Raw genomic sequence first — 57,516 nt, 5'->3', positions numbered from 1 at the left:
GGCGCCCTACAAGCGCCCGGCGCGCATCGTGTTCATGGACGCGCTGCCGGCCGCGCCGAGCGGCAAGATCCTCAAGAGCCGTTTGCCCTGACGCGGCATTGTCGCCACTGGCGCGATGGCCCAGGTTTTTTCACTTGCGCCGCTTCTTCCAGTCGTAACCGGGACCGGTGACGTCCACGCCGGGATGCCCGACCAGGTCGGGATGCTCGGAGCACATGGTAACGAAGCGCACGCCTTCGCCGGCGCGCTGGCGCGCGCGCAGCGCTTCCATGAACTGCATCGCCTGCACCATCTCGCTGGTATCGAACGGATGGCAATGCGGCCGCATCTGCTCCTCACCCAGCTCCTCGTCCACGACCGTCCAGTACACCATATACATGCGTCATCCCCTTCCATCTTGTCCTGGCGTGCATTGTCGCCCGAACCGCGGGCCGGCGGCGTACCGACGGGGCAGAAGCGGTTCAGGCAAGGCTTGATGGCAGTGCCCGGATGTCACAAGCCGCACGTAAATAGCTGTAAGTCTTTGAGTTATAAAGGGTAAATAAAGAAATGCTTACAGAAAGTAGGATTTGTCCGAAAAACCCGAATTGTGTTGGCTACCTCACATAGCCAGCTGCATCGGACCGTTAGGCTGGGATCTGTGTTCATCACGCAGGTACGGACTTCATGAATATTCAAACCGACTCTTCCACGCCGGACCTCGCCCTGTGGGGCGGTCTCGAATGCACGGTCAACCGCGTACGCGACAATTACTTCAGCCAGATGGACCGCAACGGCCACGCCGAGCGCCTGCAGGACATCGAGCGTTTCGCCTCCCTCGGCATCGGGGCGATCCGCTATCCGGTGCTGTGGGAGCGCACCGCGCCGGACGGCATCGACAAGGCTGACTGGTCCTGGCCGGACGAGCGCCTGCCGGCGCTGCGTGAACTGGGCGTCAATCCGATCGTGGGCCTGGTCCACCACGGCAGCGGCCCGCGCCACACCAGCCTGGTCGATCCCGCCTTCCCCGACCTGCTGGCCGCCTACGCCGGCGCGGTGGCGGCGCGCTACCCCTGGGTCGAGTACTACACGCCGGTCAACGAGATCTGCACCACGGCGCGCTTTTCGGGGCTGGCCGGGGTCTGGTATCCGCATGGCGGCGACGAAGCCACCTTCATCCGCGCCCTGCTGGTGCAGTGCCGCGCCACCGTGCTGTCGATGCGCGCGATCCGCGCCGTCAATCCGCACGCCAAACTGGTCCAGACCGACGACCTGTCGAAGACCTATGGCACCCCCGAGATGGAAGGAATCAGCGGCTTCTTCAACGAGCGCCGCTGGCTGGCCTGGGACCTGCTGTGCGGGATGATCGACGAGAATCACAAGCTGTGGCGTTACCTGCTCGACTCCGGCGCCGGCGAGGAAGAGCTGCGCTGGTTCCGCGACAACCCCTGCCCGCCGGACGTGATCGGCGTGAACTACTACATCACCAGCGAGCGCTGGCTCGACCACCGTCCCGAGCGCTATCCGGAAACCCATCGCCACGTGTTTCGCGGCGTGCCGCACGCCGACATCGAGGCGCCGCGCGCGCTGGCCACGCCGACCCCGGGCATCGCCCCGCTGCTGATGGAGACCTGGGAACGCTACGGCCTGCCGATCGCGGTCACCGAAGCCCACATCGACGCCAACCGCGAAGACCAGATGCGCTGGCTGCTCGAGATCTGGAACGCCGCGCACAAGGCGCGCCAGCAAGGCGCCGACGTGCGCGCGGTCACGGTGTGGGCCCTGCTCGGCTCCTTCGACTGGAACTGCCTGGTGACCGAATGCCACGGCTACTACGAGCCGGGCCCGTACGACGTGCGCGGCCCGGCGCCGCGGCCGACCGCGGTCGCCACCCTGATGCGCGAGCTGGCCAGCAAGCGGCCGCTGTCCAATCCGGTGCTTCAGGGCGAAGGCTGGTGGCGCCGGCCGGGCCGCTTCCTGTGCAAACCGGTCGCCACCCGCACCGCGGTGGCCGACATCGCCGTGCGCAGCCAGTTCAAGTCGAGCCTGGTGCAGCCGATCCTGATCTCGGGCGCCAGCGGCACGCTGGGGTCGAGCTTCAAGCGCATCTGCGAGAAACGCAACCTGGCCTGCCACGTGCTGACGCGCCAGGAGATGGACATCACCGACCCGGCCTCGGTGGAAGCGGCGATCGTGCGCTTCAAGCCATGGGCGATCGTCAACGCCGGCGGCTACGTGCGGGTCGACGACGCAGAAGCCGACTTTGACCGCTGCATGCGCGAGAACACGCTGGGCCCGACCGTGCTGGCGCTGGCCTGCATCCGCCACGCGCTGCGCTTCATGACCTTCTCGAGCGACCTGGTGTTCGACGGCGCCAGGGACCAGCCGTACGTGGAATCCGACGCCGCCAACCCGCTCGGCGTGTACGGCCGCAGCAAGCTTGAAGCCGAGCAGCGCGTGCTGGACGCCGACCCACAGGCGCTGGTGATCCGCACCAGTGCCTTCTTCGGCCCCTGGGACCAGCACAATTTCGTGACCCAGGCCCTGAACGCGCTCGACGTCGGCCTGCCGTTCCAGGCGGCGGGCGACGTGACGGTGTCGCCGACCTACGTGCCGGACCTGGTCAACGTGTCGCTCGACCTCTTGATCGACCGCGAGCGCGGGGTCTGGCACCTGACGAATGGCGAGCCGGTCAGCTGGTTCGAGCTGGCCCAGCGCGCCTGCGCGGCGGCCGGGGTCTCGAGCGACAAGCTCGTGGAAGTCCCGCTCGGGGAGTGCGGCTACGCCGCCCGCCGGCCGGGCTACAGCGCCCTGGGCAGCGAACGCGGCCTGCTGTTGCCGTCGCTGGACGATGCGCTCAAGCGGTATGTGGAAGCCGTGCAGCAACGCGCCAATGGCGTCAGCCTCGGGCACGAACAGGCGGGGGAGGCGGCGCATTACGCGCGCTGATGCCGCCTACTTGGGTTCCCGCCTGCGCGGGAACGACGTAGCCGGACTGCGGACCATTGGCTTATTTCACCTCGGCCGCCGTGAACTGCAGGTGATACAGATTGGCGTACATGCCCTTGTGCGCCAGCAGTTCGTCGTGCGTCCCCTGCTCCACGATGCGTCCGGCTTCCATCACCACGATGCGGTCGGCGCGTTCGATCGTCGACAGGCGGTGCGCGATCACGATCGTGGTGCGGCCGGCCATCAGGGTGTCGAGCGCCGCCTGCACCGCGCGTTCGCTCTCGTTGTCCAGCGCCGACGTGGCCTCGTCCAGGATCAGCAGCGGCGCGTCCTTGTAGATCGCGCGCGCGATCGCCACCCGCTGGCGCTGGCCGCCCGACAGGCGCGATCCGTTCTCGCCGATGCGGGTGTCGATGCCGTCCGGCAGGCGCGCCACCACGTCCGTCAGATGCGCGGCGCGCACCGCCGCCGCCAGGCGCTCGTAGTCGACCTGCTCGGCGCCATAGGCGATGTTCGCCGCCAGCGTATCGTCGAACAGCACCACGTTCTGGCTCACCATCGCCAGCTGGCTGCGCAGCGAGGCCAGCTTGATGTCGGTATACGGCACGCCGTCGAGCAGCAGGCGGCCCGCTTGCGGATCGTAGAAGCGCGTGACCAGGTTCACAAACGTCGACTTGCCGCCGCCCGAGACGCCCACCAGCGCCACCGTCTGCCCCGGCTTCACCTCGAGCGAGACGCCGTCCATGGCCGGGTTCAGCGCGTTCGGATAGCGAAACACCACGTTCTCGAGCACCAGGTGGCCTTTCGCGCGGCCCAGTTCGCGGCTGCCGGTGTCGACCTCGGGTTCCGAATCGATGATCCCGAACACCGTCTCGGCGGCCGCCATCCCGCGCTGCATCGGGCCGTTCACTTCGGCCAGCGATTTCAGGGGCGTGAGCAGCATCAGCATCATGGTCACGAACTGGGTGAATTCGCCGACCGTCATGTCGGCCTGGATCGCCAGCACGATGACCAGGGACAGCGCCAGCGAGGTCGCGATCTGGGTCACCGGGGTGGTGGCGGCGAAGGCCACCGTCATGCGTTGCGAGAAGCCGCGCAGGGCTTCGCTGCGCTGGTGGAAGCGCTGGCGCTCGTACTTCTCGCCCGAGAACACGCGGATCACCTGGTGGCCGCGCGCGGCTTCCTCGACCACGCCGGTCATTTCGGCGGTGACGCGCTGGCTCTCGCGGTTCAGGTTGCGCAGGCGCTTGGTGGTGGTGCGCACGATGACCGCGGTCAGCGGGATCACGATGATGGCGACCAGCGTCAGCTTCCAGTTCAGGTACAGCAGGGTGCCGAGCAGGCCGATCACCACCAGCACGTCGCGCACGCAGGCCACGAACACCGACTGGATCATGTCCACCACCTGGCGCACGTCGTTGACCACGGTGTTGATGATCTTGCCCGTCGATTCGTCCTGGTAGCGCGCCACCGGCAGGCGCAATACCTTTTCGAAGGCCATGGCGCGCAGGTCGTTAAGAACGCGGGACAGCACCCAGTTGTTGAAGTAGGCGGTGCCGAACGTGCCGATGCCGCGCAGGATGAAGATCGACACCAGCACCGTCGGGATCCACCACAGGCTGAAATCGACCTGCTCCTTGAAGCCGTCGTCGAGCAGGACCTTGAGCGCCTCACCCAGCAGCGGCTGGGTGGCGGCCGTGATGGCCATCGACAGCAGCGCCAACCAGGCGCGCGATTGATACGGTTTGACCAGCGCGAGCAGGCGCCGGACGATCACTTTAGTTTCCACGTTGTTCAACCTTTGCTTGCCTTGCCGGACGGGCGGCAAGGCAGAATCCCATGAGCAGGAACACCATCAGCGCATAGAACATGCTGCCCTTGAGGGACCAGAAAATGACTTCGGTCAGGCCGAAGCTGAAGTAGCACAGCACCACCAGCATGCCGGCCAGCGCCGGCGCGAATTGCGGCAGGCTGGCGCCCAGCGCGCGGTCCGCGTTGCCGCGGCCCAGCTGGCGCGCGAAGAAAATGAAAGGCGCCGCCAGGATGGCGATCCAGGCCGCCAGCCCGAACACGCCGCCGGTGGCGAGCGCCTGCAGGGCGTCGTTATGCAGGTGTTCGAGCGACAGGATCGCCGGATCGAGCGTGCCCTGCTCCACCAGGCGGCGGATCTCGGCGCGCACCGTGTTGCGGTCCAGGCCGAACAGCGGCCGCTCCTCGATCAGGATCGCCGCGCCCTTCCACAATTCAAGCCGGGTGCCGACGTTGGTGAAGACGTTGCCGCCGTCGACCCAGGTCTGGACGTCGTCCACGCCCTGCAGCGCGCGTTCCTGCATGCCGGTGGCCGGCACCAGGAAGGCGGCGCCGACCAGGGCGAAGCTGCCGGCCAGCAGCAGGCGCACCTTGCGGCTGCTCAGCAGCTGGGCGTAGCTCAGGAACAGCAGCGCGGCCAGCGCCAGCGCGACCCAGGCGCCGCGGGTGCCGGTCAGCATGCAGGCGCCCAGGCCGGCCAGCGCCCCGACCCCGGCCAGCAGCGCCTTGCGGGTATGCTGGCGATAATCGATCGCCGCCGTCAGCGCCACCAGGCCCAGCACCAGGGCCAGGTCGCCGAAGGTGATCGCGTTCAGGAAGCCGCCCGGGCGCTCGACCTGCAGCACCACGCGCTGCCAGGCGACGAAGGGCAGCGCGGCCACGCTGCCGGCCACCACGCCCCACCACAGGGTGGACGCGGACGGGCGCGCCAGCAGGACCAGGGCCGTGCAGCTCAGGGCGAGCAGCATGCGCGAGGGCTTGTCCAGGGTGTCGAGGCCGGCCTCGGGCCGGATCAGCACGGCCACGATGGTCAGCGCGAACTGGAAGCAGAAGGCCGCGACCACCCAGCGGATCTCTTTCCAGTGCGGCGTCAACGCGGCCCAGGCCTTGCGCGGCACGCACAGGGCCGACAGCAGGAACAGGAGGCTGGAAAATCCGATGCCGAAAGGCGTGGTCAGGCTAAGGAAGGGAAACAGGAACACCTGGAAACCGATCCAGACCTGCATCGGCGCCAGGGACATCAGCGGCTTATTGTTCATTCAGGTTCATGTGGGATATTCTTGCGGCCTAGGCCTAACATCGGACAGCAATGCAGCAAACACAGACAATTTCGGTCGTGATCACCACGTACAACCGGCCCGACGCCCTGGAGGCGGTGGTGGAAGCCTGTTTTTTACAGGACGACAAGAATTTCGAAATCATTATCGCCGATGATGGCTCGACTGCCAACACGCGGGACTGCATCGAGCGCCTGCGCGCCCGGGCGCCGGTGCCCTTGATCCATGTATGGCAGCCGGATGACGGCTTTCGCGCCGCCATGGCGCGCAACCGCGGCACGCTCGCGGCAACAGGCGACTATATCATCTTCCTGGACGGCGATTGCGTCCCGCAGCGTGACTTCATCCGCCGCCACCGGGCGCTGGCCCAGCCCGGTTTCCTGGTTTCCGGCAGCCGCATCCTCCTGAGCCAGCGGTTGACCGAGCGCGCGCTGCGCGAGCACGTCGACGTCGCCGGCCTGAGCGTGGGCGAACGCCTGCGTCATCGCCTCGCCGGCGACATGAACAAGGTGGTCCAGACGATGCTGCGCTGGCCCGACCTCGGCCGCGTGCGGCGCAAGTTCAGCTGGCGCCGCATCAAGAGCTGCAACCTGGCGGTATGGAAGTCGGATCTGGTGAAAGTGAACGGCTTCGACGAAAGCTTCACCGGCTGGGGCCACGAGGATTCGGACCTGGTGGTGCGCCTGTTCCACGCCGGCGTGCTGCGCAAGGACGGCGCGCTGGCCACCGAGGTGCTGCACCTGTGGCACCGCGAGGCGCAGCGCGACCAGGAATCGAGCAACCGAAAGGTGGTGCTGGCGCGGGCCGCGAACGGGACGACGCAGGCGCGCATCGGCTTGCGCGAGCACCAGTCGTGACTGCTGCCGACGAGGCGCCGGCAGCGTACCCGCACCGCGAAGCGGCGCGGGAATATCCCGAAGGATAGATCAGGAAAAGCTGATCAGACCATGCCGACAGGAAGTTCGGCCGTCGCCACGCCGACGATCTCGATCGCGACCGGCGGCTTGTAGACGTAAGGGATGAACTCCATGCCATCGGAGGTGCTGGCGAGCACCTGGGCCTTGTTTTCCACGCTGTCGCTAAATTCGAGCATGATCTGCTCGCGGCTCGAATCGTCGACACGGGTCAGCCAGTAGGCGTAGCCATCGGCGTCCGGCTTGCGGTTCAGGACGTTCTGGTACAGGCGATCCAGGAATATCTGATCGGTCGGATTTTCGCCGTACTTTTCCTTGAACTCCGGCGCCCAGGTGAATTCGTGGGCGATCTGCTGCAGCGAAGCGCCCTTGTCGACGCGGTCGATCCAGTAGCCCAGGCCGAATGGCTCGGCCTCGCGGCCAAGCGCGGCCTGGTACAGGCGGAACACCGAGGCTGCGCTTTCGTCGATCGCCACCCAGCCATCGCTGAACTGCAGGCGTTCGACGCTGTACAGGCCGTCCACGGCGCCGCTGCGGTCGGCCACCGCATGGCCCCAGCTCTGCTGGGCGATCATGTAGTCGGCGCGCGCGCCCTGGAACACGGCGATGTCGATGCCGGCGCCGCCGCTGATCGCGACATTGTCCGCAGTCATGGTGAAGGTGTCGGCACCGCTCGTGCCGACTTTGTTGAGGGGATTGTCCACCGTGAAGTCGAGGTTGCGCGCGGCGCTGGTGGCGTTGCCCGCCACGTCGACCGAGGCGCCGATCACCTTGTAGACGCCATTCGGCAGCGGCTTCGAGTTCAGTTGCCAGGTGCCGTCGGCGCGCACCTCGGCCTTGCCGATCGTGATGAAATCGCCGTCGCGGTACAACTCGATCGTGCTGCCGGCCTCGCCGGTGCCGGCGAAGATCGGCTGATTGCTGCCTGGATTGAGCCCCATGGTGACCGACGGCGCCACTGGCGGCGTGGCATCGATGTTGAAAGTCACCATGTCGCTGGCGGCGGACACGTTGCCGGCATCGTCGGTGGCCGTCGCGTAGGCGCGGTAGCCCAGGCCGTCCTTGAGCACGATGGACGACTTGGCGCCCCACAGGCCGTCGGCGCCCGCCTTGACGGTGGCGACCAGCTGGTTGTCGATGTACACGCGCACCGTCGAATTGGGTTCGGCGGCGCCGGTCATCGTCGGCATATTGCCGCGCGCGTAGTCCTTCGCGTTGAGCGTCAGGCTCAGCGCGGGCTTGCCGGGCGCCAGCAAATCGGCCAGGTTCGCGCGTTCGACGCTCATGTCCGCGAACTGCAGCACGTCGATATTGCGCAGGGTGGTGGTGCCTTCTGTTGCGTGCGCAACCGCCAGCGCGCCGTCGCCCAGATTGCTGAGCGAATAAGCGCTGCGAATTGCATTGAATACCGCTGTATCGCGGCCCGATCCTCCGTCGATCATGTCGTTTCCTCCATTGCCTTGTAAAGTATCGTTGAATGCGGTGCCCGTCAGGGTGTCGGCCCTGTCGGTGCCAGTGATGTAGCGTCCTCCGGTGGTGCTGTTGATGCCGAGCGCGCCGCGCAGGCCGTCGCCGCCATACAGCCAGTTCAGCGCCGCGATATCGTATGGGCTGTAGGTGCTGTGGGCGCGGCCGTCCGAGGTGTACGACATCAAGGTATTCCCGGTGTGGTCTTCATTCGGGTTCAGCACGATCTGCGCCGTGCCGTCTTCCTCGTGGAACGGGTGCTTCAAACCCAGCACGTGGCCAAGTTCGTGCAGCAGGGTTTCATAACCGTAGCCGCCGGGCGTCAGGTTCTGCGTCATGCTCCGGTACTCGGCGTTATCCAGGTACAGGTAGGCGTTGGCGCTATAGCTGACCAGGGTGCTCGAACCGCTATAACCCGCGCGCCAGCTGGCCAGGCCGGTGGTGTAGGCGCCCGCGATATCGAGATTGGCGAGATGGATCTGCCCCAGAATGCCATCGCCGGTTTCCTGGAACACGATCCCGGTCACCTGATGCAGGTAATCGAACGCGGTGCGCGTCGCCGCCTGCTGGGACACCGAGAACATCTCCTGACCGCTACGCCCGGCTTCGTTTCCCGACGCGATGGAAAAGGTGTAGTACAGCGTATTTCCGTACGGGTTGGGCGTCAGGAAGTTCCAATCCGGACCCTTGTCCAGGAGGGCGTCGATGTGGTTCAAGCCCGAAAGCGGTGTGACGGTGATGTCGGAAATACTGGCCATGACTAAGACGATCGTTTCTGTTTGGAAATTGATATGAAGAACTAGCTAACGATGGAGTATTTCCTGCTCAACAGTTCAAGTCAAATCCCATTTCAATCGTGCGCACCTCTTGCACATAGAGCAACGCTCGCACGCAACAGTTGCCGGCACGTGCTTTGCCCATCCGCAAGAAAAAAACGTGCCCAGGGACACTAATGACGTTAAGTTAAGGCTCAAGTCTTCTTGAGTTAGCGCAAAAACGTCGTCCCCACGAAGGTGGGGACCCAATCGTGCAAGCGTTTTCGACGACGTTTGCAAAACTTGGGTCCCCGCCTGCGCGGGGACGACGTATTTGACGGCTAGCTCAGCTTGCCTAACTTAACGGTATCAGTCCGAGGACACGCCTTTTAGTTCATGCACACGCCTGTCAATACTCGACCGCGACGTCCTTTGCCCCCAGGGTCAGCTCGAGCGCCAGCTTGAGTGTATCGGATGGCGCAACCCGCCAGTCGTCGCCCAGCTGCACGACGTAGGGAATCCCATTGGTCACCAGCCGCAGGCTGACCGGCATCCCGTCCTGCACCCGGTAGGGCTGCAGCACCTCGGCGATCTTCGCCGGATCGACCGTGGTAGCCAGGTCCATCTCCAGCTTGTGCCCGTACTGGATGCGCGAGGCCGCGATGTCGAACACCTTCTCGGCCGTGATGCGCAGGCCGCCGTTGAAGCGGTCTTCGGAGACCTTGCCGACCACCAGCAGGAACTCGTCTTCCTTGAGGGCGTGCTTGTTGGCCTCGGCCACCTCGCTGTAGACCGTCACCTCGTGTACCGCGGTCTTGTCGTCCAGCGCCACGATCAGGATCTTGCCGCGCTGGGTCATCTGGGTACGCACGCCGGTGATCACGCCGCACATCATGCGCGGGTCGCGCGACGGTTCCAGGTCCTTCAATTTGGTCTTGGCGAAGCGCCGCACCTCTTGCGCATACGAGTCGAACATGTGGCCGGACAGGTAGTAGCCGAGCGCGATCTTTTCTTCGGACAGCTTCTGGCGGTCGGTCCAGGGCGTGGCCTTGACGTACTCGGGCGGGGCGACGAGGTCGGAATCGTCGCCGCCGAACAGGCTCACCTGGTTGGCGGCCGCCGCCGCCTGGCCGGCCGCTTCCATCGCGAACGCGACCGAGGCCAGCAACACGGCGCGGTCGACGCCGAAGGCGTCCATCGCTCCGGCACGGATCAGGGATTCGATGGTGCGGCGGTTGATCTGCTTGCGGTCGACGCGCTTGCAGAAATCGAACAGGTCCTTGAACTTGCCCCCTTCGCTGCGCGCGGCGATGATGGCCTCGATCGCGCCCTGCCCCGCGCCCTTGACGCCGCCCAGGCCGTAGCGGATGTTGGTCACCTGCTTGCCGGTCTTCGACTTCGGCTCGCCTTCCGGCGTGAAGCGGAACTGCGATTCGTTGACGTCCGGCGGCAGGATCACGAGCTTGCAGACTTCTTTCGCATCCTCGACCAGGATCTTGATCTTCTCGGTGTCTTCCATCGCCAGCGACATGTTGGCTGCCATGAACGCGGCGGTATGGTGCACCTTCAGGTAGGCGGTGTGGTACGACAGCAGCGCATAGGCGGCCGCGTGCGACTTGTTGAAGCCGTAGCCCGCGAACTTTTCCATCAGGTCGAAGATCTCGTCGGCCTTCTCGGTCGACAGGCCGTCCTTGGCGGCGCCGGCGCGGAAGATCTCGCGGTGCTCGGCCATCTCCTCGGCCTTCTTCTTGCCCATCGCGCGGCGCAGCATGTCGGCGCCGCCCAGCGAATAGCCGCCCACGATCTGCGCCATCTGCATCACCTGCTCCTGGTAGACCATGATGCCGTAGGTCTCGGACAGGATCGACTCGGTGCGCGGATCGGGATAGTCGAATTTCTCGCCGTGCTTGCGCTTGCAGAAGTCGGGAATCAGGTCCATCGGGCCCGGACGGTACAAGGCGACGAGCGCGATGATGTCCTCGAAGCGGTCGGGACGCGCGTCCTTGAGCATGCCCTGCATGCCGCGCGATTCCAGCTGGAAGATCGCGACCGTCTTGGCGTCGCTCAGCAATTTGTACGACGCGCGGTCGTCCAGCGGCAGCCTGGCCAGGTCGAATTCGCTCTCCGCCGGGTCGAGATCCTTGATGTAGTTGACGGCGCGGTCGAGGATGGTCAGCGTGGTCAGGCCCAAAAAGTCGAACTTGACCAGGCCCACGGCCTCCACGTCGTCCTTGTCGTACTGCGACACCACGCCGGCGTCGCCGCCCTGGGTGTACAGCGGGCAGAAGTCGGTGAGTTTACCGGGCGCGATCAGCACGCCGCCGGCGTGCATGCCGATGCCGCGCGTGATGCCCTCGACCTGCTGCGCCAGGTCGAGCAGCTGCTTGACCTCTTCTTCGTTTTCGAGACGCTCCTTGAGCAGCGGTTCTTCTTCGATCGCCTCGGCGATCGAGACCGGCTTGCCCGGCTTGAACGGGATCAGCTTGGAGATGCCGTCGCAGAAGTTGTAGCCGAAGTCGAGCACGCGGCCGACGTCGCGGATCGCGCCCTTGGCCGCCATGGTGCCGAAGGTGGCGATCTGCGACACCGCGTCGCGGCCATACAGGTCCTTCACGTGCTGGATCACCAGTTCGCGCTTTTCCTGGCAAAAGTCGATGTCGAAGTCGGGCATCGAGACGCGCTCGGGGTTCAGGAAACGCTCGAACAGCAGGTTGTACTTGAGCGGATCGAGGTCGGTGATCTTCAGCGCGTAGGCGACCAGCGAGCCCGCGCCCGAGCCGCGGCCCGGGCCGATCGGCACGCCGTTGTTCTTGCCCCACTGGATGAACTCCGCCACGATCAGGAAGTAGCCCGGGAACTTCATGTTGATGATCGTCTTGTTCTCGAACTCCAGGCGCGCCTCGTAGCGCGGACGTTCCTGCTCGCGCTTGACGGGGTCGGGATACAGCTGGACCAGGCGCTCCTCGAGGCCTCGCTTCGTTTCCGCGATCAGGAATTCGTCGATCGTCATGCCCGGGGTCGGGAAGTTCGGCAACTGCGGCTTACCCAGCGTGAGCGTGACGTTGCAGCGCTTGGCGATCTCGACCGAGTTGGCCAGCGCGCCCGGCAAGTCCTTGAACAACTCGAGCATCTCGGCCTGCGACTTGAAGCACATGTTCTCGTTGAAGCGGCGCACGCGCTTGGCGTTGGCCAGCATCTCGCCTTCGGCGATACACACACGCGCTTCGTGGGCGATGAATTCGCTTTTCTCCAGGAACTGCACCGGGTGCGTCGCCACCACCGGCAGCCCCAGGCGGCCGGCCAGCGCCACCGAGTGGCGCACCTGCTGTTCCTGGTTGGGCTGGCCGGCGCGCTGGATCTCGATGTAGAAGTGACCCGGGAAGATCGCCGCCCAGCGCGCGGCATTGGCCTCGGCGCGCGCCAGGTCGCCGTTTTCGATCGCCTGGCCAATGTCGCCGAAGTGGGCGCCCGACAGCACGATCAGGGCGTTGGCCTGGGGCTCGTCGGGATGCAGGGTCGAGGTGGAGGTGGCCAGCGCCTCCAGCCACTCGGTGCGGATCTCGGCGCGGCCCTTGTGCTGGTTGGTGAGCCAGGCGCGCGCCAGCAGGTCGCACAGCTGCAGGTAGCCGGTATGGTTCTTGGCCAGGATCAGGAGGCGATGCGGCTTGTCGCGGTTGTCGTCGTTGGTGATCCAGGCGTCGACCCCGACGATCGGCTTGACGCCCTTGCCGCGCGCCGCCTTGTAGAAACGCACCAGGCAGAAGGTGTTGGCCAGGTCGGTCACGGCCAGCGCCGGCTGGTTGTCCTTGACGGCCGCCTTGACCAGGTCGTCGATGCGGACCAGGCCGTCGACGATGGAGTATTCGGAGTGGACGCGCAGGTGGGTGAAAGTCGGGGAAGTCATCCGGGTATTTTACCGCGCCATCGGCGGTGACGGCACCGCTGCGTTTCTGGCCAGCATGTCGACGTGGCGATTTTGCCAACGTTGCCGCGATGGTGAAAACTGTGGCGCAATCGCCTGCACCATGCAAGCGCCGATGCCTGCTGACTTATAATATCGCCCTACCTTTTCTACAGCCTTTGCAAGGCCTACGACCATGTCCTCCGAAACCCAGTACGTCAACATCGCCGCCTATAAATTCATCACGCTCGACAACCTGGAAGAATTGCGCCCGCAATACCAGGACCTGTGCAACGAGCTGGGCCTGAAGGGCACCGTACTGCTGACGCCGGAGGGCATCAATATGTTCCTGTCGGGCACCCGCGAACATATCGACCAGTACCTGGCCTGGGTCCGTAGCGATGCCCGCCTGAGCGACCTGCAATGCAAGGAAAGCCTGTCGCGCGAGCAGTCGCACAAGCGCATGCTGGTCAAGATCAAGAAGGAAATCATCACCATGCGCATGCCGCTGATCAAGCCAGAGCTGGGCCGGGCGCCGGTGGTGGATGCGCGTACGCTCAAGCGCTGGCTCGACCAGGGGCACGACGACGACGGCGTCGAAGTCGTGATGATGGAAACCCGCAACGCGTTCGAGGTCGACGTGGGCACCTTCAACAACACGCTGGACTACCGCATCGACAAGTTCACCGAATTCCCGGCCGTCGCGGCCGAGCACAAGGACGAGCTGGCCGGCAAGACCGTGGTCACCTTCTGCACCGGCGGCATCCGCTGCGAGAAGGCCGCGATCCACATGAAGGAAATCGGCTACGACCGCGTGTTCCAGCTCGAGGGCGGCATCCTGAAGTATTTCGAGGATGTCGGCGGCGACCATTACACCGGCGACTGCTTCGTGTTCGACTACCGCACCGCGCTCAATCCCAGGCTGGAGCCGACCGAGACCGTGCAGTGCTTCGCCTGCCGCGCCGTGGTGACGCCGCGCCAGCAGCTTGCGCCGGAGTATGTGGTGGGGGTGTCGTGTCCGCATTGCGCGGGCAACGAGGTGGGTTGCGACCAGGCCGCCGGCGCGCCAGCCTGACCAGCGTGTCATGAAAAACGCCCGGTCCGCATGACGCGGCCCGGGCGCTCATGGTTGCGCGGCGCAACGGCTCAACCGGTAATGCCCAGCCCTTTCAGCAAGTCCAGCCGCAGCTCGGCGAAATTGACCGCCTGCTTGCCCAGTTCTTCCAGCTGCTGCTCCAGCGATTCGACCGGCTTGCCTTCGATGAGGACGCGCTGGTTCTGCGCTTCCAGCAGATCGGCGGCGAACTTCGCCCATTCGCCCGGTTGCGCCAGTCCGGCATCCCGCGCCAGCATGAACAGCTGTTCCAGGCGCGTGACGAACACGCCGCCGCCGGTCACGGGCGAGGCCAGGTAGCTGATCTCGGTGGAGTACCGCGCCTGAGCGCACAGGCGGGCGTTCAGCGCGTCGGTTGCCGGGCGCGCCTGCTGGATTGCCGCGTCGTCCTGGGCCGGATACACGGTGCCATTGCCGGCCAGGATGACCAGCGCCTGCAGGATGTGGTTGAGCGTGACGCCGCTGCCCGCCACGGCTTGCTCGATGTCGCTGACATAGTGTGGCTGGTAATCGTTCAACGCGTTCAGGATCGGGCGGTAGATCTCTTCTTTCAGGTCCGCATTGATCAGCAACCCCTTGGCCTTCAACTCGACTTTCGCGAAGGGCATGCCCATCACGATCCGCTGGGCGCGGAACCGTTCGGCCTTCTCGAGCGGCGCCAGGCGGCGCGGACCGCGAATCCAGTAATCGCGCCGGAAACGCTGGTTCACCACGAAATCCTTGGCCGTTTCACGGAAGCGCCGGTCCGGGATCTCGTTGAGGAACGTCACCTGGTCGGCGGTCATGTTCAGCGCATCGACGTGATCGAGGTAGTGCGCGGAACCGGCGAAGCTGAGCTTTTGCGATTCCAGCCACTCGGCCATCCTGGAAAACGGCATCGGCATCCAGTCACGATTGAAGTATTCGTGGGCCAGGTAATTGCTGGGATGCTTGCTGAGCAGCTTCAGGTGCTCCGCCACCGACGGATTGGCGCGGCCATACATGGCGCCGGTGTCCAGCAGCCGGTTGGCGAAATCGAGCGCCGACTCGATGCGCTTGCTCGTCTCGGTGCCGGGCGCCGCCAGGGTGTCGCTATGGCCCGTCAACAAATCGCGCAAGGGCGCCATCGCGGCCCAGCCGGGCTGGGTGTTGTAGCTGATGTAAAGCACCCCGCCGACCTTGAGCTTGCGCCGGATGAAATCGGCAATGACGGCGCGGTTGCTGTCGGAAATCCAGCTCCAGATGCCATGCAGGCTGATGAAATCGAAGTCCGGCAAGTCGCTGCGGTTGCAGAACGCATCGAAGGCGTCATCGAAGATGCGGGCCGCCTTTGCCGGATCGCCGGCCAGGTCTTTCGCGAACGCGGCCTGGGTCGGATTGAAATCGGTGCCATACCACTCGGTCGACGACGCGGCGCCGTGGATATTGATGCTCAAACCCTGGCCAAAGCCGAGTTCACATGCCGTGCCGATCTCGGGATAAGCATAACCTGCGTTCAAAAGCGCAAGCCGGGTGCGTAGGGGATTCAACTCTGCGTAGTATCCGAATGTATATTCAACATCCGTCATGTAACCTTCAGACCAAGCTTGCATGGAAATTCCTGTACTGGTGAATAAGTCGATTCGTGGGGCGGATATGCTCAGCTGGAAACTTTAACATCGATTCACGGCGAATTTGCATCATCATCGCCCTGTCATCGCCCCTGAATGCACAAAGAAAACGGGCATATGCCATTGACATACGCCCGTCGATTTGTTGCGGTTCCCGTTCGAATCAGCGGAAGTAGGCGGCGACTTCGCGCACCGCGTCCGCATTGAGGGTGCCCGCGTCCGCACGCAGGCGCAGCAGGCCGAGCAGATAGCTGTATCGCGCCTGCGCCAGGTCGCGCTGGCTGGTGTACAGCTGCTGCTGGGCGTTCAGCAGGTCGAGGTTGATCCGCACGCCCCCCGCGACGCTTTTCTCGGTGGCGACCATCAGTTCCTTGCCCGAGGCGACCGCCCTTTCCAGCGCGCTGATCATCGCAACGCTGTTCTCCACCAGGTCGTAAGACCTGCGCAACTCGACCATGATCCGGTTGCTCTGCGTGTCGAGTTCGGCCCTGGAGCGCTCGAAATTGGCGGCAGCCTGGCGCGTGGTGGCGCTGATCGCGCCGCCCTGGTAGATCGGGATGTTCACCTGGACGCCGACGGTGCGGTTGATGGAATCCTGCCGGTAGTTCTGGAGCGAGGCCGCATCGTCGCGGCTGTAACCGGCGACCAGGTCGACCGTGGGGAAGTGTCCCGCCTTCTGGCGTTTGATTTCCAGGCGGGCATTTTCGACCGCCAGCCTGCCGGCGGCCAGCAGCGGATTGCGCTCCTCGGCCGTGCGGCGCCAGTCTTCGAACGATTTGAGCGGCAAGTCCTGGAACCGGAACTCCGCACCCAGCTTGTCGAGGGTGCCCGGGTCCATGCCGATGATGCCCGCGAGCGTGTTGCGCATGGCGATCGCATTGTTCCTGGCCTCGACCAGCTGCGCTTCGGCCAGGTCCAGCCGCGCCTGCGTCTCGAGCATGTCGGTCTTGGTGCCCTCGCCTTTTTCGAACAGGCGATCATTGACCTTCATCTGTTCCAGGTACATGTCGCGCTGCACCCGGGACAGCTCGACCTGGTCCTCGGCGAACAGCGCGTCCGCATAGGCCCCGACGACACGGATGATGACGTCATTGGTGTCGGATTCGAATTTTTTCGCGCCCTGGGCGGTCTGCACCTTCCCCTGGCGGTAGCGGAAGATCGAATCCAGGTTCAGGATCGGCTGCTGGAGGTTGATGGATGAGGAGCGGCTGATGTAGCGCGGATACTCGAGTATATTCCTTCCGGCCAAGGTTGAATACGTGTCGGTATCTGCGATATTTCGATTCGCCCTGTAGCTTGCCGACAGCCGCGGCAGCAGGTTCGACCGTCCAAGGTTCACGTTCTCCTTGGTCGCTTCGTTCTCGTAATAATTCATGCGATATTGCGGATCGTTCCTCAATGCCGCTTCATAGGCCTGCTGCAGGCTGACCGCGCCGGCATTGCCGGCGACGAAGGTCAGCAATGCGGCGATGGCAAGTCCACTGCGGCGCAGCGCGCCCGGCTTCCTGATCGCTTGCGCCATGATCAATCCTCGCTCATCGACGACCGGCTGCGGTCCATCAGCGGCTTGAGCAGGTAGCTCATCATCGTGCGTTCGCCGGTCTTGACGAACAGGTCCACCGGCATGCCGGGACGAATAGCCATATTGTGTTGCGCGATCATCTTTGCGCCTTCGGGCGACACTTTCACGCGCACGTGGTAATACGGCGCGCCGGTACGCTCTTCGACGCTGCGGTCGGCCGACACGGTTTCCACGATGCCCGGAATGTGCGGCGTACGGTTGGCGTTGAACGCCGAGAAGATCAGTTCGGTCTCCAGACCTTCGTACACCTTGTCGACCAGGTTGACCGGCAACTGCCCTTCGACGATCAGCAGGTCGTTGGTCGGCACGATATCCATCATCTTGAAGCCCGGCTGCACGACGCCGCCATTGGTGAACACGGCCAGGCCGACCACCGTGCCGTTGACCGGCGCCTTGACGTCGACGTTCGACAGCTCGAATTGCTGGGCGCTCATGCGCGCCGCCTGCGATTCCGATTCCTTCTGCGTCTCGGCCAGCGTGGTGCGCACTTCCTTCTGGTATTCCTGCATGCGCTGCGATTTGCGCAGCGTCAGTTCCATCACCTGGCGCTGGGCGCGGCCGATATTGCCGATGTCCTCGGAGATTTCACCCTGCAGCTGCGCGTAGGTGCGCTCCAGGTCCAGCAGGCGGTTGCGGGCGATATAGCCTTCCTTGGCCAGGTCGCGCATGCCGCCGAGCTGCTCCTTGAGGAAGCCGACCTGCTCCTTCTTGCTGTCGCGCGACTCCTGCAGGCCCTGGATCTGCATCTTGAGGCCGGCGATGTTCTCATCCACGCCGCCCAGTTCGTTCTGCAGCGACGCCTGGCGCGAAGCGAGCAACTGGTTTTGCAAGGCCATCATCTCGGCCACGCGCGCATTGTCGGCGTGTTTCGTCAGGTCTTCGGGGAAACGGATCGTTTTCTGCCCCGCCTGTTCCGCCAGCAGTCGCGCCTCGCTCGCGCGCGCGGCGAGAAATTGCGCTTCGGTAATGTCATAACCCGCCTTGGCAGTAATCGGGTTCATGCGCACCAGCACCTGGCCGGCCTTCACCACGTCGCCGTCCCTGACCAGGATTTCCTGGATGACGCCGCCCGTCGGGTGCTGCACGCTCTTGCGGTTGGTTTCCTTGGCCACCGTGCCCGTCATGGGAACGCCCTTGTCCAGCGGGGCGAAGGACGCCCACAGCAGGAAGCCGAGCACGCCGAACAGCACGATCAGCCAGCCGACGCGCGCGTAGGAACGCGCATCGGTATTCACGGTCAGCGGCGCGACGTCATGACTGACGACTTCGGCAGGCGCATCCTTCTGTTGAATCAGCTTCATTATTTGCTTCCTTGTTCAGTCGTTGCAGCGGCGGCGGCCTGGGCCTGCAGCTGCGCCTGGCGTGCCTGCGCCTGTGCCTGGGCTTGCGCCTGTGCCTGCGCTTGCGCCTTCTGGTTCGCATCCTGGACCGCGGCCAGCACCTGGTCGGTCGGGCCGAAGGCCTGGGCCGCGCCGTCGCGCAGCAGCAGCAGCTTGTTGGTGGCGCCGATGATGCTGGTGCGGTGCGTGACCAGCACGACCGTCTTGCCGCGGCGGCGCATGTCGAGCACGGCCTGGACCAGCGCCTGTTCGCCCACCTCGTCGAGGTTCGAATTCGGCTCGTCGAGCACGAGCAGGGCCGGGTCGCCATACATCGCGCGGGCCAGGCCCAGGCGCTGCTTCTGGCCGCCGGACAGGCCGGCGCCGCCGTCGCCCAGCGGCGTGTCGTAGCCCTTGGGCAGGTGCAGGATCATGTCGTGCACGCCGGCGCGCTTGGCCGCCTCGACGACTTTTTCGGCATCGACGTCGCCGAAGCGGGCGATGTTGTCGCTCACGGTGCCGCCGAACAGTTCGATGTCCTGCGGCAGGTACCCGATGTTCGGGCCGAGTTCGGCCTTGTTCCAGCTATAGATATCGGCGCCGTCCAGGCGCACCTTGCCGCCCGCGGCGGGCCACACGCCGACCAGCAGGCGCGCCAGGGTCGACTTGCCGGATCCCGAAGGACCGATCACGCCCAGGGCGTCGCCCGGTGCGATCGCGAACGACAGGCCGCGCAGGACGGCCTGGGTCGCGCCCGGCGGCGCCGCGGTCACGCCTTCGACGGTCACGGTGCCCTGCGGCTTCGGCAGTTCCATGCCTACGTTACGCTCCGGATTGTCATTCAGCATCTTGGAGAGACGGTCGAAGGCGCTGCGCGTGCTGCTCCACGTCTTCCAGACCGCGATCACCTGCTGCACCGGCGCCAGCGCGCGGCCGATCAGGATCGAGGCCGCAATCATCATGCCCGGGGTGATGTGGCCTTCGATCGCCAGCAGGGCGCCCAGGCCCAGCACCAGCGAGGTCAGCGACGTCTGGAAGAACTTGGTGATCGCGCCGATGACGCCGGCCTTCTGGCTCGCCTCGGCCTGCAGGTTCAGGAAGCGGCTGTGCAATTTGAACCAGCGGCGCATCAGGTTGGGCAGCATGCCCATCGATTCGATGACTTCGGCGTTGCGCAGGTTGTTGGTCGCCAGGTTGCCGGAAGCGATCGACATGGTGTTGGCTTCGCCGAGCGGCCCGCGCGTGATGCGCTCGTTGACGACGGCCAGCACCACCAGGATGATCGTGCCGCACAGGGCGAACAAGCCGAGCCAGACGTCGAAATAGAAGATCACGGCCAGGTAGATCGGGAACCACGGCGCGTCGAAGAACGCGAACACGGCGTTACCGGTCAGGAACTGGCGCAGGTTGGTCAGGTCGCCCAGGGCCTGCCCGGCGTTGCCGCCGGCCCGCTTGAGGTTCTGCTCGAACGCCGCGGTGTACACCCGCTTGTTGAGCAGCATGTCGAACTTGGCGCCCACGCGCACCAGCACGAAGCTGCGCATCATCTCGAGCGAGGACATCAGCACATAGGCGCCGAGCATCATCACCGTCAGCATGAGCAGGGTAAATTCGTTGCGGCTCGCCAGCACGCGGTCGTAGACCTGCAGCATGTACAGGGACGGCACCAGCGCCAGCAGGTTCGTGATGGCGCTGAAGACGCCGACGGTAATGAACGTGCTTTTGAAACCGCGCAGGGCGAGCCCGAGTTCGTTTTTCGATTCGAAGAATTTATTGAGCATTGTAGGCCGTCGTGAAAGTGTGCCTGATGACCGCAATAGAGCCAGCCACAGCCAGAGCGCACATTATCGCCTAAAAGCCCCGTGAAATGTGATGAGCATCACAATTTTGAAGAAGATTAGTTGCGCTGATGCATCAGATGTCGGTACAGCCCATGAAAAAGGCCATGCTCTTCAGCATGGCCTCTGGGATCGATGTCCGTCCCGGGAAAGGCGTCGCGTTATCCATTCGTGCCGAAACTCAGCAGAGCATGCTCCGCATTCGACGGCACTGCAGAAGTCGATCCTGCCTGTCCAGGCCGGTGATTGCTCACCCGGCGGGACGGAACCGCCTGTCTTGACTCATCGCGGTGTACGCGAAAAAACCCTGGCTCCAGGAGCCAGGGTTCGCGTTATCGCAACCCCTTGCCGAGGCAAGGGGCATTTCCGGTGAAGGAAATTAAGGGGCTGGAGCCGGGTTCAGAGCCAGAACCAGCATGTCCAGATCGATGGTGCCGGTCAGCTTGATGACGACGTCGTTGTTGGTCAGGCCATTGGCGCCCACATCCGAGTAGATGTAGGTGTCGCCACCGTACTGGAACACGACGTTGTCGGCAGCGGCTGCGCCCAGTTCGGTCAGTGCCAGGCCGAAGGTTGCAGCGGTCGAGGTTGCCTTGGCGAAGGTAGCGCCGCCAGCGACCGAGATGTCATCCGAAGCAGCCAGATCCAGCGCGCCAGCGGCGGTCTTGACCAGGGTCAGGCCGGTGATGGTGTCCATCTTGTCGTAGGTCGACGACGTGGCGCTGAAGCGCACGATGTCGTTGCCAGCACCCAGCTTGATGGTTTCAGCGACGTTGGCGCTGGTGGTGTAGTCCAGGCCACCGGTGACTGCAGGGCCGCCGAAGGCTGCCTTGCCGGTCATTGCGGTTGCGTCGACGTTAGCCAGCACGCCGGCCGCGCCGTTGACGATGACAGCCGAACCGTTGCCGGTCAGGTTCAGCGTGGTCAGGGCGCCCAGTTCGCTGAAAGCGTTGGTAGCGCCAACTTTAGCACCGCTGGTGGTCAGCGAGAAGTTAGCCAGGACGTCAGCAGTTGCGGTGCTGCTGGTGTTGGCGTTCACACTGTTGGTCAGGTTGACGGTAGCCGACTTGACGTCGCCGGTCAGCTGAGCAAACGTAGCTTCGCCAGCAGCGCCCGCAGTTGCTGCGAGAGCTTTCACGTTCAGGGTGATCGAGTCTGCGTTTGCAGTGACCACAACGTTATTTGCTGGATTGAGAACAGGATCAGCACCAGCGGCGCTGCCACCGGTCGCGTCAACGGTCAGCTTGCCAGCATAGGTCGTCGCGGTTGCGGCAGGGGTACCGGTGCCAGCACCGATGTAACCGGCAGCGCTCACGCTGACGTCGCCAGTGGTGACGATGCTCTGGGTATCAGCAACCTTGGTGATGGCGCTGGCATCTTGCGTGAACGAGAAGGTGCTGAACTGGCTCAGGGCGGCTGCATCGACGCCGGTTGCTTGTGCCGAGAACTTCAGGGTCTCGACGTTGGTCACGACCGCTTTGAGGATTTCGATATCCGCAGCAGCGATGGTACCGTTACCGATCGTCAGGGTGTCCTTGCCTTCGCCGCCGTTGACGATGTCGCTCGCGGTCACTGGACGGGCAGTGGTGAAGGTGATGTTGTCATCGCCAGCGCCAGCGTTGATGTTGACTTTGACTGCGGTAGTGCTGACGTCGATGGTGTCGTTACCAGCGCCCGAATTGACGGTCGCGGTCTTGCCAGCGGTGGTCAGGCCGACGGTGAAGGTATCAGCGCCGTTGCCGGTGGTGATGGTCTCGGCTGCGGTGTATGCGCCCACCAGGGTCACGCCAGCGCTCGAACCGGCTGCATTGATGGTTTTGATCGAAGCGGCTTCAGCCTGGGCGTCCAGGGTAATCGCACCGGTCGCGTTGACGTTCAGCGTCTCGACAGCGCCAGTCGAGTCGATGGTAGCACGGCCGCTGCCATTGACGGTCACGGTCTTGATGCCAGCACCAGTCAGGTTGACAACGGCGTTGGTTGCGCCACCAGCAACGGCCGACGAACCAGTCAGTTGCACGGTTGCAGCAGCAGCGGTGCCGAAGTCACCGGTGATCGCAGCGCTCTTGCCTTGCACGCCCAGGGTCTTGCCGGACAGGCCGGTGACGTTGGTCGCGGTAGCGGTGTTCTGCAGGTTGACGGTGGTCGAACCAGCGAAGTAGCCAGCGTCGACGGTCGCAGCAACGCCGCCGGTGCTGATGAAGTCCGCGCCGGTGATGTTGATGATTTCCACGTTCTTGACGGTGGCAGTGCTTGGCAGCGGGGATGCCTTGCCCACGATCAGGTTCAGGGTGTCGATGCCGGCGCCGCCGTCGATCGCGTCACCGGTGTTCAGGGTGGAAACGCTAGCAGCATCCACGCCAACCAGTGCGGTGATGGTGTCAGCAGCGTTGGTGCCCACGATGTTGTCGACGTTGGCGGTCAGGGCCAGGTTCGACACTGGGGTCGAGCCGGTCACGATGCCGGAGATGGTCGAGTTGATGACCGACTGGTAAGCGGTCACGCTGGTCGACGAGGTCACGCCGGTCAGCAGGCCACGGCCGGCTGCAGCTGCTGCGTCGCCCGAGTAGGCGTTCAGTTCAGCCGGGGTGTCCAGGGCGGTGGTGAAGGCGGTAGCGACGGCAACCTTGTTGGCCACGGTCAGTGCGTCCAGCTGGCCTTGGGCCGAGGTGTTGACGGTAGCAGCCTGCGAGATGGCGGCAGCGGCGTTGGCCTTGCTCAGGGTGCCCGAGGAGATGGCGCTGACCCAGAAGTTGAAACCGGTGATGTCGGCTTCGCGGCCCAGGACGTTCTGGTAGATCGCGGCGACGAACTTCGAGATGCCGACCTGGCTGTTGTCGCTGCCGTACAGGGCGACCGACTCAGCCGAGTTGCTGAAGGTGTTCACCAGCTTCGACAGCGCGGTGGTGCCGGCGGCGTCAGCCTGCACGGCAGCCTGCACTGCGGCGAAGGTCTTCGGTGCGCCCATTGCGTCGAGCTGCGCCGAGAAATTCTGCAGGCCGTAGAAGTCAGCCGGACGGCCGAAGTACGACATGTACAGTTGTTGTACAACGGCGGTGTAATCTTGAGCTGCCATGATGTTTGAATCCTTTAAAGATTGTGGTTGTAACCAAGTCTGCTGTAGGACAACACTGGTGTGTGTCCTATGGGTTATTGCAGAACTGCGGAGTATATTGCCAGATTATGATTTCAAGGTTGTGACCGTCATCACAAAGCCCAAGTTTTTTACGCTATAGATACATTTTTTTACGAATTCTTTCAAAAAACCACCAATTACGGTTACAACTATTCCCGATTCACCGGCTCCACGATGTGGCGCCGCTGACAACTATTCCCGGATTGGCGGAGTTCTTGAAAATATATCCAGCCTGATCCGCATTCGCGCCACCCAGATATCCCCGGATGATCGTATCGGAGCGCCGGTCTTCGTACAGCATGCCTTTGTCCGTCATGATGCCGCTGCCGATGACGTCCGCGCGATCGCCGTCGGCCCTGACGACCAGCGACGTGGCGAAGGTTTTTTTCGCGAAATCCATCGTCAATTGGCCCGAATCGATCGTGGCAAACCGATTGCCATCCGAATTGGTCATGATTGCCTCGCCGCTCATCAATGTAAATGCCGCCGTTCCTTCTTTTGGCATGACCAATGCCGAATTGGAAAGGCGCGTAATCGCATATGGCCCGTAATAAGTGGCAATATCGACATCGGCGTCATCAATACGGCCGATCGCAGGCGCCCGATTGAGCACTGCCTGCCAGCGTCCCCAGAAAACTTCGGGCACGACGGCAACTGGCGGCCGTGGCGGCTCGATCACCACGGGCGGCGGGATGACGGGATCGGTCACCGGCGGGCTCTCCGGCAGTGGTAGCGGCGTCGGAGCCGGCTCCGGCGTCGGGGCCGGCGCCACTGGTCGCACATTGCTCAGCGTCTGCGCCGAACGCTGCGGATCCAGATTCACCTGCGCGAGCGGCGCCGCGGCCGGCTTGGTCGTGGGCTCGTCGCCACGCGGCTTGCCGGCCTGGTCAGGCGCCAGCGCCGGATTGGCCAGCAATTGCGGAATGCTGTTGCCGCGCTCTACCTGCAGCAGCATGCCGCCCTGCCCGGCGAACAGTTCGCGCGCGTCACGTCCCTCGCAAGGCCCGGTTCCCGCCGCCGCGCAGCCGGCGCCGAAGCCGCTCATCACCACGCCGCCGGACAGCACCGTCACGCGCGTCGTCTGCTGATCGGTATACACCGTGAAATCGGTGCCGCGCACGCCGATCGCGGCAACGGGCGTATTGAAACGGAAGTTCTGGCGCGCGCGCTTGACGCCTTCACCCGAAATCGCGCGGGCCACGCCTTGCAACAGCTCGAGCTTGACCTGGGTTTTCGATGGGTCGGCGTTGTCGATCGAATACGCCGTCACACGCGCGACGGTATTGGGACGCAGGATCAGGAAACCGTTGTCGACGGTCTGCACATAGACATAGCCGTCAACGCCGGTCGAGATCTGGTCGCCCTCCGCCACTACCGCATCCTTGAGGGCGACGTGACGGCCGAGCTGGGCATCGCCGGTGACGAACACCACGCGGCCGGCCTCTGCCGCCTGTGCGTTGCCGACCAGCGACAACATCATCGCAACAGCCACCACGATTTTTTTCAACATAGAGTCCTCCATACCTACCATTGTCCAGCGTCAACCGATAAAATCTGTGACGCTCATCACAATCTTGAGTGTATATCGGCATTTGCCTGCAGCAAATTATTTCTGCTGGCAAATGCAACCCGATATACTGCATGTTTTCCGTTTTTCGGTACATTCTGGTTTCATTTTTGCCAATGCCACTCCCCCGCTTCTTGCGCACCGACCTGCGCCATCCAGCCGTCCTGCGCGGCCTGATCGCGCTTGTCGCGGTGGTGCTGGCGGGATGGCTGCAATGGGGTGGCGGCACGCGGCCGACGAGCGCGGTGGACGAGTGGTTGCGCGACAGCTTCATCCAGCTGCGCGCCAGCGCCGTACCGGAACAACGCATCCTGGTGATCGACATCGATGAAAGCAGCGTGGCGAACATCCCCTGGCCCTGGCCGCGCGCCCGCATCGCCGACCTGGTCGAACTCGCCCTGGCCGACGGCGCTCGCGCAGTAGCGCTCGACATCCTGATGGAAAAGCCCGCCGACGCCGACGGCGACATGCGCCTGGCCATGCTGGCCGGCCACGGCCCGGTAGTGCTCGCGCAGATGTTCGACTACCTGCACGCCGATGCGCCGCTGGGGAGCGGCCATCTGGTCGGCGGCGCCCCGGCGCCGGCAGCCGGCAACGCACTGCCCGCCCTCGGTTACCTGGCCAACCACGCCGGCCTGGCCCAGTCGCGCCATGCCGGCAATATCGGCGTGCTGCCCGATGCCGACGGCGCCTTGCGCCGCCTGCCCGTGTTCACCAGTTACCGCGGCCGAGTCTACCCTACCCTCTCGCTCGCCTTGCTACAGTGTTGTGGTGATGCGACAGATAACTTGCCGCTGCGCGCGGTCGAACGCGTGCCCTTTGCGCGCGACTGGGCTGCCTACGACGTCGTCAAGGCTGTCGACTTGCTGTCCGGGAATATGCCGGAAGGCATGGCACGCGGCAGGCTGGTGCTGATCGGCTCTTCGTCGCTGAGCATCGGCGACCGCATCGCAACCCCGCTGGGCGCGTCGAGCGCCGGCCTGCTGGTCCATGCCTCGATGCTCACCTCGCTGCTCGACCGTCAACAGGGCCTTGCGCCGGCCGCGCTGCCAGGCAAGAGCATTGCGTTCGCCTTCGTGCTCGCCGTCGTGTTGCTGACCGCCTATACGCTGCCGCGCATGTCGGCGGCTTCGAACGCGCTGCTGCTGGGCGCCAGCGCCCTGCTGTGGCTGGCCATCGCCTGGCTGCTGGCGCCACACGACCCCGATTTCGCGCCGGCGGCGCCGCTGCTGTGCTGCCTGTACCTGCTGGCGGTGGCCGTGCCATTCCAGTGGGAGCTGGCGCAGCGCCGCTCGCGCCAGCTGCTCGGCACGCTGCGCCAGTACGTGGCCGGCGAAGTCGTCGACGAGTTGTTGCGCAGCGACCTGAAGGACCCGCTGGCGCCGCGGCGCCTGGAAGTGACCACCCTGGTGGCGGACATGCAGGGCTATACCAGCCAGGTCGAGGCGCTGTCGCTGGAAGAAGCGTCGCGCCTGACCACGCAATTCCTGGAATGCCTCACCCAGCCCGTGCTGGCCCAGCGCGGCACCCTCGACAAGTATACTGGTGACGGACTGGTGGCTTTCTGGGGGGCGCCGCTGCCGAATCCCGACCACGCCGACCTGGCGCTCGACGCGGCGGCGCGCATCCTGCGCGAGGTGGCGCAATTTTCCAGCCAGCGCGAAGCCAGCGGACTGCCGCCGCTGCGCGTACGCATCGGCATCGAAAGCGGCGTAGCGATGGCCGGCGACTACGGCACCGCGGCCCGCAGCATCTATACCGCCGTCGGGGACAGCGTGAACACGGCGGCGCGCCTGGAACAGGCGGCGCGCGACTATCCGCACGACGTCATCGTGGGCGAGGGCACGGCTGCGCTGGCCAGGCGCCACCGCCTGCTGCTGCTGGGCGAGCGCCAGCTGCGCGGCAAGGGGCGCCCGACACGCATCTACACGCTGGAGCAAGGCGCATGATGCGCCTGGTCGCAGCCATCGCGCTGGCGGCGGCGTGCTGGTCGTGCCACGCCGTGGCGCAGGACGCCCCGGCCGCCGATTCGCCGCCGAGCGCGGGCGAAGCGGACCAGCAGGAAGAACTGTATCGCGCCGCACTGCGCGCGCTGTCCGACGGGCGGGTCGAAGAAGCGGCGGCCTTGCTCGAGCGCGTCGTGGCCGCCCAGCCGCGCCACGCCGGCGCCTGGCTCGACCTGGCGATCACCCATTGCGAACTCGGCAATTCGAACGAGGCCGAGCGCCTGTTTTCCGGGTTGCAGCAACGCTTCGCGCTGCCGGAACCGATCGTGGAGACGATCGCGCGCTACCGCGCCACCGGCTGCGGCAACAGGACCGCACGCGAGGGCGGCGCCTGGCTGCTGGCGGCCACCCGCGGCCACGACGACAACGTCAACCAGGGCGCGAGCGATCCGCGCTTCGCGATCGGCACCGGCAGCGCACGGACCGAGTACGAACTGGCTCCCGACTTCCTGCCGAAGGGCGACAACTTCAGCCAGCTGACGCTGTCCACCGTGCACCCGCTCGGTGGCGCCGCGACGAACGCCATCGTCCAGGCCTATTCGCGCTGGCACGACCGGGAGCGCAGCCAGGACACCGCCCTGGTGGTGGGGGCGGTCGAGCACACGTGGAAGCCGGGCGGCTGGCTGCTGCGCGGCACGGCGGCGCTTGGGTATGTGACGCTGGACCGCGCCCTGTACCAGCGCCAGAAGCAGTTGCAGATGCGTTTGTCGCCGCCATGGAAAATGCCGGAGGGCGCCGAATTCACCTTGTCGGGCAACCTGAGCCAGGTCGAGTACCCCACCCGCCCCGCCTACGACGGCACGACCATCGAGCTCGGCGGCATTGCCGGTTACCGTGGCGGGCGCAGCCTGACGCAGGCGACGCTGACCCGCCTGCACGACGACAGCACCAACGGCCGGCCGGGCGGCGACCGCGACGGCTGGTTTGGCAGCCTGCAATGGTATGGCGCAGCCACCAGCCGGCTGAGCCTGGAAGGCGGCGTCGCCTGGCAACACTGGCGCAGCCAGGCGCTGTACTCCCCCGGACTGATCGACACGCGGCGTCGGCAGGACACGGCGACCTTGCGCACCGCCGTGAACTGGAAGTTGCATTCACGCTACAGCGTCGTCGTGGAGTGGCGTAGCACGCTCAACCGCGAGAACATCTCGCTCTTCCAATATAATAGTCACGCCCTGCAGATGAGTTTGCGTTGGGATAACTTCTAACGCCAGGATTGGTGTACAAGCAATAGGTCGATATGTCCTGGGAATTGATTGTCTTCGTGGCGGCCGCTGGCGCCGTCGCGCTCGGCTGCCTGCTGCCGGCGCGCTGGCTTCCGCTGCTTCCGCACGACAAGCTGCTGCACTTCATTGCATTCGCGGGACTGAGCACCCTGGCGCTGCTGATCGAACCCGCCTGGGCGCGCCGCATGGTCTGGCTGCTGGGTTTGCTTTCAGCCGGATTTGCCATCGAATTACTGCAGAAGCTGGTGCCCGGACGTAGTTTTTGCTGGCGCGACATGGGGGCGAACACGGCCGGCATTGCCGCCGCCACCGCTGCGTTCGGACTGTTACAGGTGATTTGAGAACCGCATGACATCGTCGACCAACCGCAAGAACGATCCCGAGAAAGAAGCCGCTCCCGGCGACCCGACGCCCGTGCCGGCCGTTCCCGCGGCCAACGAACCGACGGCGCAGGAACATGAAGTCCAGATCCATCTGCGCAAGATCCCGCTGCTCGCCAACCTCAACGAAGAAGACATGCTGCGGGTGAAAACGAACCTGCGCATCCGCGAATACGCCAAGCGCGACATCGTGCTGCAAAAAGGCGCGCCCGGCGACAGCCTGCTGTTCCTGCTGAGCGGTTCGCTGCAGGTCATCGACGTCACCGAGGACGGCCGCGCAATCGGCCTGCGCATGCTGCAGCCGGGCGACTTTTTCGGCGAGATCGCCGTCATCAGCGGCGCCATGCGTTCGGCATCGGTCGTGGCGCTGACACCCGTGCTGGTCGCCCTGCTGCCGCGCGCCGTCGCGCTGCACATGTTTACGCATTCGCCGCCGGTGGCCCACGAGATGCTGCGGTTCCTGGCCGAGAAGGTGCAACGCGACTCGGAATTCCGCGCCCTGCTCAGTATTCACAATACCTCACGCCGCATCTTCACCTTCCTGAACCTGCTCAAGGAGAAAAAGGAAGGCAATGTCCACGTGGTGGAAAACCTGCCGACGCACCAGGACATCGCCAACATGATCAACACCAGCCGCGAGACCGTCACCCGCGCCTTGCTGACGCTGGTGCAGCAGGGAATCATCAAGAAGGGCTCGCACAGCATCACGATCATGAAGCCGGAAGAGCTGCAAAAGCTCATCGAGGGCAACGGTTGACGGCATGCCGCACGCTGCACCGGCATGCCCTCCCGAGTTACTGTATGGCAAAGTAACAAGTAGTAACTCGTAAATTCCTAGTCAGCATCATGTTATAATCAGCAACTTATCTTCGGGGCCATCCCGAATAAGGACGCTTATCGCGCGTCCCGATTCCTGATCATGATCAAGCCCCAATACCTATGATTTCCCGTAATATGCTGGGCGGCGTCTGGCGCTACCGCGGTTTCATCGCGGGCAGCGTGCGCCGAGAATTCCAGGCCAAGTACCGCAATTCCCTGCTCGGCGCCGCCTGGACCGTGCTCAATCCGCTGGCCATGATCGTGGTCTATACCGTGATCTTTTCGCAGGTGATGGGCACCCGCCTGCCTGGCGGCACCGGCAACTTTGCCTACAGCATCTACCTGTGCGCCGGCGTGCTGACCTGGGGCCTGTTTGCCGAGATCACCACGCGCGGCCAGAACGTCTTCCTCGAACACGCCAACCTGATCAAGAAGCTGCAGTTCCCGCGCATCTGCCTGCCCATCGTGGTCGTGCTCAATGCGCTGGTGAACTTTGCCATCATCTTCGGCCTCTTCCTCGTATTCCTGGTCGCCACCGGTTCCTTCCCGGGCTGGAGCGCCCTGGCCCTGCTACCGGTGCTGGCGATCCAGATCCTGTTCGCCATCGGCCTGGCCATGGTGCTGGGCGTGCTGAACGTGTTCTTCCGCGACGTCGGCCAGTTCTTCGCCATCCTGCTGCAATTCTGGTTCTGGTTTACGCCGGTGGTGTATCCGGTCACCGCGCTGCCGGCCGAGGTGCGGCCGCTGCTGGTGTGGAACCCGATGGCCTCGGTGGTGCAGGCCTATCAGGGCATCCTGCTGCGCGGCGAGCTGCCGGATTGGCCGAGCCTGCTGCCAGTTACCGTGCTTGCCCTGCTGCTGTGCGCGCTGGGGATGCACCTGTTCCGCAAGCGCGCCGGCGAAATGGTGGATGAACTCTGATGGGCTCGATTATCGTCAAGGACCTGGGCAAGGCCTACAAGCAATACGGAAACCGCTGGAGCCGGCTGGCCGAATGGATCCTGCCCGGCAATAAGCCGCGCCACAAGCTCAAGTGGGTGCTGCAGGACATCAATTTTCAGCTGGCGCCGGGCGATGCGGTCGGCATCATCGGCATCAACGGCGCCGGCAAGAGCACGCTGCTCAAGCTGATCACCGGCACCGCCCAGCCCACCACCGGCGGCGTGGCGATCCATGGCCGGGTGGCCGCCCTGCTCGAACTCGGCATGGGCTTCCATCCCGACTTCACGGGCCGCCAGAACGTGTTCATGTCGGGGCAGCTGCTCGGACTCGCGGTCGACGAGATCGTCCGGCTGATGCCGCAGATCGAGGCCTTCGCCGAGATCGGCGACTACATCGACCAGCCGGTGCGGGTGTATTCGTCGGGCATGCAGATGCGGCTGGCCTTCTCCGTGGCCACCGTGGTCCGTCCGGACGTGCTGATCGTCGACGAGGCGCTGTCGGTCGGCGACGCCTATTTCCAGCACAAGAGCTTCGAGCGCATCCGCGAGTTCCGCAAGCAGGGCACCACGCTGCTGATCGTCAGCCATGACCGCGCCGCCATGCAGTCGATCTGCGACCGCGCGATCCTGCTCGACAGCGGCCGCCTGGCCAAGCAGGGCACGCCCGAGGAAGTGATGGACTACTACAACGCCCTGATCGCCGAGCGCGAAGGCAGCACCGTCGAGCAGGTGCGCACGCCGGAAGGCCGGGTCCAGACCACGTCGGGCACCGGCCACGCCAGCGTGCTCGAGGTGGCGCTCGAGAACGAGAACGGCCAGGCGCTCGAGGTGCTCAACGTCGGCGTGCCGGCCCAGCTGCGCATCCGCGTCAGGATCAACAAATCGGTGCCGCGCCTGGTGCTGGGCTACATGATCAAGGACCGCCTGGGGCAGCAGATCTTCGGCACCAACACCCATTATCTCGACCAGGCCCTCACCGGCCTGCGCGCCGGCGAAGTCATCGAATACCGCTTCCGCTTTCCGCTCAACCTGGGGCCGGGCAGCTACTCGGTGACCACCGCGCTCACCAGCAGCGAGACCCACCTGGCCGACAACTACGAGTGGCGCGACCTGGCCGCCATCTTCATGGTCATGAACATGAACCGGCGCGAATTCGTCGGCAGCAGCTGGCTCGAACCGCAAGTGGAGATCCAACGATGAACCAGACCTCGTTCTACCGCGCCTTCGAGGACCGCTACCGCGGCTCGCGCGAGACCATCAAGGACCGGCTGCGCGCCTATGCCGGCTTCACCGCCCCCCTGCGTGCGCTGGCGCCGGCGCCGGCCGCGCTCGACCTCGGCTGCGGACGCGGCGAGTGGCTGGAGCTGCTGGGTGAAAACGGCTTCCAGGCCGAGGGCGTCGACCTGGACGACGGCATGCTGGCCGCCTGCCGCGAACGCGGCCTGGCCGCGCGCCGCGACGACGCCCTGGCGGCGCTGCGCGCACGTCCGGACGCCAGCCTGGCGCTGGTGTCGGCCTTCCACCTGGTCGAGCACCTGCCGTTCGACCTGGTGCGCGAATTGATCGCCGAATCCTTGCGCGTGCTGCAACCGGGCGGGCTGCTCATCATGGAGACGCCGAACCCGGAAAACCTCACCGTCGGCGCCACCAGCTTCTACCTCGATCCGTCGCACGAACATCCGCTGCCGCCCGGCCTGCTCGGCTTCGCCGCCGAGCACGCCGGCTTCGCGCGCCAGCGCATCGTGCGCCTGCAGGAAGACCCGCGCCTGCATACCGAGGCGCCGGTAGGCCTGATCACGGTGCTCGAAGGCGTCAGCCCCGACTACGCGGTGGTGGCGCAGAAGGCCGCGCCGCAGCCGGTGCTGGCGCCGTTCGACGACGCCTTCGAGGCGCCGTGGGGCATCACGCTGGCGCAACTCGCCCAGCGCTACCAGGAGCAGCTGGCGGCGCAGCACGCCGAGATCCACCAGATCCTGGGCCGGATCGGCGAGCAGGGCGTGCAGACGGCCATCGCGCTGGCCGACGAACGCAAGCACGGCAGCGAACTGGCGCGCGCCCAGGCCCTGGCGGCCGAACAGCAGTCCGCGCTCGCCCGGCAGCTCGACGAACTGCGCCAGCAGGCGGCGCGCCAGGAAGCGCGGCTGTCGCAGGCCGAAGCCCACGCGGCCGAGATGGGCCAGCGCGTGGTCGACCTGCTGTCGAGCACTTCGTGGCGCATCACCGAGCCGCTGCGGCGCGCGATGACGCTGGCCTACCGCCTGCGCAACGCGCAGCGCGAAGGACGCCTGGGCAGCGCCGCGAAGTCGCGCGGCCTGCGCCTGGCGCGCCGGCTCGGCGGCGCCGTGCTGCGCCGCCCTGCGCTCAAGCGCGCCGCGCGCGCCGCGTTGCGGCGCGTGCCGGCGCTCGAGGCGCGCCTCTACAAGCTCATGCTCGACAACAGCGACGCCGTGCGCGTGGTGGTCGACCAGCAACCGGGCGAACTGTCGCCGCGCGCGGCGCGCGTGTACCACCAGCTGCAACAGCTGCAGAAACGGCAGCATCCACCGAAACAGGAACAGGCAAGGACCAGCGATGCGGATAGTCATTGATCTCCAGGGCGCCCAGTCGGAAAGCCGCTATCGCGGCATCGGGCGCTATTCGCTGGCACTGGCCCTCGGGGTCGCGCGCAACGCCGGCGGGCACGAGGTGTGGCTGGTCCTGAACGCGGCCCTCGGCGGCGCGATCGAGGACATCCGCCAGGCGTTCGACGGCCTGGTGCCGCGCGAGCGCATCTGCCTGTTCGACGGCGCCGGCGCCAGCGCAGAGGCGCACCCGGTCAACTCGCCGCGCGCGCGCGCCGGCGAGCTGCTGCGTGAATACGCGATCGCCCAATTGCGCCCGGACGCGGTGCTGGTCACCAGCCTGTTCGAAGGCTACGTCGACGACGCCGTGGTCTCGATCGGCCGCTTCGGCGACGGCGTCGCCACCGCCGCCGTGCTGTACGACCTGATTCCCTTCCTGAATCCCGAGCAGTACCTGCGCCAGCCCGAGCAGCGCAACTACTACGAGCGCAAGATCGCCTCGCTGCGCCAGGCCGGCCTGCTGCTGGCGATCTCGGACTATTCGCGCCAGGAGGCGATCGACGCCCTCGGCCTGGATCCGGAGCGCGTGGTCTCGATCTCCACCGCGGTGGACGAAACCTTCTGCAAGGCCGAGCTCGATCCCGGCCACCTGGCGGCGCTGCGCGCGCGCTTCGGCATCAATCGCCCGGCCCTGATGTGCGCCCCGGGCGGCTTCGACGCGCGCAAGAACATCGACGGCCTGATCGCGGCCTGGGCGCTGCTGCCGGCGCCCGTGCGCGGCGCGCACCAGCTCGTTATCGCCGGCAAGATCAACGACGGCGAACGCCAGCGCCTGGGGCAGCTGGCGCGCCAGCACGGCCTGGCGCCGGACGAGATGGTGCTGACCGGTTACCTGAGCGACGCCGACCTGATCGACCTGTACCGCAGCGCGGCGCTGTTCGTGTTCCCGTCGCTGCACGAAGGCTTCGGCCTGCCGGCGCTGGAGGCGATGGCCTGCGGCGCGCCGGTGATCGGCGCCGACAGCACCAGCATCCCGGAAGTGATCGGCCACCCCGACGCCCTGTTCGATGGCCGCCAGCCGGCCGCCATCGCGCAGCGCATCGCCGAGGTGCTGGGCGACCCGGCGCTGCAGGCGCGCCTGCGCGCGCATGGCGCGCTCCAGGCGCGCAAGTTCAGCTGGGACCGCAGCGCGCAGCGCGCCATTGCCGCGCTGGAAGCGCATGTGGCGCGGATCGCCGCGGCAGCCGCCGCCACGGCGGGTGCGGCCGCGCGCCGGCCGCGCATCGCCTTCCTGTCGCCGCTGCCGCCCGAGCGCACCGGCATCGCCGACTACGCGGTGCGCGTGCTGCCCACCCTGCTGCCCCACTTCGAGGTGGAACTGATCGTGCACCAGGCCGAGGTGGCGCTGCCGCCCGAACTGGCGCACCTGCCACAGCATCCGCCGGCCTGGCTCGACCAGCATCCGGAGCGCTACGAGCACGTCATCTACCAGTTCGGCAACAGTCCCTATCACAGCCACATGATGCCGCTGTTGCAGCGCCATCCGGGCGTGGTGGTGCTGCACGACTTCTACCTGAGCAGCATGATCTCGTACGAGCAGATCACCGGCGCGATGCCGGGCGCCTGGACCCGCAGCCTGCTGCATTCGCACGGCTACGCCGCGGTGCAGGCCAGCGTGGCGCCGGACGGCCTCGAGCAAGCCAAGCACGACTGGCCGAGCAACCTGGAGATCCTGCAGGACGCCAGCCACGTGATCGTGCATTCCGAATATGCGCGCCAGCTGGCGCGCGACTGGTACGGGCCGCAGGCCGGCGCCGACTGGAGCCCGGGCCAGCTGCCGCGCGCGGCGCCACGCGTGAACGATCGCGCGGCTGCGCGCCGCGCGCTGGGCATCGGCGCCGACGATTTCGTGGTCTGCAATTTCGGCTTCATCGCTCCCACCAAGCATTGCCTGGCCCTGCTGCAGGCCTGGCTTGCGTCGACGCTGCACGCCGACCGCCGGTGCCACCTGGTGTTCGTCGGCGCCAACCATGGCGGCGACTACGGCCGCCAGATGAGCGAGACCATCGACGCCGCGGGCGGCGGGCGGGTGCGCATCTCGGGCTGGACCTCGGACGAGGATTACTTCCACTATCTGCAGGCCGCCGACGTCGGCGTGCAACTGCGTACCGGCTCGCGCGGCGAGACCTCGGGCACGGTGCTCGACTGCATGATCTACGGCCTGCCGACCATCATCAACGCCAATGGCGCGATGGCCGAGTTCCCGCACGACGCGGTCTGGATGCTGCCCGACGCCTTCGAGCAACAGGAGCTGGTGCGGGCGCTGGAAACCCTGCGCGCCGACGACGCGCGCCGGCTGGCGCTGGCCGCCGCCGGCTTCGCGCTGATGGGCACGCGCAACAGCCCGGAACGGGTCGGCCTGATGTACAAGGCGGCGCTGGAGCGCGACGCCGTGCGCCGCCGCCTGGGCCAGCGCGCCCTGCAGGGCGCCCTGCTGGCCACGCCCGGCCTGGCGCCGGACGACGCCATGCTGCAGCACCTGGCGCGCGCGGTGGCGCGCGCTCCCGATCCGCTGCAGCCGCGCCAGTTGCTGCTGGACGTCACCACCATCGCGCGCAACGATCTCAAGACCGGCATCGAGCGCGTGGTGCGCAACCAGCTGATGGAGCTGCTGCAGCTGCGCGCCAGCGGCTACCGCGTCGAACCGGTCTATCTCGACAACAGCGGCGAGCATCCCCAGTACCGCTATGCGCGCAACTACGCCGCGCGCCTGCTCGGCATCGAGGACGTGCTGCAGGGCCAGGACCCGGTGGTCGACGTGCTGGCCGGCGACATCTATTACTGCGCAGACCACTCGCCGCACGCCGCGATGGAGGCCGCGCGCAGCGGCCTGTACGCCGCATGGCGCGCGCGCGGGGTGTCGATCAACTTCGTGGTCTACGACCTGCTGCCGGTGCTGCGTCCCGAATTCTTCCCGCCCCATGCCGACGTCACCCACGCGGCCTGGCTCGAATGCGTGGCGGCCGAGGCCGACCGCCTGATCTGCATTTCGCACGCGGTGTGCGCCGACCTCGACGCCTGGCTGGCCGAACGCGGCCTGGCCACGCGCGTGGGCCAGGTGCGCACCGGGCTGCACCTGGGCGCCGACCTCGAGCTCGCGGCGCATGCCGCAGCCGCCGAGTCGCCGCTCGCGCGCCAGGTCGCCGCGCGACCGAGCTTTTTGATGGTGGGCACGATCGAGCCGCGCAAGGGCCACCTGCAGGCGCTCGAGGCCTTCGAGCAGCTGTGGGCCGAAGGCGCCGACCTGAACCTGGTGATCGTCGGACGCGAAGGCTGGAAAGGCCTGGCCGACGCCGACCGCCGCACCCTGCCGCGCATCCTGGAGCGCCTGCGCGCGAGCCCCGAACTGGGCCGCCGCCTGCTGTGGCTGGACGGGATCGACGACGACACCCTGCAGCAGGTCTACCTGGCCAGCAGTTGCCTGCTGTTCCCGAGCGAGGGCGAAGGCTTCGGCCTGCCCCTGATCGAAGCCGCCCACCACGGCCTGCCGCTGCTGGCGCGCGACCTGCCGGTGTTCCGCGAGGTGGCGGGCGATCACGCCCACTATTTCGCCGGCATGCAGGGCGCCGACCTGGCCGCCGCGGTGCGCGAATGGCTGGCGCTGCATGCCGAGGGCCGCCACCCGACGCCGCAAGGCATGGACTGGATGACCTGGCGCGAGCAGGCGCGCGCGCTGCTGGCGCTGCTGGACCCGGCGTCGACGCCGCCCGCCGCGTGACGCCGCTGCAGTGCATGCGCGCGCTCCAGGCCCGGCCCGGCCTGCGCCGCGCCGCCTGGTGGCTCGACATCCACGGCCCCGCCGGACTGCTGCTGGCGGCCGCGCTCGCCCTGGGCTACGCCTGGTGGCTGTACGGCTACCCGATATTGCGCGGCACGGCCCCATTCTGGTGGCGCGACAACGCCGACATCACCCAGTACCTGGCCGGCTTCAATGCCTACGCCAGCGACGCCTGGCGCTGGCCGCTGCTGCGCTTCGAGACCCTCAACACCCCCGAGGGCACGGTCGCGACCTTCCTCGACACGGTGCCGCTCTATGCGCTGTTCCTCAAGCTGGTGCGCCACGGGGCGCCTTACTGGAACCCCTACGGCCTGTGGATCGCGCTGTGCTTCATCCTGCAGGGCGTGGGCGCGTGGTGGATCTGCCGCGAGGCGCGCGTGCGCAACTGGGCCGCGCTGGCGGCGCTGGCCGTGCTGCTGGCCAGCTTCCCGGCCCTGACCTTCCGCATCTCGCACACCAGCCTGATGTCGCAATGGATCCTGGTGTTCGCCTTCGCGGCCTACCTGCGCGGCTCGCGCCTGGGCCGGCTGGACGCGCCGGCCTGGATGGCGCTGCTGGTGGGCGCCTTCTACGTCAACATCTACCTGTTCGTGATGGCATCGGCGATCTTTGGCGCCGACGTGCTGCGCCAGCTGCTGCGCGCGCCGGCCAGCCGCGCCACGCTCGGACGCGCGCTGCTGACGCCGCTGGCCGTCTATGGCCTCCTGTTCGCGACGATGTGGGTCACCGTGCTGCCCCTGCCGCCTGGCGCGGGCAGCCGCGAATGGGGCTTCGGCTATTTTTCGATGAACCTGCTCGCGCCGCTCTATGGCGGCTACCTGCTGCAACTGGAGCATCCGATGGCGCACGACGGCCAGGGCGAGGGGTTCAACTACCTCGGCGTGTTCCTGCTGCTGCTGACGGTCGTCGCGTACAAGGTGCTGCAAGGCCGCGATCCGGGATTCTGGCGGCGCCATGGCGCCCTGCTGGGCGTGCTGGTCGTGCTGTGGCTGTTCGCACTGTCGAACCTCGTCTGGCTGGGCAACGCCCGGCTGTACGCCCTGCAGCTGCCGGAATGGATGCAGACCGTGACCACCACCTTCCGTGCGTCCGGCCGGTTCTTCTGGCCGGTCGGCTATGCGGTCATCCTGTTCACCGTCATCGGCGTCGCGCGCCACGTGCCGGCGTGGCGCGCAGCGGCATTGCTGGCGGCGGTGACGGCGCTGCAGATGTGGGACCTGCAGGCGCACCACCACTACGTGCGGCAAGTGGTGGCGCAACAGTCCGCTCCGTTGATCGACGAGGCGCGCTGGAACGAATTCCTGGGCGCGCAGACGCGCGCCCTGCATTACTATCCGCCGTTCCGCTGCAACCAGGTGGCCGGATCGAACGCCCTGCTGCCCGTGATGGCGTATGCGGTCAAGCACGGCTATCCATTTTCCACCGGCTATATCGCACGCGCGACCAAGGCCTGCGACAACTATGACGTCACGATCGCCGGCCTGCCCGCCTCGACGGCGATCGCGTTCGAAAAGCTTTACTTCAAGCAGCAGCAGGAAGCCGAACGGCTGGCCGGCCCGGGCGCCGTCTGCGCCGACATGGAGATCGTTTTCCTGTGCCGTAAAAGCACCCACCCTGACACCGACAGACAATGAAGAAACGTGTATCCCTGGTCGCTCCGTTCTATAACGAATCGGGCAATGTGTCCGAGTTCTTCCGGCGCATCGCCGCGATCGCCGTCGAACTGCCCCGGTACGAGATCGACGTCATCGCCGTGAACGACGGCAGCCACGACGCCACCTGGACCGAACTGCAGGAGGCGCGCGCCAGCTATCCCTGGGTACACCTGGTCGACCTGTCGCGCAATTTCGGCAAGGAGGCCGCGCTGACGGCGGGGCTCGACCGGGCCACGGGCGACGCGGTGGTGCCGATCGACAGCGACCTGCAGCACCCCCCGGAACTGTTGTCCGAGATGCTGGCGCAGTGGGAACTGGGCGCCGAAGTGGTGCTGGCGCGCCGCACCGACCGCGCCACCGACGGCCACCTGCAGAAACTGTCGGCGCTGTCGTTCTACCGCTTTCACAACATGATCTCCAAGGTCGAGGTGCCGATCGACGTGGGCGACTTCCGCCTGATGGACCGGCGCGTGGTCGAGGCCCTGCGCCAGTTGCCGGAAAACCACCGCTTCATGAAGGGCCTGTTCGCCTGGGTGGGCTTTCGCACCGTGACCGTGCCCTACACGCCGGCGCCGCGCCATGCCGGCGCCTCCAGCTTCAATGCCTGGAAACTGTGGAACCTGGCGCTGGAAGGCATCACCAGCTTTTCGACCGTGCCGCTCAAGGTCTGGACCTATCTCGGCATGGGCGTGTCGCTGCTGTCGCTGATGTACGCCGCCCTGATCGTGCTCGACACCGTGTTCGCGGGCGTCGACGTGCCCGGCTACGCCTCGCTGATGGCGGGCGGCATGTTCATCGGCGGTGTGCAGCTGATCGGCATCGGCGTCCTGGGCGAGTATGTCGGCCGCATCTACCACGAGGTCAAGCGCCGTCCGGTCTATCTGGTGCGCGAGGAACAGCCTGGCGAAAACGTCGATGAAGCTCGTTGACTTGTTCCGGCGCTTGCTGGCGCGTCATCGCGCCTTCGTCATATTCGGCCTGATCGGCGTCTTCAACACCGTCCTGCATTCGGGCACCGTGATCGCGCTCGTCGAAACGGCGCTGGCCGGACCGGTCGCGGCCAACGTGGCCGGCTTTGCCCTGGCCAACACCTGCTCGTTCTTCGCCAACTGCCGCTTCACCTTCAAGCAGCCGCCGAGCTGGAGCCGCTACCGCAAGTTCCTGGCCGTATCGATGCTCAGCCTGGCGCTGACGGTCGCGCTGTCGGCACTGGCCGAGGCGCTGCGCTGGCACTACCTCGTCGGCCTGGCGCTGGTGCTCCTGTGCGGCCCGGTACTGACCTTCGCGCTGCACAAGGCAGTGACCTTCCGCCATCCGGCCTGACCCCATGACGCCCATCGCCACCACCCCGCCACGCGACCATGCGCTCGACACCATGCGCGTGGTCGCCACCCTGCTCGTGATCGTCATCCATGTCAGCGCCAAGGGCTTCGGCCTGATGGGGGAGCGCAACTGGTGGGCCGTGAACGCCTGGGAGAGCGTGGCGCGGGTGGCGGTGCCGCTGTTCTTCATGATCAGCGGCGCGCTCCTGCTGACGCGCGCGCCCACGGTCGCCGCGATCGGCCGCCGCGAATGGCGCATCCTGCTGCCGCTGGCCGCCTGGTCGCTGCTGTACCTGCTGTGGTTCCGCCATACCGGCCAGCGCCAGGACGACTGGCTGGCGCTGATCGTGAACGGGCCGGTCGCCGGCCACCTGTGGTACCTGTACGCGCTGGCCGGGGTCTACGTGTTCCTCCCGGTGCTGGTCGCGTTCCACCAGCACGTCGCCCCGCGCACCCAGCTGTTCTGCCTGCTGTTCTGGTTCATCGCCGCCAGCGTGGTGCCGCTGGAGATCGCGCTGACTGGACGCCGGGTGGCCGGCATCGACTGGGCGGCGCTGCATCTCTATCCGGGCTATATGGCGGTGGGGGCGCTGCTGTACCACCGCCTGCCGGCGGTCCCCCGGCGCCTCCACCTGGCCTTCGCCTGGGCCGCCTGGGCCCTGCTGGCGCTTGCCATTGCGCTGGCAACATGGTGGCGAAGCCATACGCTGGCCCAGGCCAACGAAGCCTTCTATACTTACTCGAGTCCGCTGGTGCTGCTGGCCAGCCTGGCCGCTTTCGTCGCCCTGCGCGCGCTGGGTGCGACCTGGGCGCCGCCGGGCAGCCGCAGGATGCGCGCCGTCGCCTGGTTCGCGGCGACCAGCTTTGGCGTCTATCTCATCCACGTCTGGGTGCTGTTCGCGCTGGAGACGGTGGGGATCGACTACCGCTACGTCAATCCCTGGTTCGGCATTCCACTGCTGGCCCTGTGCGCGGCCTCCGGCTCGGCCGTGCTGGTGCGCGGCATGCAGGCGATTCCCGGAGTGCGCGCGATCGTGCCGCGCTGAGTGGCGCAGCGCCAACGCCAGACCAGCGCGCCGGCGCCGGCGGCGCGCTAGAATGAACCCGCGGGCCCCCTTGCCGCCGCATTTCCAGTCCCTGTCCAGCACATCCGACTTCGATGCATACCGACGGCGCCGCCCTGTTCCTGTTCGCGCACCAGGACGATGAATTCGGGGTCTTGCAGCACATTGCCGACTACCGGCGCTGCGGCGTGCCGGTCGCCTGCGCCTACCTGACCGACGGCCAGGGCCGGCGCGCGCGCGCGGCGCGCCGCAATGCGGAGTCGCGCGCAGTGCTGGGCCGGCTCGGCGTTGCGCCGCAAGCCATCGTCTTCGCCGGCGAGGCGCTCGGCATCGCCGACGCCAACCTTCCCCTCCAGCTCGACGCGGCCCAGGCCTGGATCACGCGCTGGCTCGATACCCATGGCCCGGTCGCCGCCCTTCACATCCCCGCCTGGGAGGGCGGCCACCAGGACCATGACGCCCTGCACGCGCTCGCGGTGGCGCTGGCGGAGCAGCACGGCCTGCTCGCCCGCACCTGGCAATTTCCGCTTTACCGTGCGGCCGGCGTGCCGGTTCCGCTGGCGCGCGTGCTGGCGCCGCTCTCCGCCAACGGCCAGGTGCACGCCAGGCGTATCGCCTGGCATGACCGCCTGCGCAACCTGCATTGTTGCCTGTCGTATCCGTCCCAGGCAAGCACCTGGCTGCTGCTGTTTCCACCGGTGCTCTGGCATTACCTGGCGCATGGCGTCGAATCGCTGCAGCCGGTTGCGCCGGCGCGCACCCTCGAGCGTCCGCACGACGGACCGCTGTACTACGAGCAACGGCGGTTCTTTACCTGGCCCAGGATGCAGCTGGCGCTGGCGGCCTGGCGCGCGCGGCTGTCCACCGGCCAGCCCCCGGAAGGTAAGCGGTAGTGCTCGATGATGCAGGTCGACCCTCGTCCAGGCCTGCTCGGTGGCAAGACCGAATGCAGCGGGGCCCATCCAGATCCCCGGCCATCCACGTTCTGAGAGCGCTATCACGCACGGCGCGGTGACCGCTGCCGTTTGCCAGTCAAACGGAAGCGGTCACATGGGCGCCTCTGTGCGCTTACGAACGGAGCATCGGCCGGGTGTCCGATTACAGTGGAGGCGACATATCCGGGCCCGTACGATGCGGGCACGCCGGCGCCCAACCCGCAAGAACACCCCATGGTACTCGGACCGCCGAAGGACGATTTACTCAAGAAAGATCTCGACGTGCAGGGCTGCGGGCAGAGCCGCGGCGTGCCGGCCAATGGCGAGGTCGAGGGCAATGCCGTCCATCCGATGGGTTCGCCCGAGGACAATCCCGGCACCCACCACTGGCAGTCCAGCCACATCGAACACGGCGGCCTGGACGAGCGCGGCAACATCTTCTTCGCCGCGGTCGAGATGACGCGCATGCCGATGCTGATCACCGATCCGCACCAGGACGACAACCCGATCGTGTTCGCCAACGGCGCCTTCACGGACCTGACCGGCTACTCGCAAGAACAGATCCTGGGCCGCAACTGCCGCTTCCTGCAAGGGCCCGACACCGACCGCGCCACCGTGGCCGAGCTGCGCAGCGCGGTCGAGGAACAGCGCGCGGCGGCGGTCGACATCCTGAACTACAAGGCCGACGGCACGCCGTTCTGGAACGCCCTGTTCTTCGGCCTGATCTTCGACCAGCAAGGCAAGCTGCTTTACTTCTTCGCCTCGCAGATGGACATCACCGAGCGCCGCAGCAGCCAGGAGTCCTGGCTGCAGGCGCAGAAGATGGAAGCCATCGGCCAGCTCTCGGCCGGCATGGCCCATGACTTCAACAACCTGCTGCAGGTGATCAACGGCAACCTCGAAGTCGCCCTGCTGGGCGCCGGCCCCGAGCACAAGGCGGTCGAACCGATCCGGCGCGCCCAGCGCGCCACCATGCAGGCCGGAAAACTGACCCAGCAGCTACTCACCTTCGCCCGCAAGCAGCGCCTGGAACCGAAGCGCCTGAGCCTGAACAGCCTGGTGGTCGAGTTCTCCGACATGCTGGTGCGCACCCTGGGCGACAAGATCGACCTGCGGCTCGACCTGCGGCCCGGCTTGCCTGCCTGCAGCATCGACCCGACCTATCTCGAGATGGCGCTCCTGAACGTGGTGCTCAATGCGCGCGACGCCATGCCGGGCGGCGGCGCGGTCTCGGTCGGCACCGCCGTGCTGGGCGAGCAGCGCCGCCGCCTGCTGGGCCTCCCCCCCGGCGACTACGTCTGCATCTGCGTGAACGACGAGGGCGAAGGCATGACCCCCGAGGTCAAGCGCCGCGCCACCGAGCCCTTCTTTACGACCAAGGGACCGGGCACCGGCCTGGGCCTGGCGATGGTGCATGGCTTCGTGCAGCAATCGCACGGCAAGCTCGACATCGAGAGCGAGCCGGGCCGGGGCACCCAGGTGCGCATGGTGTTCCGGGTCGCCGAGCTGGGCGCCGGCGCCGGCGAGGATGCCGCGCTGGCCGGACGGCGCGGCGCGCGCGAAGACACGCAAGAGCGGCGCTGCCGCATCCTGGTGGTCGAGGACAACGATGACGTACGCGAACTGGCCGAGAGCATGCTCGCAATGGCCGGCTACGAGGTGCTGTCGGCCCCCAGCGGCGAGCGCGCCCTCGGCCTGCTGGAAAACGGCGAGCAGGCCGACCTGCTGTTTACCGATGTGATCATGCCGGGCGGGATGAACGGGCTGGAACTGATCGAGCGCGTGCACGCCAGGCGCCCCGACCTGCCGGTGCTGGTCACCACCGGCTATATGGACGAACTGCCCGGCAGTGGCAAGCCCAGCGGCGTCCTCGACGTGCTGTCCAAGCCCTACCAGCACCAGGACTTGCTGGAGCGGGTCGGGGCCGCGCTCGAGCGGACTGCCTGAGCCAGGCTCTCCGGCTACGTGCCGACGCGAGGCCGCGCCATCACGCCGGACGCATCTCCGGCCTGGAAGCGGCCGTTCCCGCCTTCGCCGGGCGGGAACGGCGTCGGCCGCTGGCGCTCAGGCCTGCGCCTTCGGTCCGCCGCCCAGCAGGAAAGCCAGCTTCTGCTTGGCCGGCTTGGCCGCCGCGTGCGGCGCCGCATCGAGATCCTTGCGCGGGCTGCTGGTCGGTTCGTACGGCTTGAGGAACCACGGATCGATCCTGTCGCGGCGCGCGCCCGGACCGAGTCCGGAGCGCGGCGCACGCGCCGGGCCGCGCTCGTCGCTGCGGCGGGCGCCGCGTTCGCCGTCGCGCGCAGCGTAGTCGCGACCGCCGTCGCGGCCGCCGTCGCGTCCACTGTCACGGCCAGCCTCGCGGCCGCCTTCCCGAGCACCTTCGCGACCGCTCTCGCGACCACCTTCGCGCCCACGGCTGGCGGGGGCCACGAAGCCTTCCAGCGTGCCGCGCGTGATGGTCTGCTTGATCAGCTTCTCGATGTCGGCCAGCAGGCGCTCGTCCTTGTCCGAGTAGACCGACAAGGCGTCGCCCGAGGCGCCGGCGCGGCCGGTGCGGCCGATGCGGTGCACGTAGTCTTCGGCGTTGTACGGCAGGTCGTAGTTGATCACGGCCGGCAGGTCCGAGATGTCCAGGCCACGCGCGGCGACGTCGGTCGCCACCAGCACTTCGACGCTGCCGTTCTTGAACGCGTCCAGCGCCGCCATGCGCTCCTGCTGGGTCTTGTCGCCGTGGATCGCCGACGCCTTGACGCCGCGCTTCTCGAGGTGGATCGACAGGCGCGAGGCGCCGATCTTGGTGTTCGAGAAGATGATCACCTGCTTCATGTCGCGCGAGCGGATCAGGTGCTCGACCACGTCGCGCTTGGCTTCTTCGTCGACCTTGTAGACGATCTGCGTCACTTTCTCGGCGGTCGCATTGCTGCGCGCCACTTCGATCGTCAGCGGGTTGTTCAGGAAGGTGTTGGCCAGCTTCTTGATTTCTGGCGAGAAGGTGGCCGAGAACATCAGGTTCTGGCGTGATTTCGGCAACAGGTTGATGATGCGCTGCAGGTCGGGCAGGAAGCCCATGTCGAGCATGCGGTCGGCTTCGTCCATCACCAGCATCTGCACCTGGCCCAGGCTGACGTTCTTCTGTTCGATGTGGTCCAGCAACCGGCCCGGGGTGGCGATCACGATCTCGACGCCGCGGCGCAGGATCTCGGTCTGCGGCTTCATGTCCATGCCGCCGAACACCACGGTCGCGCGCAGCGGCGTATGCCGGGCATAGGCCTTGACGTTCTCGGCCACCTGCACCGCCAGTTCGCGGGTCGGCACCAGCACCAGGGCGCGCACCGGATGGCGCGCCGGCGACATGCTGGCGTTCGCGTGCGGCATCAGCAGTTGCAGGATCGGCAGCGAGAAGCCGGCGGTCTTGCCGGTGCCGGTCTGGGCCGCGCCCATCACGTCGCGGCCCTGCAGCACCACCGGAATCGCCTGGGCCTGGATCGGGGTCGGATGGACGTAGCCCTGGTCCGAGAGCGCGCGCAGGATTTCCGGCGCCAGGCCGAAGTCGGCGAAGCGCACCGTGGGAGCCTCGGCGGCGGCCGGTGCCGCGACCGGGGCGGCGGGCATGGGAGGCGTGGCACCAGTGGCGGCGGCGACGTCGTTGTTCGCGATGTTGCTCGGAGAATCAGACATATTATTTAGTTGCATTCATTCGTTCAGCTCTACGATCGGGCAGGTCCTCCCCGTTGCGGGTCGAAGGACGCGCAGCGCAGGGCGAACGGGAACCGGGCTCCGGCGCGCATGGCAGGCAGGGGACCGGGGATAAGCCGGCAAGCGGGACAGCCCGGCGGCAGGCCGGCGGCAAGCCGGAGTAACGGATGTAGAGACACTTTTAGCGGGTGACACGATACCCGAAATCGCCGCCCATGTATATGCCGGCCTGTTTTTTAGACAGTTTATCAAAAGATACGCACAAGCAAGCAAACCGCGCCGCGCGGCGGCGTGGACCGGCTTTCGCGGTGGGCCTTATCACCGCGTCCAGCCGCGTTGCTGGGCCGTGCGTTCGGCCACCGGATCGAGCACGGCGCCGGCGATGCGCGCGTCGATCGCCTCGCGCACGACGGGCGGCGGCTGGCTGCCGTCGACCCAGGCGGCCCCGCCGCCATCCTGGGCCAGCACCGGAATGGTCCAGCGCCCGTTCTTCAGGCAGGCCAGGCCGGCGGTGGTGTCGACCACGAAGCTGCGGCAATAGCCGCCATCCTTCGCGACGAAGGTGACGCCGATGCGCACCCCGCTATCGGACGGGCCGGGGCTGGCCAGCTGGCCATCCAGCGCCGCCACCAGCGGCCCGCGCGCCACCAGGACGCCGTCGACGTGGTCGAGCGTGGCCAGGCCAGGCGCCCGCGCCAGGCTGTGCCAGCCGAAGGCGCCCACGGCGGCGCCCGTCAGCAGCGCGGCGCCGACCGCCACCCAGTGGCGCTTGCACCAGTTACTGTAGGCAATTTGTGGCGGCGGCACCGTGCGTCCGGGGCGCAGGCTGTTGAGCTGCACCACCTTGGCGCCGCAGGGCGGCGCGGCGCGCTGGCCATGGTTGCCGTCGTGGCCGTTGGCCGAGACGCCGATGCGTCCGTTGCGGGTATGGCCCTTGAGCTGCAGCTCGGCCCGGTGGTGGGCGATGCGCGCCGCCAGCACCGGATCGGCGCGCATGGCCCGTTCGACCGCCAACCGCGCCGGTTCGGCGAGTTCGCCGTTGATGTACCCGATGAGAAGATCGTCAGAAAATGTCATGCCGGGCCCCTGCGCTGTTGGCTACGACGTGATCAAGCCATGTTCATCCAGCACGTCATGCAGTAATTCGAGCCGGATCACGGGGTTATCGAGCATCAGCATATGATGCTTTTGCTGGTTGGGCAGCGGCAGCAGCTCGCACCAGCGGTTGGCCACCCAGCCGCAGTCGTCGAGCCGGAACGGCGGCTGCACCGGCCAGCGGTGCTGGGGAACGTCGTGCAGCGAATTCAATACCCGGTCGAGCGCGTCGGAGGCGCCCTGCAGCTCGGACGGGATGTTCACGCTGCTGTCGTCGTCGACCAGTTGCGCCTCGGCCATCCACAAGCCGTTGACGTGCTGCTCGGCGGTGACGACGGAAAAGCGCGCGCCGCCGCGGCACAGCACCTGCAGCAGGCCGGGCGTCTCGGTGGTGGTCTCGGTGACCGAGGCGATGGTGCCGGCGGCCACGAAGCGCTCCTGCTCGGCATCGGGCCGGCGCACCTCTTGCCCATGCGTCAGCAGCACCACGCCGAACGGTGTGCCGTCGAGGATGCAGCGGCTGATCATGTCGAGATAGCGCACCTCGAACACCTGCAGCGGCAACACCCCGTCCGGAAACAGCACCGTACTGAGCGGGAACAGTGGCATGGAAATCGTCGACATGGGTTCCATGATGACAGAATCGGGGCCATCGCGGGTGTACGATTGCGCCCGGCGGGGGCCCGATTCACGACCTCCCGGCATGGTTTCCTAGTCTTCTGGGGACCTCAGCGGCAGGTAGCGCACCCACTGGCGCAGATCGTCCAGGCGCCAGCGAAGCCGGCCCCAGCCGGGGCCGGGCGCGTCCACCACCCGCACCCGCACCATCTTGCCGGCGACCGGCGGACAGGCATAGAGATACAGGCCGGCCTCGCCGAACGGCAGGCGCAGTTCGCGCCCCGGGCCGACCTTGAGCGGGCCGAACACCACGGGCGCCCTGCCGTCGTTGCGCAGCAGCAGCACGTCACGCACGCCGCGCGTCAGCCGGATCTCCGACGGCAGCGCCAGCTCTCCGCCACCCGCGGTCGGAAAGGCCAGCAGCAGTTCATGGCTGCCGCCCCGCAATGGCGCCAGCATACCCAGCAGCAGCGCCAGGCCGCACAGGCCGGCCAGCACGGTCAGCGGCCAATGGCGTTTCAACAAGGACGACAAGGCGGCACTCATTGCGCGCTTCCGCTCTCGCGAGAAGGGTATTTCAGATTAGAATGTTTCATTTAACCAAGAGCATCTCTTGTGCCCGATTGACAAACTTCATTGACAAAGGCGCAAAGTCGCGTGCGCCTCATCAATCCAAGGATGCGTATGCTACGTAGTCCGGTCTCTCCGATCAACCCCGCCGCCCCGGCTGCCACGCGCAAGGACATGCAGCAGACCGCCACCCCTACGCCAGAACCTACGCCGCCGTTCCATGCCGGCCACGCGCCATTGCTGATGGCGCTGCTGGTGTTCGCGCTGACCCTGCTGGTCACCTTCGCCGCCTGGTCCAGCGCCCAGCGCAGCGCCGAGGCCCAGCTGCGTGAAGCCTTCGACTACCGCACGCGCGACATGGACTACGCCATCGGACGCCGGCTGCTGGTCTACGAGCAGGTGCTGCGCGGCGTGCGCGGCTACCTGCGCGGCTCGGTCGACCTGAGCCGGGCCGAGTTCGCCGACTATTACGAGGTGCTGCGCCTGGAGCAGTCGTTCCCCGGCCTGGAGGCGCTGGCGATCGCCGCCGCGATCCCGCCCGGCGCCCTCGCCGCCCACGAGGCCCGGGTGCGCGCCGAGGGCTTTCCCGACTACCGGGTCCACCCGGGGGCCGACGGCCAGCCGCGCACGGCCATTTCGCACATCCAGCCGTTCAATGCGCGCAACCTGCGCGCCTTCGGCTACGACATGTACAGCGAGCCGGTGCGGCGCGCGGCGATGGCGGCGGCGCGCGACAGCGGCCAGGCCGCGCTCAGCGGCAAGGTGGTGCTGGTGCAGGAAGGCGGCGCCAGCCTCGATGCGGGCTTCCTGATGTACCTGCCGGTGTACCGCAGCGGGCGCGACGTCGACACCGTCGAGGAGCGCCGCGCGGCGCTGGTGGGCTGGGTCTACGCCCCGTTCCGCATGAACGACCTGTTGCGCGGCGTGGGCGGCATCACCGCGCCCCAGCTCGACGTCGAGATCTACGACGGCGACCACATGGCCCCGGGCGCGCTGCTGTACCGCTCGCCCGGCGCCGGCCGCGCCGCGGCGCCGCGCTTTGCCACCGTCACCCGCATGACGATGGCCGGCCGCACCTGGACCGTGCGGATGGCGTCCAGCGCCAGCCTCGAGGCCACGCTGGACCACGACCGCCCGCAGATGGTGGCCGTCACCGGGGTCGTGCTGGGCTTTCTCGTGAGCCTGGTGGTGTGGCTGCTGGCCGGCTCGCGCCGCCGCGCGCTGCAGCTGGCGCAGGCGATGACGTTCGAGCTGCGCGAATCGCACGGCCGCATCGCGGCCGACCAGCGCCGCTTCAGGACGATCCTCGAAACCGCCTACGACGGCTTCGTCGCCGTCGACCGCGAGGGCCGCATCACCGACTGGAATGCGCAGGCCACGCACATCTTCGGCATGGACGCCGCGCATGCGATCGGCAGCCCGGCCGAGCTGCTGCTGCCGGAGGAAAAGCGCGTCGCCTTCCGCACCGCCTTCGACGCCCTCGCGCGCGGCGGCGCCGGCGCGGTTGCCGGCGCCCTGGCGGGCCCGCCGACCGAGACCGAGGTGCTGCACGCCAGCGGCCGGCGGGTGCCGGTGGAGCTGGCGGTGGCCCTGCTGCCGCCGGGCGACGGCGCGGGCGCCACCGTGTTCGTGCGCGACATCACGCCGCGCCGCGAAGCCGAGGCGCGCGAGCTGCAGCGCCAGCAGCGCCTGGATGAAGCGCGCCAGGCCCTGGCCCGGGCCCAGAAACTGGAAGCGGTCGGCAAGCTCACCGGCGGCGTGGCGCACGACTTCAACAACATCCTGCACATCATCAGCGCCAACGTGCAGCTGATGCTGCGCGCCGAAGGCCCGCCCAGCCGCAAGCGCCTGCACAACGTGCTCGACGCGGTGGAGCGCGGCGCGAAGCTGGTCGGCCAGCTGCTCGCCTTCGCGCGCCGCCAGCCGCTGCATCCGAGCGTGGTCGACGTGGCCCAGCTGCTCGAGCGCAGCGACAGCCTGCTGCAACGCGCCGCCGGCGACGACATCGTGCTCGAGCGCAGCGCTGCGCCTGATCTGTGGCCGACCCTGGTCGACCCGAACCAGCTCGAACACGTGCTATTGAACCTGGTGATCAATGCGCGCGACGCGATGGAAGGCAACGGACGCATCGCGCTGCGGCTGGCCAACCTGACGGTGGGCGCCGGCGCCAGCCAGCTCGAAGGCGAACCGGCGCCCGGCGACTACGTCGTGATCTCCGTCGCCGACGACGGCCACGGCATGCCGCCGGAAGTGATGGAGCACGCCTTCGAGCCCTTCTTCACCACCAAGCCCGAGGGCAAGGGCACGGGACTCGGGCTGTCGATGGCGCACGGCTTCGTGCGCCAGAGCGGCGGCCAGATCCGGCTCGACAGCACGCCGGGCGCCGGCACCACGGTGACCATCTACCTGCCGCGCCATGTCGCGCCGGTGGTGCCGGCGCTGGCGGAGCCGAATATCGGCGCGCATCCCTGGCCTTGACAGCGCCGTCCTCGAACGGCCGCTCCTTTCGCGGCGCCGGGTGCTAGAGTGACGGGTATGAAACTGTTCTATAACGTGGCCGGGGTACTGGCCGTCCTGCTGGGCATCCTCGGCATCTTCCTGCCGCTGCTGCCGACCACGCCCTTCCTGCTGCTGGCCTCGGCCTGTTTCGCGCGCGGGTCCGTACGCCTGCACCGCTGGCTGCTGGCGCACCCCGTATTCGGCAAGTATCTCGCGAACTTCGAGGCCGGGCACGGCATTCCGCTGAAAGGCAAGATCGTCGCCACCGTGATGCTGTGGGGTTCGATGGCGTGGTCGACGCGCCATTTCGACAGCGTCGCGATCCTGATCTCGATGGTCGTGATCGGCGCCTGCGTGAGCACCTATATGTGGTGGTATCTGCCGACGCTCAAGCTGCCGCCGAAGACCTTGCCGGTCAAGGAATCCCAGCCGGGACGTTAGAAAATTTCATTTTGCCGCCGATTTTGTAATAATATTAATTACATACAACGCGACAGCGGCGCGCTGACACGTCAAACGGCGCTAGCAGGCATCGACGTAGCGGCCGCGCGCATCGGCCGGATAGCTGACCACGATGCGCTCGATGTCTGCGTCGGCCTCGTAGCGCACCCACACCAGGCCGTCGCGCGATTCGAAGCGCTCGGGCGCGGTCGCCACCAGCGGGATCTGGTGCCGGCGGCCGAAGTCGGCCACCACCTGCTGGCCGCTGGCGGCGATCCCGAGCTTCTGGCCGTTGGACAGCCGGTAGACGCCGTCGATCGAGCCGATCACTTCGGCGCTGGGCGTAACCCGCCGCGGTGGCGGCCCGACGCGCGAACAGCTGATGCCGGCCACCGGCACCTGCATCTCTTGCAGCGCCGGCGCGGCCGGATCGGCTGCTGCGGGCGGCGATGAACCCAGCAATGCGACCACGCCGGCCGCGGACGCGGCGGCAACGAAGCTCGTGCGCATGTCGTTCTCCTCGCTCAAAAGCGGGCATGGCCGCGTCATCGGCGGCGCTCCCGTCCCGTATGACACTGCCCTGCATCCCGAGTTCTGGCTGCGCGCCGGCCAGGGCCGTGTTGCCGGATAATGAAGCATCCCCACTCCAACAGCATGCATGGAACTGATCTTTCTCGGCACGTCGTCCGGCACGCCGACCCGGCAACGCAATATGTCCGGCCTGGCGCTGCGCCTGCGCGGCGCGCGCTCGTGGGTGCTGGTCGACTGCGCCGAAGGCACCCAGCACCGCGTCCTGCGCACGCCGCTGTCGGTAATGAGCCTGCGCGCCGTGTTCATCACCCATATGCACGGCGACCACTGCTATGGCCTGCCTGGCCTCCTGGCCAGCGCCGGCCTGCTGGGCCGCAGCGAACCGCTGACGATCGTCGGCCCGCCGCCGCTGCGGCCCATGATCGAATGCATCATGCGGGCCAGCGAATTGGAGCTGCCGTTTCCCCTCGCCTGGCGCACTCCCGACGAGCTGGCGCATGGGCCGCTGCTGGATGAATTTGAGGTCGACGCCACCGCGCTGTCGCACCGCATCCCGTCCTGGGCCTATGGCTTTACCGAGACCGCGATCGAACGCCGGCTCGATACCGAGAAACTGCGCGCCGATGCGGTTCCCTCGTCGGCGCTGTGGGGCGAGATCCAGCAGGGGCGCGACGTGGTCTTGCCGGACGGCCGCGCCATCACGGCGCTTGATTACCTGCTGCCGCCGCGGCGTGCGCGCCGCATCGTGGTAGCCGGCGACAACGACAGCCCGGATCTGCTGGCCGCCAGCGCGCACGGCGCCGACGTGCTGGTGCACGAGGCGACCTACACCGAGGAAGTGCTGCAGAAGATCGGCCCGGGCCCGCAGCACAGCTCGGCCATGCGGGTTGGCCGGTTTGCCGAAGGGGCCGGCGTGCGCAACCTGGTGCTGACGCATTTCAGTCCGCGCTACCAGGATGGCGGCCCGCTGCCGCTGGCGCTGCTCGAGGAGGAGGCGCGCGCGCAGTATGGCGGTCACCTGCTGCTGGCGCGCGATCTTGATCACTATGTGCTCGATCGCACTGGCGAACTGCGGCTGGCCGTGGGATAAGGGCTGCTTTCGATTGCCCGCAGCCGTCGCTGCGGTTCCTTGAACAGCTCGGGGATGGTGTCGCGCGCGAGCGGGTCGACGGCTTCGCGGTCGCGGAAGAAGTGGCTCATCCCGATCAGCATGTCGTCGGGGCGCGCCTTGTCGATCACGTAAAACTAATTTCCACATAACCAAATTCGCAGGTTCGTGCTTACCGGCGTTGTTACGCCACGCAGGCGCCGCCCCCGACCAGCTTTCCATTCTTCGCGCCAATCCATTCACCATGCATGCTGATCGATTCGGCATGCGCCGCGGCGCTCACCAGCCCGGCTTGTGCGGCGCCAAATCCATCGCCCGGTGACGGCGTACCTTGATCGACGTGCTCGCCAATCAGACGCAAGCCCTTGTTTATCAAGGAAAATATTCATGTGGAAGAGAAACTTCCTGCCAATGATCATGCCTGCCGCGGCAGCCGGCATGGCAAGCGCGGCCAATCCCTGGATCGAATACACGGTGAGCCCGATCGCGCCCCTGACCAGCGACGGCGCCGCCATCGACCACGCCGGCGTCACCGTGGCGCCTGCCAGTTCACCGGCGCTGGCGCGCTGACCGCCGTGCAGCCGGTCGCGCAATGACCGACGCCGCCCCGGCGGCGCCACGCTCACCCATCGAGGAGATCGTCATGTACATGCTTCATCGCCTGTCGCTCGCCCTGCTGTCGTTCAGCATGGCCGGCGCCGCCAGCGCCTACCCCGAGTACCGGGTGACGGTGGTCGGCCCGGCCAACAGCTGGGTCCATGGCATCAACAACGCCGGCGTGGTGGTCGGCGACTATCCCGTGGGTGGCGACCGGCGGCGCGCCTTCCTCAACCGCGGCAAGGGCCTGGTCGACCTGGGCGCCCTGAAGGGCGTGTGGAGTTCGGCCACCGGCATCAACGCGCGCGGCGAAGTGGTCGGCAACTGGCGCAGCGCCGACGGGAGCCAGCGCGGCTTCATCTACGCCTGCGGCAGGGCGCGCGACATCGGTACCATTCCCGGCAAGGTCACCGGCTACAGCGACATCAACGATGCCGGCTACATCACCGCCTCCGGCCGCGATCCGGCCACCGGTGAAACGCGCGGCTACCTGCGCGCGCCGAACGGCGCCTTCACCCACCTGGGCGCGATTGCCTGGGACGGCAACGGCGCGCCGGAAACCGTTCCCGCCGCGCTCAACAACCGCAACCAGATCACCGGACGGTCCGGGCGCTTCAATTCCCCGGAGCCGGGTTACCGCGCTTTTATCTGGCGCCGCGGCGTGATCCGCGACCTGGGCGACCTGGGCTCCACGCCCAATCTCGGCATCGACATCAACGACCGGGGCCAGATCACCGGCCAGGCCTATCTGCCGGCCGGACCGCGCGACAGCGTCGCCTTCCTGTACCGCCACGGGCGCATGGTCGGCATCGACGATCGCCCGGCGACCGCATACAGGTTCAGCGCCGGCGCCGGCATCAACAACCGCGGCCACGTGGTCGGCACCAGCGACCACCTGTCGGGCTTCATCTGGCGCGGCAAGCGCATGGAAAGCATCAACGCGCTGATCGACCCGGCATCGGGCTGGGATATCGACAACCCGGTCGCCATCAATGACGCCGGCCAGATCGCGGCCGTCGCCGTCCGCAACGGCGTGCGCTACGCGGTGCGCCTGGACCTGATACGTCCCCACGTCGACGCGGCGCCGGCGCTGGAACCCGAGGCCCGGGCCGAGCTGCTGACCTTCCAGGCGTCGCCGGCGCTGGAGGCGGCGCTGGCCAAGGCCGAGGCCCAGGCCCAGGAACGCGAGGTGGCGCGGCCCATTGCGCAGTAGAAGTCCCCCAGCAGTTGTCCTGTTACCGAAGGAGATCGTCATGCATCTGCATCATCGGCTGTCGCTGGTACTGATGTCGTTCACCCTGGCTGGCGCGGCCTCGGCCTACCCCGAATACAAGGTCACGGTGGTGGGGCCGGCCAACAGCTCCGCCGCCGACATCAACAACGCCGGCGTGGTAGTCGGCTCCTATCCCTATTCCCCGACGGCCAATCATGCCTTCCTCAATCGCGGCAAGGGCCTGGTCGACCTGGGCACCTTGAGAGGCACGGCCAGCGTCGCCGTCGCCATCAACGACAAGGGCCAGGTGCTGGGCCAGTGGACCACCAGCGGCGGCCAGCAGCGCGGCTTCGTCTACGACTGCGCCAGGCTGCGCGATATCGGCGTCATCGGCGGCAGGCCCACCACCTGGCGCGACATCAACAATGCCGGCTACATCACCGCCTTCGTGTCCGATACGCCCCCCAATGAAGGCATCAGCAGCTTCCTGCGCGCGCCCAACGGCGCGCTGACGGATATCGGCGACCTGCCCAACGATTTCCCGGGCACGTACCCGATCACCTTCGCCGCTTCCCTCAACAACAAGAACCAGATCGCCGGCGAATCCGGGCCGCTGACCTTCCCCGACCAGCCGTTGCGTTCCTTCATCTGGACCAAGGGCAGGATGCGCGACCTGGGCGACTTTGGCTGGACGCCCAACGGTGCGCGGTCCATCAACGACCGCGGCCAGGCCACCGGCTATGCCGGGGTGCCGACCTTCTTCCGCAACCGGGTCGCCTTCCTGTACAGCCGCGGGCGCCTGATCGACATCGACGGCCGCCCCCCCACCGTGGAACGCTCGAGCGAAGGCACCGGCATCAACAACCGCGGCCACGTCGTCGGCATCAGCGATCACCTGTCCGGCTTCATCTGGCGCGGCAAGAAGATGCAGAGCCTGAACGCGCTGATCAATCCAGCCGCGGGGTGGGACATCCGCGATCCCCGCGCCATCAACGATGCGGGGCAGATCGCGGCCAACGCCTATCGCAAAGGGGTACGGTACGCGGTGCGGCTGGATCTGATCAGGCCGCACGTGGACGCCGTGCCGCCGGCCGAGCATGACGAAGAGCCGTCGGTGGAGGCGCCGCTGACGCCGCAGGCGGCGGCGAAGCGGGCGCAGGAAGAGGCTGAGGGCATCGCGAAAGAGGTGGCCAAGCCGGTAGAGCAATAAAGCCGGCGCGGCCGGCCGGGGTTCATGGCGGCGCCGGCGAATCCGACGCCGACGCCGACAAATCAGCGCCGGATTCGGCCTTCGCGGCCTGGACACGCTTGAGCGCGCTCTCCGGATCCAGGCCCGCCATGATCAGGTTGATGATTTCCTGCTTGTCTTCCGAGCCGATCCACGCGCATTCCTTGCGATGCGAGCAGAAATAGGCATACCAGGACACGTCGGCCGGACGCTCCTTGCGCGGCTTCAGGCGGGCCGGCACGGCGGCGCGCCGCGCGCTGGCGAACGCCGGCAGCTGCGCGTCGGCGCCCGACCAGTCGAATGCGGCGGCGGCGCGCCGGTCGGCCTCCCAATCGCCGTCGTAACCCTTAACCGGCAGCATGCTTTCCTGGTCGACCGCGAGACTCGACAGCCTGGGGTAGGCATGGGCGGCGCAGAAGTCGTCGACGAAGCGCAGCTTCATGCCGATGCCGATCGGGACCGCCCGGCCGAGCACCGCGTCCTTCGGGTGCAGCGAGCGCGCCAGCGTCAGCAAGTCCTTGCAGCCGATCGGCGCGCCCTGGCGCGATCCTGCTTGGTGCGCCAGCGCTTCGTAGACGCGCACGCCGACCTCGATGTCGTTGACGGTGATTTGCTGCTCTGCTCTGGCGTTGCCGGTCATGCGCGCCTTCCTGGGAGGTGTGGTCGATGGCCGCCATTATGCATGATCGCGATCGGCCGCCTGCCCCGGACGCGCCGGCTCAGCGGCTGACCTGGCCCTCGTCACAGGCGTTGCCATTCTGGACCACGATGGCGCTGATGCGCTCCGGATGGCTGGCGGCGAGCCGATAGCCGATCGGCGCGCCATCGTCGATCACATACGTGGCGTAGCCGGTCAGGCCGACCTCCGTGGTGAACTTGTCGATCGTTGCAACCAGGTTGTCGCGCAGACGTGCGCTGCCGAGCTGCAATATGCGATCAATGGAAAGGCCCAAGCCAGAGCCGGCCTCGCCACGCGCCATGCCCGCCAGACCGAAAATGGTCAGCTATCGACTATTTCGCGTGCCCCGGTCGTCCGTGCGCCCTATTGGCTCACTGATCTTGGCTTGACGTCGCCGCAGTCGCTACTCAGCCAATTGCCCGAGCCGCTGCCCTTGAGCGTCATGGACTGGCCGTCGATACCAGGCGTCGTCGTCACCGATTCGATGTCAAAGGCTTTCTCGCCGCGGTACGTCAAGCGCATATCCATGGTCATGACCATCTCCGGAGCAGCGCACGCCATGCGGACATCCACCCCGTCAGGTCGTGGCGATTTTTGCACTGAACAAGACTCCGGTGCTTCCTGGCCGAGAACGTCGAATCTGGCAATCTGCTCTTTTGTAATGCACTCTTTGGTGCGCATGCCCATGCCGTTACCCGTGATTTCCACGCCTTTGGCAGCAAGCTGCGCCTTTGCCTCCGCCATTTCTTTACGCGCCTCGGGGCTCATCAGGCTGTCTACCAACTGTTGAATACCATCCCCAAGCGCACCGCCTTGCGTCTCACTGACGGTCCTGATGTCGACTTGCCACAACCCCGGCTTGATCTGGGCATGTTGCGCCAAAGCATTTGGAACCGTAATAGCGGCCAACGTCAGGAGGACTGTTGAGGTCAGGGTGCGTTTCATGGCAGCTTTCGATCGGGAGTTCACTGCAGTTTTGCTTTTGCGGAAAAACCAGGCTGCCAAAGTCGGCATTGGTTTAATTGGTAGGCCTCCCGTGAGTCGAACACGGCACCAACGGATTATGAGTATGTAGATCTAATGAACACAACGCTTCATCGCAGACATAAGATTTTGTCGAAAACTCTTACAACCCGCATTAATACTGGCTTTTAGCCCAAATATATTTTACACATTCCGACTTTCTCTGCTAATTTGGCTCTGAAATATTGAATCGCCACGAGTTTCCTAGACACTCGCGAGCCGCTTGAAATACTGCTTTTCATACTCGACCGGCGACAAGTCATTGCTGGAGCTGTGCCGGC

Annotated in this window: 45 protein-coding genes (1 of these 45 only partly in view); 24 read left to right on the top strand and 21 right to left on the bottom strand. The window is 66.5% G+C overall.

The window, feature by feature from the left end; genetic code table 11:
• Positions 1-91: the end of a class I adenylate-forming enzyme family protein gene (locus tag ACZ9AQ_RS16810; protein ID WP_429205600.1), read on the top strand. Its footprint begins 1,421 nt before the window's first position; 91 of the gene's 1,512 nt are visible here — the last part of the coding sequence; its start codon lies beyond the left edge, outside the window; its stop codon occupies positions 89-91.
• Between the two features lie 39 nt (positions 92-130).
• Here the strand turns inward: ACZ9AQ_RS16810 and ACZ9AQ_RS16805 are convergent, their stop codons facing one another.
• Positions 131-379 (bottom strand): hypothetical protein, encoded by a 249-nt coding sequence (locus ACZ9AQ_RS16805; RefSeq protein WP_429205601.1) that lies wholly within the window; start codon positions 377-379, stop codon positions 131-133.
• Positions 380-666: 287 nt separating this feature from the next.
• On the opposite strand from ACZ9AQ_RS16805, the gene ACZ9AQ_RS16800 reads away from it, so the two are divergent.
• On the top strand, positions 667-2,928 hold the full coding sequence (locus tag ACZ9AQ_RS16800; RefSeq protein ID WP_429205603.1) for a family 1 glycosylhydrolase: 2,262 nt from the start codon (positions 667-669) through the stop codon (positions 2,926-2,928).
• Positions 2,929-2,989: 61 nt separating this feature from the next.
• Here the strand turns inward: ACZ9AQ_RS16800 and msbA are convergent, their stop codons facing one another.
• A complete protein-coding gene (msbA, locus tag ACZ9AQ_RS16795) occupies positions 2,990-4,717 on the bottom strand; it encodes a lipid A export permease/ATP-binding protein MsbA (RefSeq protein ID WP_429205604.1) in 1,728 nt (575 codons plus the stop codon).
• Entirely contained in the window at positions 4,707-5,996 is a 1,290-nt protein-coding gene (locus ACZ9AQ_RS16790; protein ID WP_429205606.1) for an O-antigen ligase family protein, read from the bottom strand. The genes msbA and ACZ9AQ_RS16790 overlap by 11 nt, the downstream gene beginning before the upstream one ends.
• A 50-nt stretch (positions 5,997-6,046) precedes the next feature.
• Here ACZ9AQ_RS16790 and ACZ9AQ_RS16785 point away from each other — a divergent pair, with 50 nt between their 5' ends.
• Positions 6,047-6,871: a glycosyltransferase family 2 protein gene (locus ACZ9AQ_RS16785; protein ID WP_429205608.1), complete on the top strand. Its 825-nt coding sequence runs from the start codon at positions 6,047-6,049 to the stop codon at positions 6,869-6,871.
• An 83-nt stretch (positions 6,872-6,954) separates the two neighbouring features.
• On the opposite strand, the gene ACZ9AQ_RS16780 is transcribed toward ACZ9AQ_RS16785, so the two are convergent.
• Both ACZ9AQ_RS16780 and dnaE read right to left on the bottom strand, forming a co-directional pair.
• Positions 6,955-9,153, bottom strand: a complete 2,199-nt coding sequence (locus tag ACZ9AQ_RS16780; protein ID WP_429205610.1) for a DUF4214 domain-containing protein — start codon at positions 9,151-9,153, stop codon at positions 6,955-6,957.
• A 406-nt stretch (positions 9,154-9,559) separates the two neighbouring features.
• Entirely contained in the window at positions 9,560-13,054 is a 3,495-nt protein-coding gene (gene dnaE, locus ACZ9AQ_RS16775; protein ID WP_429205612.1) for a DNA polymerase III subunit alpha, read from the bottom strand.
• Positions 13,055-13,247: 193 nt separating this feature from the next.
• Here dnaE and ACZ9AQ_RS16770 point away from each other — a divergent pair, with 193 nt between their 5' ends.
• Entirely contained in the window at positions 13,248-14,126 is an 879-nt protein-coding gene (locus tag ACZ9AQ_RS16770) for a sulfurtransferase (RefSeq protein WP_429205614.1), read from the top strand.
• Between the two features lie 71 nt (positions 14,127-14,197).
• Here ACZ9AQ_RS16770 and ACZ9AQ_RS16765 read toward each other — a convergent pair whose 3' ends face one another.
• The 6 genes from ACZ9AQ_RS16765 to ACZ9AQ_RS16740 all read right to left on the bottom strand — a co-directional run bounded on the left by ACZ9AQ_RS16765 (position 14,198) and on the right by ACZ9AQ_RS16740 (position 25,136).
• Positions 14,198-15,580, bottom strand: a complete 1,383-nt coding sequence (locus ACZ9AQ_RS16765) for a methyltransferase regulatory domain-containing protein (RefSeq protein ID WP_429205615.1) — start codon at positions 15,578-15,580, stop codon at positions 14,198-14,200.
• Between the two features lie 337 nt (positions 15,581-15,917).
• Positions 15,918-17,276 carry a TolC family outer membrane protein gene (locus tag ACZ9AQ_RS16760; protein ID WP_429205617.1) on the bottom strand — a complete coding sequence of 453 codons (1,359 nt, stop codon included), beginning with the start codon at positions 17,274-17,276 and terminating at the stop codon, positions 15,918-15,920.
• Positions 17,277-17,278: 2 nt separating this feature from the next.
• Entirely contained in the window at positions 17,279-18,637 is a 1,359-nt protein-coding gene (locus ACZ9AQ_RS16755; RefSeq protein ID WP_429205619.1) for an HlyD family type I secretion periplasmic adaptor subunit, read from the bottom strand.
• Positions 18,637-20,436 carry a type I secretion system permease/ATPase gene (locus ACZ9AQ_RS16750; protein WP_429205620.1) on the bottom strand — a complete coding sequence of 600 codons (1,800 nt, stop codon included), beginning with the start codon at positions 20,434-20,436 and terminating at the stop codon, positions 18,637-18,639. The genes ACZ9AQ_RS16755 and ACZ9AQ_RS16750 overlap by 1 nt, the downstream gene beginning before the upstream one ends.
• Positions 20,437-20,872: 436 nt before the next feature.
• Positions 20,873-23,566 (bottom strand): DUF4214 domain-containing protein, encoded by a 2,694-nt coding sequence (locus ACZ9AQ_RS16745; protein ID WP_429205622.1) that lies wholly within the window; start codon positions 23,564-23,566, stop codon positions 20,873-20,875.
• Between the two features lie 220 nt (positions 23,567-23,786).
• Positions 23,787-25,136 (bottom strand): FecR family protein, encoded by a 1,350-nt coding sequence (locus tag ACZ9AQ_RS16740; protein WP_429205623.1) that lies wholly within the window; start codon positions 25,134-25,136, stop codon positions 23,787-23,789.
• 173 nt (positions 25,137-25,309) lie between these two features.
• Here ACZ9AQ_RS16740 and ACZ9AQ_RS16735 point away from each other — a divergent pair, with 173 nt between their 5' ends.
• From ACZ9AQ_RS16735 to ACZ9AQ_RS16670, 14 genes are all read left to right on the top strand, one after another.
• Positions 25,310-27,142 carry a CHASE2 domain-containing protein gene (locus ACZ9AQ_RS16735; RefSeq protein ID WP_429205625.1) on the top strand — a complete coding sequence of 611 codons (1,833 nt, stop codon included), beginning with the start codon at positions 25,310-25,312 and terminating at the stop codon, positions 27,140-27,142.
• Entirely contained in the window at positions 27,139-28,404 is a 1,266-nt protein-coding gene (locus ACZ9AQ_RS16730; protein WP_429205627.1) for a tetratricopeptide repeat protein, read from the top strand. Before ACZ9AQ_RS16735 ends, ACZ9AQ_RS16730 begins: the two co-directional genes overlap by 4 nt.
• Before the next feature lie 32 nt (positions 28,405-28,436).
• On the top strand, positions 28,437-28,763 hold the full coding sequence (locus ACZ9AQ_RS16725) for a VanZ family protein (protein WP_429205629.1): 327 nt from the start codon (positions 28,437-28,439) through the stop codon (positions 28,761-28,763).
• A gap of 7 nt (positions 28,764-28,770) precedes the next feature.
• Entirely contained in the window at positions 28,771-29,559 is a 789-nt protein-coding gene (locus tag ACZ9AQ_RS16720; RefSeq protein WP_429205631.1) for a Crp/Fnr family transcriptional regulator, read from the top strand.
• 182 nt (positions 29,560-29,741) lie between these two features.
• A complete protein-coding gene (locus ACZ9AQ_RS16715) occupies positions 29,742-30,542 on the top strand; it encodes an ABC transporter permease (protein ID WP_429205633.1) in 801 nt (266 codons plus the stop codon).
• Complete coding sequence (locus tag ACZ9AQ_RS16710) at positions 30,542-31,762, top strand: ABC transporter ATP-binding protein (RefSeq protein WP_429205635.1); 1,221 nt, start codon at positions 30,542-30,544, stop codon at positions 31,760-31,762. Before ACZ9AQ_RS16715 ends, ACZ9AQ_RS16710 begins: the two co-directional genes overlap by 1 nt.
• The gene (locus tag ACZ9AQ_RS16705) at positions 31,759-33,150 is read left to right on the top strand and encodes a class I SAM-dependent methyltransferase (RefSeq protein WP_429205636.1); all 1,392 of its coding nucleotides are present in this window, start codon (positions 31,759-31,761) and stop codon (positions 33,148-33,150) included. Before ACZ9AQ_RS16710 ends, ACZ9AQ_RS16705 begins: the two co-directional genes overlap by 4 nt.
• Positions 33,134-36,901, top strand: a complete 3,768-nt coding sequence (locus ACZ9AQ_RS16700) for a glycosyltransferase (RefSeq protein WP_429205637.1) — start codon at positions 33,134-33,136, stop codon at positions 36,899-36,901. The genes ACZ9AQ_RS16705 and ACZ9AQ_RS16700 overlap by 17 nt, the downstream gene beginning before the upstream one ends.
• 14 nt (positions 36,902-36,915) lie before the next feature.
• Positions 36,916-38,595 carry a DUF6311 domain-containing protein gene (locus ACZ9AQ_RS16695; protein ID WP_429205638.1) on the top strand — a complete coding sequence of 560 codons (1,680 nt, stop codon included), beginning with the start codon at positions 36,916-36,918 and terminating at the stop codon, positions 38,593-38,595.
• Positions 38,592-39,545, top strand: a complete 954-nt coding sequence (locus ACZ9AQ_RS16690; RefSeq protein ID WP_429205639.1) for a glycosyltransferase family 2 protein — start codon at positions 38,592-38,594, stop codon at positions 39,543-39,545. Before ACZ9AQ_RS16695 ends, ACZ9AQ_RS16690 begins: the two co-directional genes overlap by 4 nt.
• Positions 39,532-39,939: a GtrA family protein gene (locus tag ACZ9AQ_RS16685; RefSeq protein ID WP_429205641.1), complete on the top strand. Its 408-nt coding sequence runs from the start codon at positions 39,532-39,534 to the stop codon at positions 39,937-39,939. The genes ACZ9AQ_RS16690 and ACZ9AQ_RS16685 overlap by 14 nt, the downstream gene beginning before the upstream one ends.
• Before the next feature lie 4 nt (positions 39,940-39,943).
• The gene (locus ACZ9AQ_RS16680; protein WP_429205643.1) at positions 39,944-40,984 is read left to right on the top strand and encodes an acyltransferase; all 1,041 of its coding nucleotides are present in this window, start codon (positions 39,944-39,946) and stop codon (positions 40,982-40,984) included.
• Between the two features lie 113 nt (positions 40,985-41,097).
• Positions 41,098-41,895: a PIG-L family deacetylase gene (locus ACZ9AQ_RS16675; RefSeq protein WP_429205645.1), complete on the top strand. Its 798-nt coding sequence runs from the start codon at positions 41,098-41,100 to the stop codon at positions 41,893-41,895.
• Between the two features lie 276 nt (positions 41,896-42,171).
• Entirely contained in the window at positions 42,172-43,884 is a 1,713-nt protein-coding gene (locus ACZ9AQ_RS16670) for a response regulator (RefSeq protein WP_429205647.1), read from the top strand.
• Positions 43,885-44,001: 117 nt separating this feature from the next.
• Here the strand turns inward: ACZ9AQ_RS16670 and ACZ9AQ_RS16665 are convergent, their stop codons facing one another.
• The 4 genes from ACZ9AQ_RS16665 to ACZ9AQ_RS16650 all read right to left on the bottom strand — a co-directional run bounded on the left by ACZ9AQ_RS16665 (position 44,002) and on the right by ACZ9AQ_RS16650 (position 47,892).
• Complete coding sequence (locus ACZ9AQ_RS16665) at positions 44,002-45,615, bottom strand: DEAD/DEAH box helicase (RefSeq protein ID WP_429205649.1); 1,614 nt, start codon at positions 45,613-45,615, stop codon at positions 44,002-44,004.
• A gap of 336 nt (positions 45,616-45,951) precedes the next feature.
• On the bottom strand, positions 45,952-46,710 hold the full coding sequence (locus ACZ9AQ_RS16660; RefSeq protein ID WP_429205650.1) for an anti-sigma factor: 759 nt from the start codon (positions 46,708-46,710) through the stop codon (positions 45,952-45,954).
• A gap of 21 nt (positions 46,711-46,731) precedes the next feature.
• Complete coding sequence (locus ACZ9AQ_RS16655; RefSeq protein ID WP_429205652.1) at positions 46,732-47,352, bottom strand: LON peptidase substrate-binding domain-containing protein; 621 nt, start codon at positions 47,350-47,352, stop codon at positions 46,732-46,734.
• A gap of 87 nt (positions 47,353-47,439) precedes the next feature.
• A complete protein-coding gene (locus ACZ9AQ_RS16650) occupies positions 47,440-47,892 on the bottom strand; it encodes a hypothetical protein (RefSeq protein WP_429205654.1) in 453 nt (150 codons plus the stop codon).
• A 138-nt stretch (positions 47,893-48,030) separates the two neighbouring features.
• On the opposite strand from ACZ9AQ_RS16650, the gene ACZ9AQ_RS16645 reads away from it, so the two are divergent.
• The gene (locus tag ACZ9AQ_RS16645; RefSeq protein WP_429205656.1) at positions 48,031-50,394 is read left to right on the top strand and encodes a CHASE domain-containing protein; all 2,364 of its coding nucleotides are present in this window, start codon (positions 48,031-48,033) and stop codon (positions 50,392-50,394) included.
• Between the two features lie 57 nt (positions 50,395-50,451).
• Positions 50,452-50,856 (top strand): YbaN family protein, encoded by a 405-nt coding sequence (locus ACZ9AQ_RS16640; protein ID WP_429205657.1) that lies wholly within the window; start codon positions 50,452-50,454, stop codon positions 50,854-50,856.
• A gap of 81 nt (positions 50,857-50,937) precedes the next feature.
• Here the strand turns inward: ACZ9AQ_RS16640 and ACZ9AQ_RS16635 are convergent, their stop codons facing one another.
• Complete coding sequence (locus ACZ9AQ_RS16635) at positions 50,938-51,366, bottom strand: hypothetical protein (protein WP_429205659.1); 429 nt, start codon at positions 51,364-51,366, stop codon at positions 50,938-50,940.
• A gap of 148 nt (positions 51,367-51,514) precedes the next feature.
• Between ACZ9AQ_RS16635 and ACZ9AQ_RS16630 the strand changes: the two genes are divergently transcribed.
• Positions 51,515-52,477 carry an MBL fold metallo-hydrolase gene (locus ACZ9AQ_RS16630; RefSeq protein ID WP_429205660.1) on the top strand — a complete coding sequence of 321 codons (963 nt, stop codon included), beginning with the start codon at positions 51,515-51,517 and terminating at the stop codon, positions 52,475-52,477.
• On the opposite strand, the gene ACZ9AQ_RS16625 is transcribed toward ACZ9AQ_RS16630, so the two are convergent.
• Together ACZ9AQ_RS16625 and ACZ9AQ_RS16620 are read right to left on the bottom strand one after the other, a co-directional pair.
• Complete coding sequence (locus ACZ9AQ_RS16625; protein WP_429205662.1) at positions 52,432-52,626, bottom strand: hypothetical protein; 195 nt, start codon at positions 52,624-52,626, stop codon at positions 52,432-52,434. The two genes, ACZ9AQ_RS16630 and ACZ9AQ_RS16625, sit on opposite strands and share 46 nt — an antisense overlap.
• A 53-nt stretch (positions 52,627-52,679) precedes the next feature.
• Complete coding sequence (locus ACZ9AQ_RS16620; RefSeq protein WP_429205664.1) at positions 52,680-52,871, bottom strand: hypothetical protein; 192 nt, start codon at positions 52,869-52,871, stop codon at positions 52,680-52,682.
• Positions 52,872-52,882: 11 nt separating this feature from the next.
• Here ACZ9AQ_RS16620 and ACZ9AQ_RS16615 point away from each other — a divergent pair, with 11 nt between their 5' ends.
• From ACZ9AQ_RS16615 to ACZ9AQ_RS16605, 3 genes are all read left to right on the top strand, one after another.
• Positions 52,883-53,065: a hypothetical protein gene (locus tag ACZ9AQ_RS16615; protein WP_429205666.1), complete on the top strand. Its 183-nt coding sequence runs from the start codon at positions 52,883-52,885 to the stop codon at positions 53,063-53,065.
• 73 nt (positions 53,066-53,138) lie between these two features.
• Positions 53,139-54,305, top strand: coding sequence for an HAF repeat-containing protein (locus ACZ9AQ_RS16610; protein ID WP_429205667.1), 1,167 nt, complete (start codon positions 53,139-53,141; stop codon positions 54,303-54,305).
• A gap of 40 nt (positions 54,306-54,345) precedes the next feature.
• Positions 54,346-55,515 (top strand): HAF repeat-containing protein, encoded by a 1,170-nt coding sequence (locus ACZ9AQ_RS16605; protein WP_429205669.1) that lies wholly within the window; start codon positions 54,346-54,348, stop codon positions 55,513-55,515.
• Positions 55,516-55,537: 22 nt separating this feature from the next.
• On the opposite strand, the gene ACZ9AQ_RS16600 is transcribed toward ACZ9AQ_RS16605, so the two are convergent.
• The 3 genes from ACZ9AQ_RS16600 to ACZ9AQ_RS16590 form a co-directional block, all read right to left on the bottom strand.
• Positions 55,538-56,173, bottom strand: coding sequence for a hypothetical protein (locus tag ACZ9AQ_RS16600; RefSeq protein ID WP_429205670.1), 636 nt, complete (start codon positions 56,171-56,173; stop codon positions 55,538-55,540).
• A gap of 79 nt (positions 56,174-56,252) precedes the next feature.
• Entirely contained in the window at positions 56,253-56,513 is a 261-nt protein-coding gene (locus tag ACZ9AQ_RS16595; protein ID WP_429205671.1) for a hypothetical protein, read from the bottom strand.
• Positions 56,514-56,575: 62 nt separating this feature from the next.
• Positions 56,576-57,157, bottom strand: coding sequence for a DUF3617 domain-containing protein (locus tag ACZ9AQ_RS16590; protein WP_429205673.1), 582 nt, complete (start codon positions 57,155-57,157; stop codon positions 56,576-56,578).
• Between the last annotated feature and the right edge of the window lie 359 nt (positions 57,158-57,516).

Source organism: Massilia sp. UYP34 (assembly GCF_056279385.1).
Note: the sequence above shows the minus strand (reverse complement) of the source record. Positions and strands in the feature narration are given on the sequence as shown.

Bases quoted from the DNA above. Each gene is read 5' to 3' on its own strand.
- ACZ9AQ_RS16735 (WP_429205625.1), top strand. From the start codon at position 25,310: ATGCCACTCCCCCGCTTCTTGCGCACCGACCTGCGCCATCCAGCCGTC.
- ACZ9AQ_RS16600 (WP_429205670.1), bottom strand. From the start codon at position 56,173: ATGACCGGCAACGCCAGAGCAGAGCAGCAAATCACCGTCAACGACATC.
- ACZ9AQ_RS16730 (WP_429205627.1), top strand. From the start codon at position 27,139: ATGATGCGCCTGGTCGCAGCCATCGCGCTGGCGGCGGCGTGCTGGTCG.
- ACZ9AQ_RS16610 (WP_429205667.1), top strand. From the start codon at position 53,139: ATGTACATGCTTCATCGCCTGTCGCTCGCCCTGCTGTCGTTCAGCATG.
- ACZ9AQ_RS16675 (WP_429205645.1), top strand. From the start codon at position 41,098: ATGCATACCGACGGCGCCGCCCTGTTCCTGTTCGCGCACCAGGACGAT.
- ACZ9AQ_RS16655 (WP_429205652.1), bottom strand. From the start codon at position 47,352: ATGTCGACGATTTCCATGCCACTGTTCCCGCTCAGTACGGTGCTGTTT.
- ACZ9AQ_RS16595 (WP_429205671.1), bottom strand. From the start codon at position 56,513: ATGGCGCGTGGCGAGGCCGGCTCTGGCTTGGGCCTTTCCATTGATCGC.
- ACZ9AQ_RS16790 (WP_429205606.1), bottom strand. From the start codon at position 5,996: ATGAACAATAAGCCGCTGATGTCCCTGGCGCCGATGCAGGTCTGGATC.
- ACZ9AQ_RS16750 (WP_429205620.1), bottom strand. From the start codon at position 20,436: ATGCTCAATAAATTCTTCGAATCGAAAAACGAACTCGGGCTCGCCCTG.
- ACZ9AQ_RS16780 (WP_429205610.1), bottom strand. From the start codon at position 9,153: ATGGCCAGTATTTCCGACATCACCGTCACACCGCTTTCGGGCTTGAAC.
- ACZ9AQ_RS16805 (WP_429205601.1), bottom strand. From the start codon at position 379: ATGTATATGGTGTACTGGACGGTCGTGGACGAGGAGCTGGGTGAGGAG.
- ACZ9AQ_RS16590 (WP_429205673.1), bottom strand. From the start codon at position 57,157: ATGAAACGCACCCTGACCTCAACAGTCCTCCTGACGTTGGCCGCTATT.
- ACZ9AQ_RS16720 (WP_429205631.1), top strand. From the start codon at position 28,771: ATGACATCGTCGACCAACCGCAAGAACGATCCCGAGAAAGAAGCCGCT.
- ACZ9AQ_RS16670 (WP_429205647.1), top strand. From the start codon at position 42,172: ATGGTACTCGGACCGCCGAAGGACGATTTACTCAAGAAAGATCTCGAC.
- ACZ9AQ_RS16615 (WP_429205666.1), top strand. From the start codon at position 52,883: ATGTGGAAGAGAAACTTCCTGCCAATGATCATGCCTGCCGCGGCAGCC.
- ACZ9AQ_RS16725 (WP_429205629.1), top strand. From the start codon at position 28,437: ATGTCCTGGGAATTGATTGTCTTCGTGGCGGCCGCTGGCGCCGTCGCG.
- ACZ9AQ_RS16800 (WP_429205603.1), top strand. From the start codon at position 667: ATGAATATTCAAACCGACTCTTCCACGCCGGACCTCGCCCTGTGGGGC.
- ACZ9AQ_RS16695 (WP_429205638.1), top strand. From the start codon at position 36,916: ATGCGCGCGCTCCAGGCCCGGCCCGGCCTGCGCCGCGCCGCCTGGTGG.
- ACZ9AQ_RS16665 (WP_429205649.1), bottom strand. From the start codon at position 45,615: ATGTCTGATTCTCCGAGCAACATCGCGAACAACGACGTCGCCGCCGCC.
- ACZ9AQ_RS16680 (WP_429205643.1), top strand. From the start codon at position 39,944: ATGACGCCCATCGCCACCACCCCGCCACGCGACCATGCGCTCGACACC.
- ACZ9AQ_RS16690 (WP_429205639.1), top strand. From the start codon at position 38,592: ATGAAGAAACGTGTATCCCTGGTCGCTCCGTTCTATAACGAATCGGGC.
- ACZ9AQ_RS16650 (WP_429205654.1), bottom strand. From the start codon at position 47,892: ATGAGTGCCGCCTTGTCGTCCTTGTTGAAACGCCATTGGCCGCTGACC.
- ACZ9AQ_RS16745 (WP_429205622.1), bottom strand. From the start codon at position 23,566: ATGGCAGCTCAAGATTACACCGCCGTTGTACAACAACTGTACATGTCG.
- ACZ9AQ_RS16605 (WP_429205669.1), top strand. From the start codon at position 54,346: ATGCATCTGCATCATCGGCTGTCGCTGGTACTGATGTCGTTCACCCTG.
- ACZ9AQ_RS16635 (WP_429205659.1), bottom strand. From the start codon at position 51,366: ATGCGCACGAGCTTCGTTGCCGCCGCGTCCGCGGCCGGCGTGGTCGCA.
- ACZ9AQ_RS16645 (WP_429205656.1), top strand. From the start codon at position 48,031: ATGCTACGTAGTCCGGTCTCTCCGATCAACCCCGCCGCCCCGGCTGCC.
- ACZ9AQ_RS16770 (WP_429205614.1), top strand. From the start codon at position 13,248: ATGTCCTCCGAAACCCAGTACGTCAACATCGCCGCCTATAAATTCATC.
- ACZ9AQ_RS16640 (WP_429205657.1), top strand. From the start codon at position 50,452: ATGAAACTGTTCTATAACGTGGCCGGGGTACTGGCCGTCCTGCTGGGC.
- ACZ9AQ_RS16755 (WP_429205619.1), bottom strand. From the start codon at position 18,637: ATGAAGCTGATTCAACAGAAGGATGCGCCTGCCGAAGTCGTCAGTCAT.
- ACZ9AQ_RS16740 (WP_429205623.1), bottom strand. From the start codon at position 25,136: ATGTTGAAAAAAATCGTGGTGGCTGTTGCGATGATGTTGTCGCTGGTC.
- ACZ9AQ_RS16700 (WP_429205637.1), top strand. From the start codon at position 33,134: ATGCGGATAGTCATTGATCTCCAGGGCGCCCAGTCGGAAAGCCGCTAT.
- ACZ9AQ_RS16660 (WP_429205650.1), bottom strand. From the start codon at position 46,710: ATGACATTTTCTGACGATCTTCTCATCGGGTACATCAACGGCGAACTC.
- ACZ9AQ_RS16715 (WP_429205633.1), top strand. From the start codon at position 29,742: ATGATTTCCCGTAATATGCTGGGCGGCGTCTGGCGCTACCGCGGTTTC.
- ACZ9AQ_RS16785 (WP_429205608.1), top strand. From the start codon at position 6,047: ATGCAGCAAACACAGACAATTTCGGTCGTGATCACCACGTACAACCGG.
- dnaE (WP_429205612.1), bottom strand. From the start codon at position 13,054: ATGACTTCCCCGACTTTCACCCACCTGCGCGTCCACTCCGAATACTCC.
- ACZ9AQ_RS16630 (WP_429205660.1), top strand. From the start codon at position 51,515: ATGGAACTGATCTTTCTCGGCACGTCGTCCGGCACGCCGACCCGGCAA.
- ACZ9AQ_RS16760 (WP_429205617.1), bottom strand. From the start codon at position 17,276: ATGGCGCAAGCGATCAGGAAGCCGGGCGCGCTGCGCCGCAGTGGACTT.
- ACZ9AQ_RS16685 (WP_429205641.1), top strand. From the start codon at position 39,532: ATGAAGCTCGTTGACTTGTTCCGGCGCTTGCTGGCGCGTCATCGCGCC.
- ACZ9AQ_RS16705 (WP_429205636.1), top strand. From the start codon at position 31,759: ATGAACCAGACCTCGTTCTACCGCGCCTTCGAGGACCGCTACCGCGGC.
- ACZ9AQ_RS16710 (WP_429205635.1), top strand. From the start codon at position 30,542: ATGGGCTCGATTATCGTCAAGGACCTGGGCAAGGCCTACAAGCAATAC.